The following is a 57,044-nucleotide window of genomic DNA, read 5'->3' as shown; positions in this document are numbered from 1 at the left end:
CCGGGCGACTGGACGGTCAGCGGTCCGAACGGGGCGACCAACCGCCCGTCCTCGATGTCGCTGGCCACCAGCGACGAATAGCCGATGGTCATGCCCAGTCCGTCGAGCGCGGCCTGCAACGCGAAGTAGAGATGTTCCAGCTCCAATGATTCGGCCGGCACGACGCGGCTGTGCTGGACGCTGGCGAGCCAGTCGCTCCAGGCGCTGCGCCGCGCGCGGCAGTGCAGGAACGTGTGGCGCGACAGATCGGTGATGCGGGCAAGCGGCAGCCGTTGCAGCAGGCCGGGGGCGCATACGGGGAAAAAGCTTTCGTTCAGCACGCGGCGCTTGTAGAGGCCGGGCGTGGGCTCGGCCTCGCGCCGGATCACCACGTCCAGGTTCGAGGGCAGGAGGCGAAAGGGTTCCAGCCCGGTGGATATCTCCACTTCCACTTCCGGGTACTGCTCGCGGAATCGCGCCAGCCGGGGGAACAGCCAGCGCATGGTGAAAGTGGGAAGGGCATTGACGCGCAGCACCTCCCGCGAGCGCAGGCTGCGCGAGGCCGAGGCGATGGCGTTGAGCGCCGGGCTGATGGTGTCCAGGTACAGGCGCCCCTGGTCCGTGAGCTCGATCCTCTTGCCGAGGCGCCGGAACAGCTTTACGCCCAGCCAGTCTTCCAGCGCCTTGATCTGATGGCTGATCGCGCCATGCGTGACGGACAGCTCGTCCGCGGCCTGCGTGAAGCTCAGCTGGCGGCCGGCGGATTCGAAGGCGCGAATGGATGTCAACGGCGGCAGTCTGGGTTTCATTGTGAATTTTCCTCACGGCAGTCGCGAAAAATGATGCCTGGCTTCGGCGCGTACGCCATGCTGGAATACGCCCAACGAATACAGGCCGGAAATCGCGGTGATGGAGGCCGTGCCTGGAAGAACTGTGAATTTTACTCACTGGAGGGTGGCGGGCATGCTGCAGGGCAAGGTCATACTGGATCTGACGTGGGTGTTGGGCGGGCCGTTCGCCGGCCAGCTGCTGGCGCAACTGGGCGCCGAGGTCGTCAAGGTGGAGCCGGTGGGCGGCGACTATGCCCGTTCGGTGCCCCCGGTGTCCGATGCGCAGGATTCGCCGTTCTTCCTGTCGGTGAACCGGGGAAAACGCAGCGTGGCGCTGGACCTGAAGCACCCCCTGGGCCGAGAGGCCTTCCAGGACCTGGTGCGGGAAGCTGATGCGGTGATCTACGGTTTTGCCTCCGATGTGCCGGCGCGGCTGGGCCTGGATCACGCGACCCTGGCCGCGATCAACCCTCGTATCGTGGTCGGCCAGCTGATCGGGCTGGACGACCAGGGGCCCTATGCCGGCGCGCCGGCGTTCGACCTGATGCTGCAGGCCATGTCCGGCCTGATGAGCATAACGGGCGAGGCCGGCGGCAAGCCGGTGCGCGTGGGCTACCAGGTGGCGGATCTGGCGGGCGGGCTTTATCTGGCGTTGGGAGTGGCGGCGGGTCTGGCGCAGGCGCAGGCCACCGGTATCGGAGAGCGCGTCCAGGTGTCGCTTTTCGACGCGCAGATGGCCATGCTGACCTGGCAGGCGCAGGGCTATCTGCAAGGCGGTCCTGCGCCGCGCGCCAGCGGCGCGCGGCACGCCATGATCGCGCCCAGCGACATTTATCGGACGTCGGACGGGCGCTGGATCGCGCTGGCCCCGACGGGCGATGCATTCTGGCAGGCGCTGTGCGCCGCCATCGGGCTGCCCGGGCTGGCCGCGGACGCCCGCTATGCCACGCCGGCGGCGCGGGTCGCCAATGTAGAGGCCCTGACCGAGGACCTGGCCGGCGCCATCGGCCGGCGCACGGCGCAGGAATGGCTGGATATCTTCGAGGCCCGGCGGGTGCCCGCCGCGCTGGTGCTGGGCGTGGACGAGGCGCTGGCGCATCCGCTGGCCGCGTCGCGCGGCATGGTGGAGGCCGTGGCCCGGCCGCAAGGCGGAGAGCCCGTGCGCATGTTGGGCAACCCCTTCAAGTTCGCGGGCCGGCCGCAACTGGGCTACCCGCCCGCATTGGGCCAGGACACGGAGGCGCTGTTGCGCGGCATGGCGGGCTATGGCGACGACAGGATGGCCGCCCTGCAGGCGGCGGGCGTGATCCGTACGGGCGCCGCGGCGGCGGGAGCGGCGCGATGAACGCCGTCCTGGAAGATCGCGATGCCGGGCTGGGCGAGGACGCGCGCGCGTTGTTGCGCGACGTGGCGGCATTCGCGCATAGCGAGCTGGGGCCCTTGGCGGCGGCGGGTTGCGGCGAACAGTCCTGGGCCGGCGACCTGATCCGGCAGGCATGCCGGCGGGGCTATGCCGGGATCGAGGTCCCGGCGGGCGAGGGTGGGTTGGGCCTGCCCTACCGCATGCGCGCCAGGGTGGCGGAAACCCTGGCGGCGACGGACTTCGCGTTCGCTTTCGCCTTCATCAACCAGCACAACGTGGCGCTGCGCATCGCCGAGCACGGCAGCGCGGCGGCGCGCGCGCGCTATCTGCCGGGCCTGCTGGCGGGAGAGCTGATCGGCGGCACCGCGATGTCGGAACCGCGCGCCGGCAGCGATTTCGCCGCCATCGCCACGCGGGCACGGCGCAGCGAGGGAGGGGGCTGGATCCTGGACGGCGAAAAGGCCTGGGTCGCCAACGCCGCGGGTGGCGAACTGGCGCTGGTGTTCGCGCAGACGGATCCCGCGCGCGGACCGGCGGGCATTGCCTGCTTCATCGTCGACCTGCGGGCGCCGCAATGCGAGCGGGTGGCGGGCTCGCCCTTGGAAGGGCTGGGCGCGGCGGGCATCGCCGGCATCCGCCTGACGGGCTATCCGGCCGAGGGCAGCGACGTGCTGGACGCGCCGGGCCAGGGATTGTCCATGGCGCTGGCCGGCGTGAACAAGGCGCGCACGCATATCGCCGCGATGGCCGCGGGCCTGCTCGACAGCGCGCTGCGGCTTGCGGTGCGCCACGCCTCGACGCGGCAGGCTTTCGGCCGCCCGATCATCGAGCAGCAAGGCCTGCGCTGGTCTCTGGCGGACGTATCGACGCGTTTGCAGATATTGCGGATGCTGGCGGACCGCGCCGCGGGCCTGATCGACGCGGGATCCGACGAAGCCGTGCCCGCGGCCGCCATGGCCAAGAAGTACGCCGGAGAGGAATGCCTGGACGCCGTGTCCGCCTGCGTGCAGGTCTTGGGCGCCGGCGGATTGTTGCCGGTCCAGGGCATGGCGCGGCGGCTGCTGGCGGCCAAGGCGCTGTGCTTCGCCGACGGCACCACGGAAATGATGAACGAGCGCATCGCGGCGGGGCTGGCCGCGCGGTTCGCCACGGCGCCGCGGGCCACCGCGCCGGGCGCCTCTGCTGACGGGGAGAGGGGAATGCCGTACCGGGCATTGAAATTGACGCGAGGGGAAGACGGCGCCACGCAAGCGCGGCTCGAGCGGATCAACGAGGACGAGCTTCCCGATGGCGAGGTGCTGGTGGACGTGGCGTATTCGTCGCTGAACTACAAGGACGCGCTGGCGATCACCGGCAGGTCGCCTGTGGTGCGCAGTTTTCCCATGGTGCCGGGCATCGATTTCGCGGGCACGGTGCGCCATAGCGCCGACCCGCGCTTCAAGCCGGGCGACGCGGTGCTGCTCAACGGTCGGGGTTTGGGCGAAACCCGCTGGGGCGGCCTGGCGCAGGCCGCGCGCGTGCCCGCCGACTGGCTGCTGCGCCTGCCCGCGGGCATGGACGCGCGCCGGGCCATGGCCATCGGCACGGCCGGCTATACCGCCATGCTTTGCGTGATGGCGCTGGAGCGCCACAACGCCACGCCCGAAGGCGGGCCGGTGCTGGTCACCGGGGCCAACGGCGGCGTCGGCACGGTCGCCATCGCGCTGCTGGCGGGCAAGGGCTACACGGTCACGGCCAGCACCGGGCGCCCGCAGGAGGCGGACTACCTGCGCAGCCTTGGCGCCAGCGGCATCCTGGACCGCGCCACGCTGGCGGGCCCAGGCAAGCCGCTGCAGAAAGAGGCGTGGGCGGCGGCGGTCGATTGCGTGGGCAGCCACACGCTGGCGAATGTGCTGGCCGGCATGCGCTACGGCGCGCCGGTGGCGGCCTGCGGGCTTGCCCAGGGCATGGACCTGCCCGCGACGGTCGCGCCGTTCATCCTCCGCGGCGTGACGCTGATCGGCGTGGACAGCGTCTACGCGCCCATGGGACTGCGCGCCGAGGCCTGGCGCAGGCTGGCCGATGAACTGCCCCAAGGCATGCTGGAAGCCAACACGCGCGAGCTGGGGCTGTCGGAGATCGCCGCGGCCGCCGTGCCGCTGCTGGAGGGCAGGATACGAGGCCGCATCGTCGTCGACGTGAATCGATAGCGGCCGTAGAACCGAAGAGGGCCGCAGCATAGCGGCCCGCATACCACCACCAAAGGAGACTGGGCATGATGAAGCAACGATGGCGTTCCGTCATCGCTGCGGCGGCGCTTTGCGCCGCCGCCGGGGCGGCATGGGGAGAGGGGTATCCGGACAGGCCCGTGAGGTTGATCGTGCCGTTCCCACCGGGCGGTTCGGTGGACTACGTGGCGCGCAATATCGCGCCGGTGCTGTCGCAGAAACTGGGGCAGACCGTGGTGGTGGACAACAAGGGCGGCGCGTCCGGCACCATCGGCACGGCCGAATTGGCGCGCGCGCCCGCCGATGGCTATACGCTGATGCTGGCCTTCGATTCGCATGCGGTCAATGGTTCGCTTTACAAGAACCTGCAATACGACACGATCAAGTCGTTCGACTACATCAGCCTGATCGGCACCATGCCCGCGGTGTTGCTGACGGCCAAGAAAACCGGCATCACCACCTTGCAGCAATTCCTGGACCATGCGCGCGCGCATCCGGGGCAGGTGAACTACGGCTCGTCCGGCGTGGGCGGCTCCAATCACCTCAACCTCGCGGCGCTCGCCGCCCGCACGGACATCAAGGTGACGCACGTGCCTTACCGCGGAGGCGGGCCGATGTTCAATGCGATCCTGGGCGGCGAGGTGGACGTGGTGATCGCCAGCCTGCCTACCATCGTCGGCTTCGTGCAGGGCGGGCGGCTGAATGCGCTGGCCATCGGCTCGGCGAAGCCGGCGCCCGCATTGCCGGACGTTCCGCCCATCGCCGAGCTGGTGCCGGGCTTTGAAGCCTATTCGTGGGTCGGCATGCTGGCGCCGGCAGGTTTGCCGCCCGACGTGCGCCAGCGCGTGCAGCAGGCTCTGCGCGACACGCTGGCAACGCCTCAGGTCAAGAACAGCATGGAGCAGGGAGGCTTCAATATCGTCTCCAGCTCGCCCGAGGAGTTCCAGCAGCGCGTGCAGGCCGAATCGCAGCGCTGGGACAAGCTCATCCGCGATACGGGGATCAAGATCGAGTGATCCCCGTCCATGCCGCCGGCCGCCGCCGCTTCAGCCCTTGAGCCCCAGCCGCCTTGCCAGCTTGTGCAGGTTGCTGGGGTCGACCTCCAGGGCGCGTGCGGCGACGGCCCAGTTGCCCTGGTGCGCCGCCAGCGCGCGGCGGATCGCCTGGCGCTGGCAGGCATCCACCGCGTCGCGCAGCGCCAGGGTGGGACCTGCGGGTTCGGGCGTATCGATGTCTTCATCGGGCCCGGCCACCTCCATGCCCCCGTCGGACAGGTCCAGCAGCTTGGCGCTCAGCGTAACGATCTCGTTGCGGCTGGCGCCGTGGCTGACGGCCTTGATGGCCGCGCGGCTGATGACGTGTTCCAGTTCGCGCACGTTGCCGGGCCAGCGATAGCGGCGCAGCATCTCTTCGGCTTCCGCCGACAGTCTGAGGCTGCGCAACCCCAGGCGCGCGCGGTTCAGCTCCAGGTAGCGTCCGGCCAGCAGCAGCACGTCGTTGCCGCGATCGCGCAGCGGCGGGATCGGGATCGGGTAGACGGACAGGCGGTGATAGAGATCGGCGCGGAAATCGCCGGCGCGGACCAGGTCCCGCAGGCTGCGGTTGGTGGCGGCCACGATGCGCACGTCCACCCTGCGCGGGCGGTCGTCGCCCAGCCGCTGGATTTCGCCGTTCTGCAAGGTGCGCAGCAGCTTGGCCTGCACCAGTAGAGGCAACTCTCCCACTTCGTCCAGGAACAGCGTGCCGCCGTTGGCGGCCTCGAAGCGGCCCGGGCGGTCGGTGACCGCTCCCGAGAAGGCGCCTTTGGCGTGGCCGAACAGTTCGCTCTCGGCCAGGGATTCGGGCAGGGCGGCGCAGTTCACATGCACCAGAGGCTTGTCGCGGCGGCGCGAAAGGCGATGCACGCGGTGGGCAAACAGTTCCTTGCCCACGCCGGTTTCGCCCAGCAGCAGGATAGGCAATTCGGAGTCCGCCACCACCTCGATCTCGTGCAGCAACCGGCCGATGGATTCGCTCTGGCCCAGGATGTCGTTGCTGTCGGGGGCGGCGCTGTCCGCCGGCTCGGCGCCGCGCGCCACGCGCAGCGCGCGGATCTCGGCCTCCAGCCGCGTGGTCCGCAGCGCCGCTTCCAGCACCACGATGTAGTCGCGCAGATCGGATTGGGCTTCCGCGTCGAAGGTGCCGACCTCCAGCGCATCCAGGGTCAGCACGCCCCAGGGCCTGCCTTCGATGTGCAGGCTGGTGCCCATGCAATCGTGCACCGGCAGCGGTTCGCCCGCCATGCCGTTGATCAGCCCGTCGTAGGGATCGGGCAAGGTGCTGTCGTGATGGAAGCAGGTGACGCCGCGCCGGGCCAGGATGGCCGCCAGCCGCGGATGATGCTGCACGGCGAAGCGGCGCCCGAGCGCATCCTGCGTCAGGCCGTCCACCGCGACGGGGCGCAAGTGGTCTTCTTCCAGTTGCAGCAGCGCTACGGCCCCGCAACGGAAATGCGCGCGCAGGCTGGAGAGCAGCCGCTGCAGGCGGACGGCGGGAGGGAGGTCGACGACCAAGTCGGCAAGCAGTAGGTTTTGCATGGGGTGAATTTTACCTTTTGCAGGTGAATATGACCCCGCCCGGCAAGGGTGCTATTTACCATTTAATTTGCATATGTTTGATAAATAACAACTTTTTTCTGGCACGGATTTCGCTCTAGTTCAGGTACCCGTCACGATCACTGGAGAAGACGATGAGCATGGTCGAGCAATCCCTGGGACAGTTGGCCCGCAGCATTCCTGGCGCCACTCAGGTTTTTCATGAATACGAGCTGGACTTCTGCTGCGGCGGCAAGAAAAGCCTGGCCGAGGCGGCCGCCCAGCGTTCGCTGGACGTGGCGCAGATCGAGGCCCGCCTCGTCGCGCTGGCGCAGAACGCCCCGCAGGAAAGGGATTGGGGCCTGGCCTCGCCCGCGGAACTGATCGATCACATCCTGGAGCGCTACCACGAGGTGCACCGCCAGCAGTTGCCCGAGCTGATCCGGCTGGCGCTGAAGGTGGAGCAGGTGCACGCCGACAGCCCGGATTGTCCGACCGGCCTGGCGGACCACCTGCGCGTCATGCAGCAGGAACTGGAAAGCCATATGCAGAAAGAGGAACAGGTGCTGTTCCCCATGCTGGCGCGCGGGCACGGCGCCATGGCGACCATGCCCATCAGGGTCATGCGCATGGAGCACGACGACCACGGCGTGGCGTTGGAACGCCTGCTGGCCCTGACCAACGGCGTGACCCTGCCGCGCGCCGCCTGCAATACATGGCGGGCGCTGTACCTGGGCATCCGGACCTTCAAGGAAGACCTGATGGCGCACATCCACCTGGAGAACAACATCCTGTTCGAAAACGCCGCCGGCCCTGCCGAGCCGCCCGCCATGCAACGGGCGGCGGGCTGAAGACGTAGAAAACGCGGGGGCGGGGCAAGCGGCCCCGCCGCGCCTGAAGGAATCCAGCATGAACATCGACAAATTCAAACAGCAACACGTGGATATCCTGCAGGGCATCGCCTCGCTGCGCCGGCTGGCGCATGCGGGCGTCGCCCGCAACGCGGCCGAGATCGCGCGCGGCATCGTGTCCATCAGCGCGACGATCAAGCTGCACCTGGCCGTGGAGGACAGGGCCTTGTATCCGGCCGTGGCCCGCAGCGCCGACGCGGACCTAGCCCGCACCAGCCGCGCCTTCCAGGACGAAATGGACGAGATCGCGCGCAGCTACGAGGACTTCGCCCGCCGCTGGAACAATGCGGGCAGCCTGGAACGGGACGAAGCCGGCTTCCGGGCGGACGCCAATATGGTGCTGCGCCGCGTCCACGAACGCATGCAGCGCGAAAACCGCGATCTCTATCCTCGCATCGAGGCGATGTAGCGCCTAGCGTTCCTCGGGAGGAACTCCCTCCAGGCTGCGCAGCAGGCTTGCGTGGGCGGCCAGGTCGACGGGCCGGTGCTTGCGCTCCGTGCTGGCCGGGTACCGGCCCAGGTAGTTTCCGCCCTTGCGGTCGCTGGCCGGCCGCACGGGACGAGGCGCGAAGCCGCCGCCGCAATTGGGGCAGACATTGCCCAGCAGGCCTTCCGCGCAATCGGCGCAGAAGGTGCATTCAAAGCTGCATATCCTGGCCTTGGCGGATGCCGGCGGCAGCGCGGTGTCGCAGTGTTCGCAAGTGGGGCGCAGAGCGAGCATGGTGGACTCCTGGGACGGTGGGATTCCAGGGTAGGCGCTTGCGGGCCGGAGAGCCATGCAGATCCGGACACAAAAGGAATGAAAACGGCCATGCGCGGCACGCGTATCTGGCCCCGGCCGCCTGTAAACTCGGGAAACCTTACGGGGCGACAGGGGATTCTTGATGGCCGGAAGCAGTTTCTTTGCATTGTTCGACGACATCGCTACCATCCTGGACGATGTGTCCGTCATGACCAAGGTGGCCGCCAAGAAAACCGCGGGGGTCCTGGGCGACGACCTGGCGCTGAATGCGCAGCAGGTCACCGGCGTGCCCGTCAACCGCGAGCTGGCGGTGGTCTGGGCGGTCGCCAAGGGCTCCTTCATCAACAAGCTGATCCTGGTGCCGGCGGCGCTGCTCATCAGCGCTTTCGCGCCCTGGGCGATCACGCCGCTCCTGATGCTGGGCGGCGCGTTCCTCTGCTACGAGGGCGTCGAGAAACTGGCTCATAAATACCTGTCGCACGGCGATTCGCCGGAAGGTCACCACGCGGCGCTTTCCGAAGCCCTGCAGGACCAGGCCGTCGACATGGTCGCTTTCGAACGGTCCAAGATCAAGGGGGCGGTACGCACCGATTTCATCCTGTCGGCGGAAATCATCGTCATCAGCCTGGGGGCGGTGGCCGACGCCGACTTCATCCGCCAGGTCATGGTGCTGTCCATCATCGCCGTCGCCATGACGGTCGGCGTCTATGGCCTGGTGGCCGGCATCGTCAAGCTCGATGACCTGGGCCTGTACCTCAGCCGCAAGCCGTCGCGCGCCCTGGCCTGGCTGGGCGGCCGCATCGTGGGCGCCGCGCCCTATCTGATGAAGACGCTGTCCGTGGTGGGCACGGCCGCCATGTTCATGGTCGGCGGCGCCATCCTGACGCACGGCATCGCGCCCGTGCATGGCCTTATCGAGCAGGCCGCCGCCGCCGTGGGCGAGGGCGGCGTGGTCCAGGCGCTGGTGTCCACCCTGCTCAACGCCTTGTTCGGCGTCGTTGCCGGGGCCGTGGTGCTTGGAGTCGTGGGCCTGGCCAAGCGGCTCTTCGGAAAACGCTGACGCCCGGCGCGCCCTCGGCGGGCGCGCCGCCCTAGGGAATCCCCTGCCTTGTTGTGCCGGCGCAGTGACGCCTAAAATTGGCGCCAATTTAGGTAATCATTATTTCGACCACCGGCATAGACCGCGGTACGCGCACGCGACCGTGGAAACGAGGAAATCATGCAGTCCGACGCAGCACTCGCCATCCAACCCGACGCCGCCCGCGCCCGGGCCATCTACGACCTGGGCCACAGCACCGTCTTCGCGGCGCGCACCGATCCGCGCTTTTCCTATTGCATGTACGTGCCGCCGCATATCGACGCGGCCAAGCACCCCATGGAGCTGGTCGTGATCATGCACGGCACGGGCCGGGCCTTTGTGGAATACCGCGATGCGTTCGCGGAGTTTGCCCGCTGGAACGATTGCATCGTGCTGTGCCCGCTGTTTCCCGTCGGTCCGTTGGGCGACGGCAATCGCGACGGTTTCAAGCAGCTGCGCGAGGGCGATATCCGCTACGACCAGGTCCTGCTGGACATGGTGGCGGAAGTGGGCGAGAAGTTCGGCCGCGATTTCAAGCAGTTCGGCCTGTTCGGTTATTCGGGCGGCGGCCAGTTCGTGAACCGCTTCGCGTTGTTGCACCCCGAACGCCTTTGGGCCGTGTCGATCGGCGCGCCGGGCTCGGTGACGCTGCTGGATCCGGAGCAGGACTGGTGGGTGGGCGTGCGCGATGTGGAAGCGCGCTACGGCAAGCGCATCGACGTCGATGCCTTGCGCAAGGTGGCCGTGCACATGATCGTGGGCAAGGCCGACCTGGAAACCTGGGAAATCACCCATCGTGAAGGCGGCAAGTTCTTCATGCCCGGCGCGAACTCCGCCGGCAAGAACCGCCCGGAGCGCCTGGAATCGCTGCGCCGTTCGTTCGAGGCGGCGGGCGTGGACGTGACGCTGGACATGGTGGAAAACGTGCCGCACGACGGCCTGAAATGCGTCGGCCAGGTCCAGGATTTCCTGGCCGTGGCGCTGGCCAGGCTGCGCAATGCGTAACACCGGAATCTTGAAGCGCGCGCGGCGCCACTGCCCGCGCGCGGGGCAATAAGGAGAGGGCCATGCTGCGTTTCGCGCTATCCCGTATCGTCATGGCGGTGCCCACGCTGCTGATCGTGGCGGTGGCCGTGTTCGTGATGATCCGGCTCATTCCCGGCGATCCGGCCCAGCTGCTGCTGGGCGATCTGGCCACGCCGGCCGCGCTGGCGGACCTGCGGGCCAGGCTGGGCCTGGACCAGACCTGGGCGGCCCAGTTCGGAATCTGGTTCGGCAACATGCTGCACGGCGACCTGGGATCCTCCATCAACACCGGCCAGCCCGTGCTGCCGCTGGTGTGGGACCGCTTCCTGATCAGCGGCCGCGTGGTGCTGGTGGCGGTGCTGTTCGCCGCGCTGGTGGCGGTGCCGGCGGGCATGGTCGCCGCGTGGAAGCAGAACAAGGCTCCGGACCTGTTCCTGGTGGGGACGGCCACGCTGCTGGTGTCCATCCCGACCTTCTGGCTGGGCCTGCTGCTCCTGATCTTCTTCGGCCTGAAGCTGCAATGGCTGCCGGTGGTGGGCTACGTGTCCATCGGCGACGACTGGAAAGCGGGCCTGCTGTACCTGGTCATGCCGATCGCCACGCTGTTCCTGCATGAGATCGGCGTCCTGATGCGCATGGCGCGGGCCAGCACGCTGGAAGTCCTGAGGCTGGACTACATCACCCACGCGCGCGCCAAGGGGCTGTCCGAATCGGCCGTGCTGATGCGCCACGCTTTCCGCAATGCCTTCGGCCCCACGTGGACGCTGATCGGCCTGGTCCTGGGCAACCTGCTGGGTGGCATCGCGGTGGTGGAAACGGTGTTCACGATTCCCGGCCTGGGCCGTCTGCTGGTGGACTCGATCTTCGCCCGCGACTATCCCGTGATCCAGGGCTGCCTGCTGTTCGTGGGCGTGGTCTACGTGATCGTGAACCTGCTCATCGATCTCTGCTATCCCATCTTCGACCCGAGAGTGACCGCCGAATGAAAAAGCGAATTCCGGCCAATGCGCTACTGGGCGGCGCGATCGTGGCGCTGATGATCGTCGCGGCGATCATGGGCGCCTTCTGGACGCCCCACGACCCGCTCAAGATCAACTTTGCGGCGCGCCTGCGTCCGCCCGGGGGGGATTTCCTGCTGGGCACGGACGAGTTCGGCCGCGACGAACTGTCCCGCCTCCTGGCGGGGGCGTCCAGCAGCGTCTGGATCAGCCTCCTGACCGTGACCTTCGCCATCGTGGCGGGCACGGCCATCGGCACCCTGACCGGCTTCGTCCGAGGCTGGACCGACCGCATCATCATGGCGTTCAACAACGCGCTGCTGGCCTTTCCTGGCCTGCTGCTGGCGCTGGGCCTGCTGGCCGTGGTGGGGGCGAACAAGTACGGCATCATCCTGGCGCTGGGCCTGGCCTATACGCCCTCGGTGACGCGCATCGTGCGCGGTACGGTGCTGTCCCTGCGCGAGAAGGAGTTCATCGAGTCTTCCCGGGTGCTGGGCAACTCCGAGCTCTACACCATGTTCCGCCACGTGCTGCCCAATTGCGTGGCGCCGCTGACCGTGCTGGCCACCTCCATGTTCGGCTGGGTGATCCTGGCGGAAAGCGCGCTGTCCTTCCTGGGCCTGGGCGTTCCGCCGCCCGCGCCCACCTGGGGCAACATGCTCGCGGCGGCGCGGCCGTTCATGGCGCAGGCTTCCTATCTTTCCATTCTTCCCGGCCTGGCCATCGCGCTCGCGCTGCTGGGGATCAACCTGCTGGGCGACGCGGTGCGAGACCGCTTCGATCCCCGCATGAGGGGCGTGCAATGAGCGCACTGGTATCCGTATCGAATCTGTCCCTGACGGTGGGACCGGGCGGACGCGAGATCGTCGGCGGCGTGTCCTTTGAAGTGGCGCCGGGCGAGATGGTCGGCATCGTCGGGGAATCCGGCAGCGGCAAGACCCAGGCCGCGCGCGCCATCATGGGACTGACGCCGCCGCCGCTGGTGGTGGCGGGCGGCTCCATCCTGTTCGAAGGCGTGGACGTCACGAAGGCGAGTCCGGCGGCGCTGCGCAAGCTGCGCGGGGCGCGCATCGGCATGGTGTTCCAGGAACCCATGACCTCGCTCAATCCGTCCATGTCCATCGGGCGCCAGCTGGACGAAGGCCTGAAACTGCATCGCAGGGACCTGCCGGCCGGCGCGCGCCGCGAGCGTATCCTGGAAATGCTGCGGCGCGTGGGCATCCGCGATCCGAAGGGGGCGATGGAGGCCTGGCCGCACGAGTTTTCGGGCGGCATGCGCCAGCGCATGATGCTGGCCTCCGTGATGCTGCTGGAGCCCGCTCTCCTGATCGCCGACGAGCCCACTACGGCGTTGGACGCCGTGGTGCAGCGCGACGTTCTGGAACTGATGGTGGACCTGACCCGCGAACACCATACCGCCGTGCTGATGATCAGCCACGACCTGCCCATGGTGGCGCGCTACACAGAGCGCATGGTGGTGATGCAGCATGGCAAGGTGCTGGAAACCGGCACCACGGCCGGCATCCTGGAGCGGCCGCAGCATCCCTACACGCGCAAGCTGCTGGACGCCATGCCGCGCCGCCTGCCGGCGCGTGCGCAGACCAAGGAAGCGCCGATCGTCGAGGTCAAGAACCTGGTCGTGGACTACGCGGGCCATCAGCGTCTGTTCTCCCGCACGGGGGCCAAGCGGGCGCTGAACGGCATCGACCTGCATGTGAAGCCGCGGGAGGTGGTGGCGGTGGTGGGCGGCTCCGGCTCGGGCAAGACCACGCTGGGCCGCGCCATCGCGGGGCTGTTGATGCCCACGTCGGGCCAGATCCTGTTCCGGAACCAGCAGGTCGGCCGCCGCTCGCCCGCCTGGCGCGACTACCGGCTGAACTGCCAGATGGTGTTCCAGGATCCCTATTCATCGCTGGATCCGCGCATGACCATCGGGCAACTGGTGGGCGAGGGCCTGCGTATGCTGGACGACATGCCGGCGGCCGACAAGCGCCGCCGCGTGGACGAGGTGCTGGCGGAAGTGGGCCTGGGCTCGGAGTACGCCAAGCGCTTCCCGCACGAACTGTCGGGCGGCCAGCGCCAGCGGGTGGCGATCGCCCGCGCGGTGGTGCGGCGGCCCGCCTTCGTGATCGCCGACGAACCGGTGTCCGCGCTGGACGTGACGGTGCGCGCGCAGGTGCTGGACCTGTTCGCCGACCTGCAGGAGCGCCATGGATTTTCCTGCCTGTTCATCAGCCACGACCTGGGCGTGGTGGAGCAGGTGGCCGACCGCGTGGTGGTCATGCGCGACGGAGGCATCGTGGAGCAGGGCAGCCGGGACGAGGTATTCGACCATCCGCGCGAGGACTACACCCGCAGCCTGCTTTCGGCCATTCCGGCGCTGGAGTCTACCGACGCCGGCGGGGTCCGCCTGCGCTGGCGGCTGGAGGGGCAGGAACCCCTGCGGGCGACGGCGTAGGCCCCGGGGGCGGCGCAGTGCAGGCGTGCTGGCGCGGCGCCGACTTGCCCCTAAAATACGCGCTTCGGATTTGATTGACGGGAGGGGTCCATGCCGAAAGCGGCGGCGACACGGCCCGGCCTGGTTGATCGTATTGCCCATGATATCCAAGCGGGCGTATATGGTCCCGGCGCCTGGCTGAAGCAGATCGACCTGCAGGAACGTTACGAGGCCAAGCGCCTGGACGTCCGGCGGGCGCTAGACCAATTGGCCGCGAAGCGGCTGATTGCGCACATCCCGAACCGGGGCTACCACGTGTATGCCATGGATCCGGACCAGCACCTGCAGATCCGGGACATCCGCATCCTGCTCGAAACCGGCGCGGCGGCGGACCTGATGCCCAACGTCACCGCCGCCAAGGTGCGGGCGTTGCGCGCCCTGGCCGAGCGTTTCGCCGAGCTGCTCCAGGACGGCACGCTGCTGGAACAGTACGAAGTCAACCTGGCCTTCCACGCCGGCATGTACGACATGTGCCGTAACCGGGAGCTGGCCGCGCTGATCCAGGAAACCCGGGCCCGCGGGCCGGCTGCGCCGGCGAAGGAATGGGTGACGCGCTCGCGCATCGAAACTTCCGCGCGCGAGCACTTCGACATGGTCGAGGCGCTGGAGGCCCGCGACGTGAAACGGCTGCAGAAAATCATCGCGGCGCACGTCGGCCAAGACATTTCCTGACCCTCTTGCCTCAGCCATCGCGGCGGCCATCCTGGAAAGGAGGCCGCCGCGGTGCATTTCGCGCCCTGTTTCAGGGATACCCCGTATGGCGGCCGCCGGTATAGCGTCCATAATTGTCTACTTATTTTGGCGCCAATATATGCGTGAATCTTGCGCCGCACGCCCCGGGAGTTTTTGCATGCACCACGTTTTCGTTCCCAGAGCGCTCGCGCTCAGCCTGGCTCTGGCCGCCGCGGGTCCGGCCCACGCCGAACTGCTGACCGTCGCCCAACCGGCCGACATCCGCTCGACCAACCCCGGCGTCAACCGTGACAACACGACCGACGGCGTGGTGCTCAATATCGTCGAAGGCCTCGTCGGCTACCGCGAGAACGGCACGGTGGGGCCGTTGCTGGCCAAGTCGGTGGATCTGTCGGAAGACGGCCTGACCTACACCTTCAAGCTGCGCGACGGTGTCAAGTTCCATAACGGCGCCGCGCTGAGCTCGGCGGACGTGCTGTGGAGCTGGCAGCGCTACATGGATCCGAAAACGGACTGGCGCTGCCGCAGCGACTTCGACGGCCGCAACGGCCTGAAGGTGACGGACGTGTCCGCGCCCGATGCCCAGACGGTGGTGATGAAGCTGGATCGCAAGTCGGCGGTTTTCCTGGATTCGCTGGCCCGCACCGACTGCGGCATGACGGCCATCCTGTCCAAGGATTCGGTCGCCGCCGACGGCTCCTGGATCAAGCCGGTCGGCACCGGCCCGTTCATGCTCAAGGAATGGAAGCGGGGCGAGTACACCCTGTTGTCGGCCTTCAAGGACTACGCCTCTCCCGCCGGCGACAAGCCCGACGGCTACGTCGGCTCCAAGCGCCCGCTGGTGGACGAAGTGAAGTTCCTGGTGGTGCCGGATCCGTCCACCTCGAAGGCGGGCCTGATGTCGGGCGCCATCGACGCCGGGCAGATCACCAGCACCGACTTCACCGAACTCAAGAGCGCGCCGAACCTGAGCGTGTTCGGCCCGCACGACGCGACCAAGCACGCGCTGCTGTTCCAGACGCAGGATCCGGTGCTGAAGAACGTGAAGCTGCGCCAGGCCATCGCCGCCTCGCTGGATATTCCGCAAGTGGTGGCGGCGGCCTCGGAAGGGCTGGGCCAGTTGAACAATTCCGCCGTCTACGCCGGCTCCGCCTACTACCAGAACGCCGAAAAGCGCACCTACAAGTACGATCCGGCGCGCGCGCAGCAGTTGCTGAAGGAAGCCGGCTATAAGGGCGAGCCCATCGTCATCTACGCCAACAAGCGCGCCCACGTGCCGAGCTACCAGGTGGCGGTGATCGCGCAGGCCATGATGCAGGCGGTGGGCATCAACGCCAAGATCGAAGTGCTGGAATGGGCCACGCAGCTGGACCGCTACAACACCGGCAAGTACCAGATCAGCTCGTTCACCTATTCGTCCCGTCTGGATCCGGCGCTGAGCTTCGAGCAGTTCTCCGGCGACAAGGCCAAGCAGCCCCGCAAGGTCTGGGACGACCCCGCCGCGCAGAAGCTGATCGACGAGAGCTTCCTGGAATCGGATCCGGCCAAGCGCCAGGCCCTGTTCGACCAGCTGCATGCGCTGATGCTGGAACAGACGCCGCTGCTGGTGCTCTACAACGGCGCGGACGCCTGGGCGAACAACAAGCGGGTGCAGGGCTTCTCGGTCTGGGAAGGCAAGCCGCGCGTGTGGGAGACCAAGGTCGTCGCAGGGAAGTAGTCATCCGGCTGCGCTCGGGAAGGGCGCAGCGCTTGCCGCTACGCGTATGCAATGTTCTTTGCCGGGTGTCTGACACCGAAGCGTGTCGGGATATATCAGATCCCGTCAGACACCCGTAAGAGATGACGGCACGGATTGAAGGGATGCTGCCCGGGTGTCTGACACCCCGGCGGAATACCTGCCGCCGCGATCGGTGTCTGACACCCGTGGACGATCGCTTCAAGCCCGCAGCGCTTTGCCATCGGGGTGTCAGACACACCCGCATTACCCATCGCGGGCAGGGATCGCCGGCCTGAATCCCCCGTCAACGCCCTCCGATCCGCTCCACTTCCCAGGCGCGCGGCTTCTTCACCGCCCAAGGCTGGTATCCCTTCACATCGGCCCGGTAGGCCCCGATATCCAGCCCGTTGTACAGCGGAATGCTGGGCACGTCGGCCAGGAACAGCTTGTGCAGCTGGTCGAACGCGGCCTGCCGCTTCGCATGGTCCGTATCCATCGATGCCGCATCGATCAGCTTCAGCGCTTCCGGACTGTCCCAGACCTTGCGCGGCTGCTTCGCCTTGTCGCCCGTCACCATCTCGTAGTTCAGCGCCGCGTCCAGGCGCGCGGAATAGGGGAAGGCCATCATCTGGTAGGTGCCGGCGTTGTAGCGGTCCAGTTGCGTCGCCCATTCCACCACCGACAAGCGCGCATTGATCCCCGCGGCCTGCAGCATGGCTTGCAGGATCACCGCCGAGTTGTACGACTGCGGGTAGCGCTTGGTTGTCATCAGCACCAGTTCCTGGCCCTTGTAGCCCGCCTCTTGCAGCAGCTTCTGCGACAGCGCCGCGTCATAGTTCCAGCCCTGCTTCTGCGCGGCATCGTAGTAGGGCGACACCAGCGGCACGATGGAATTGTTGGGCTGGGCCAGTCCCTCGGTCACGGCGCCGGCGAGCTGGGCGTAGTCGATGGCGTGGGCCAGGGCCTGGCGCATCTTGGGATTGGACAGCAGCGGGTCCTTGGTCTGCAGCAGCAGCGCCGTCATGCTCATCACGGGGGCGTACGCCACCTTGATGTTCGGCGCTTTCTGCAGGACCGGCACGTCGCTGTTGGACAGGTCTTCGATGATGTCGATGTCGCCGCGCTCCAGCGCCGCCTTGGCCGTGGAGTCGTCAGGCACGATGACGAACCGCACCTCGTCCACCAGCGGGCGCTTGGAGCCGGTGTAGCCGTCCCGTTTGCCGCCGAGGTTGGCGTAGTCGGCGAACTTCGTCAGGCGCACGTATTCGCCGCGCTTCCATTCGGCCAGCGCGAAGGGGCCGGTGCCGATGGGCTTGTCCCAGCTGCCGTCGGCCTTGACCGAGTCCTTGTGCAGGATGCCCGTGCCGCCGCAGTCCGTGCGCGCCAGCGACGCCAGGAACAGCGCGCTGGGCTTCTCCAGCCGGTACACGACCGTGTGGGCGTCCGGCGCTTCCACGCCGGTTACCTTCACCGTGCCGCGGCCGTCGAATTCGCTGGCGCAGCGCCAGCCCGACTTGGCCGCCGTGTAGTGCTGCCAGCTCCACAGCACGTCCGCCGACGTCAGCGGCGCGCCGTTGTGGAACTTCACTCCCTCGCGCAGCTTGAAGGTATAGGTCTTGCCGTCCGGGCTGATGTCGATCGACTTGGCCAGCAGGGGACGGACCTCGGCGTCTTCGCCATAGGCGACCAGGCCTTCGACGATGTGCAGCACGACCGCGTCGCTATTGCTGTCCCGGTTGACGCCGGGCTCGGTCGAGCGGATGTCGGCCGTCAGCGAAATGCGCAGCGGCGCGGCAGCATGCGCCTGGCCGGACAGCCCGGCCAGGGCCAGCGCAACCGCGGCGCTCAATAGATGGATTTTCATGTCTATGTCTTCCTCGGGTTGCGCCGGAGTCCGCCTGCTCAGGCGGCGGCCAGCAATTCGGGTTCGGCGTCCAGGCTGTACCGGGTGAAGCTGCGGTTCAGGGCGGGCAGCGGAGCGACTTCCATCAGGCCGGCGGCGGGTTCCATGATGACCATGGCGACCGTGGCCGACAGATTGTCGTGGCTGCCCGGACGCGGCGGGCGGCAGACCGAATAGGGCGTGCCGAAATCGTCGAACAGGGCGCGCTTGAGGTCTTCCCGCGTCAGTTGCTGGCTTTCATTCAGCAGACGGCGCACGCGCCAGTCGCGGTAGGCGCTTTCGGGCGTGCTGGCGCGGCCCGTGTCGCGCAGCTTGCTCAGGGCGACTTCGCTGACCCAGTGGTTGGCGTGCACGATCAGGTCGTCGCTGCCGGGGTAGATGGGGAAGGCCTCGTCGATGGTGCATTCATAGTCGACGCCGAAACCCGCGGCCATGCCGATCATGATGTTGTTGGAGCAGGACTTGGGAGTCGTCGCCACCGCCTTGATGGCGAGCGCGAAATGTTCCTGCTCCAGCACCTTGCGGCGGATCAGCGACAGCGGCACGCCCAGCTGGCGGAAGTCGCGGTCGGATTCCAGGTAATTGGCGGTGATGGAGACGCCGGCGCTGTTCAGGCCGCTGCGAGCCAGGCCGCCCGCTTCGACGAAGGTCAGGATGTCGGGGCCGTTGTCGTTGCGCACGCGCAGCACGATGGCGGTCTCGGCGCACTCGGCGCGCCAGTCCCAGTTCTGGCCGTGGATGAGGCGGCCGTTGGCCGAGCGCGTGGGCAGGATCATCGCGCCGGTGCAGCCGTCGCCCGGTTCCAGCTCGGCGGCTTTCTTCTTTTCGGCGCGGGCCTTGGCGATCACCTCGGTGCGCGCGTTGACCATCACGATGTCTTCGAAAGGCACGTCGGCGCCGGCGGCGATGCCGCGCATTTCTTCCAGGTAATGCGGCGCGAAATTCTCGATTTCGCGGGCGAAGCCGGTGATGAGCTGGGTGCGCGCCATGGCGTCATACCCCAGGTCGACCAGCGTCTGGCCGTACATCGCGGCGCTCTTGCGCACGCGGTCGGCGGCTTGCTGGCCATAGGAACGGCCGCGGGCCTCGGGCGAGCCCGAAACCGATACGAAGGGAAATTGGGTGATCTGGGTCATGGACGGATGGCGGCGCGTCTTGCCGCAAAAGCAGGGATGGGAAATGAGAGCCAAAAAATGTTAGCTTATTTTGGCGCCAATATTGCTCAGGGTTTACCAGGGCAGGCGGGCGCGGCGCGCAGGCGCCGACGCCCGCCTTTGCCGGCATCAGCGGGCCGGGACGTGGCGGGCGGCCAGATCGCCGCAGGTCATGAACGAGGCGCCGGCCGCGCGGAAACGGTCCAGCAATTGTTCGACCTTTTGCAGGCGCGCCGCCCGGCCGACGCCGATGTCCGCCCGCGGGTGCAGCGTCAGGCAGGCGTAGCCGTCCGCCTCCAGCAGCGCATCGCCTTGCTCTACCCAATGCGCATAGGCGCGGTCCTGCGTAACGCGCCGGCTGAAATGCGTGGCGTCGCACAGGCCTTCGCTCCAGGGCAGCTCCAGCATGCCCGGCCCGCCGTCGGCGTCCAGGGCATACGGGGCGTCGTCGTCGATCGCGCTGCTGTCGTAGCGGTAGCCAAGCTGATGCAGCAGCGGCACGGTACGGGCCGTGAACCCGCTGCTCGTGTAGCGGAATCCCTGCGGCGGGGAGCCGGTCAGGCCGGCCAGGCGTTCGCGGGCCCGCTCCAGCACTTCGCCCTCACGGTCTCCAAGCGTGGCCAGGTCTTCGAAGGCGTTGCCTTGGGAGGCCGCTTCGTGGCCGTCGCGCAGGCTTTGTTCCAGCAGGTCGCGGCATCGCTCGGCCTCGAACGCGGGCCAGAACAGGGTGGCGCGGATGCCTTGCCGGCGCAGCATGTCCAGCACGCGGGCCAGTCCCCCGCCATAGGCATAGCGGCCATGCGCGTCGCGGCCGTGCAGCGAGGATTCGGGCTGGACCGCGGCTTCGGGGCCGATGCCATGCACGTTCAGGGTGACTACTACGGTCTTGCCGGTGCTCATGCGCTTCTCCAGGCGTCGGGACGGGCCAGGCAGTGGCGCGCCAGCGCTTCCAGCGTCATGACGTGCACGTCGGGCTGCGCGCCCGCGTAGGCAAGGAAACGGTCCAGGGCGGCGGCCCGCGCGGGCGTGCCGGAGCCGCCGGCCGCCTTGGGATGCACGGTCAGGTGCACATAGCCTTCGGCCCGGCGCAAGGCTTCGAACTCCTGAACCCAGTTGTCGCAGGCTTCCGCGGCGAGGCTGTGGCCGGTGAAATAAAAAGGGTAGTCGTCCAGCGACACGGTGTTGTTGGGCAGCATGATGAAGTCCGCTGCGCCGTCCGCGTCCGGCGGCAGGTAGGGCCGGTCCTGGTCTTTCTCGCTGGCGTCGTAACGGTAGCCCAGCCGTCGCAGCACGGGCAGGGTGCGGTGGCTCTTGCGGCCCGACGGCGAGCACCAGCCCACGGGCGTCACGCCCAGCTCCCGCTGGATGATGCGGTGGGTCTTCTCCAGCAGCGCGGGCTCATCCTCGCCCAGGTCCCAGGCTTCGTGCAGATAGCCATGCGCGGCAATTTCGTGCCCCGCCGCCAGGATGTCGTGGAAGACGGCAGGGTAGTGCTCCACGTCATAGCCGCAGGCGAAAAACGTGGCGGGCATGCCGTGGCGGGCCAGTATCTCCAGATGCCGGGGCACGCCTCGCCGGATGGCGTAGCGGCCAGCCGTGTGGGGACCGGCGGGAAACTGCTTGCGGCCGACCTCGACGGCAGGGCCGTCGACGTGGACGGTGACGCAGAGCACTGCGCGCACGGGCGCCGCGTCCGCGGCGCGCAGCCCCTGGTCGCGCAGTTCGCGGTCCAGCGCCAGCCAGGGGTTGGAGCTCGCGTCGGGCGGAACGCCATAGGGAATCCGTTGCATCAGCTGGCCTTGATGTTGGCGTTTTTGATCAGGGCGCGCCATTTCTCGCTTTCCGAGGCCACGAAGCGGCCCAGTTCCGCGGGCGTTCCGCCATGCAGTTCCAGCCCGTTTTGCGTCAGTTGGGCCAGGGCTGGCTGCTTGAGCGCGCTTTGCACGGCGGCGTTGAGCGTCTTGACGATGTCGGCGGGCGTGCCGGCGGGCGCGAACACGCCGTTCCAGCCTATGGCCTGGTAGCCGGGAAAGCCCGATTCCGCTACGGTCGGCACGTCGGGCAGCGCCTGGGCGCGCTGCGCCGAGGTCACGGCCAGCGGGCGCGATTTGCCGCCCTGGATGAATTGCTGCTGGTTGATCACCACGTCCATCAGGATCGGGAACTGCCCGCCCAGGAAGTCGTTGACGGCTGCCGCTGCGCCCTTGTACGGAACGCCGGGCAGGTCCAGGCCCGCCGTGGCCTTGAGCAGTTCCATGGCCAGGTGGGCCGAACTGCCGTTCTGCGTGATGCCGTAGAAGTACTTGCCCGGATTCGCCTTGATGATGGCCACGAGTTCCTGCAGGGTGCGCGCCGGGAACGACGGATGCACGACCAGCACGTTGTTGTAGTAGCAGACCATCGACACCGGCTCGAAATCCTTGATGGGGTCGTAGGCGATGTTCTCGTACAGGCTCTGGTTCACGGTATGCGTGCCCGTGGAGCCGAGCGCGATGGTGTATCCGTCGGGAACGGCGCGCGCCGCCTGCTGGGTGCCGATGATGCCCGCCGCGCCGCCCTTGTTGATGACGACGACGCTTTGCTTGAGGGCTTCGCCGATGCCCTGGGCCAGCGGGCGCGCCACCAGGTCGGTGCCGCCGCCGGCGGGAAAGGGCACGATGAACTGGACAGGCCGCTCGGACGGATAGCCGGCCGCCCAGGCGCGGCGCGGACGGCCCAGCGCCGCGCCCGCGAGGGCGGCGGCCGAAGCCCCCAGGAAATGGCGGCGGTTGATTCCGCCTTCGGTGCCGCGGGATTGCTTCATGGATATTCCCCTTGTCGTGGTTCGCAAGCCTGCGTTCTATGAAGCGGCATGCAGGTTGTTTATTTAAGAAATATCATTATTCGATAAAAATTAAACCAGTAAAAGTTAAATTTATCTATAAATGATAAAAATTAAGAAATCCATAGCTTAGGTCTTGCCTTGTGGCAAGTATCGATAGGCGCAGTCGATGACGCCCCGGCACCCCGTGGCGCCTGTGATACGCTGCGGCCGATTCCGCGTTGTTCCTGGCCCCGATCCCATGTCCACCCTGAAGCGAGCCCTAGCGATTCTTGACCTCTTCAGCCTCGAAACCCCGGTGCTGACGGCGGAAGAGATCATTTCCCGCCTGGCGTATTCGGCGCCCACGGGCTACCGGTACATCCGCGACCTGTCGGACCTGGGCTACCTGCTGCGCATGACGGGAGGGGGGTACAAGCTGGGGCCGCGTATCATCGAACTGGACCACCTGATCATCGATGGCGACCCGGTGCTGGCCGTGGCGCGGCCCATCATGCGCGAGGTGGTGGACCAGGTAGGCGGCGACGTGCTGCTCAGCGTGATCCATGGCCTGCGCATCCTGAACATCCACCATGAACGCGGCCCGGACGAGCTGGGCATTCCGCATGGACGCGGCCGCGCGCATCCGCTGTTCCGCGGGGCCACCGCCAAGACCATCGTGGCGTTCCTGCCGCGCAAGGACCAGCGCCGCCTCTATGAAGCGCATCCGGATGAGATTCTCGATCTGGGACTGGGCGGGACGCTGGCGGAATTCACGGGCAAGCTGGACCAGATCCGGGTGCAGGGCTTCTATCTGGGCGTGGGCGAGATTTCGCCGGAACGCGCGGGCATTGCGGTGCCCGTGTTCCAGGAAGACCGCCGCGTCTTCGGCGCGCTGACGGTCACTTTCCTGGCGACGCGCCTGAACACGATTGCGCAGGACAGGACGGCGGCGCTGCTGCAGTCGGCCGCGCGCCGCATCGAGTCGCTGGCGCTTGCCACGCGCATGAAGGAGCAGGCCCCCGCGGCGTGATGCGCCGCGGGGCGGCGCGGCAAGTCCGGTCCGGCTACTGCTGCGCCGCGTCCTGCGGCGCGCGCACCGGAGACCCCATGGCCTGGAACAGCGCCGCCGTTTCGGTCAGGCGCGCATCGGCGTAGTCGATCTCGCGCAGCCGGGCGGCGACGTAGTGCTGTTCGGCCGCGTACTCGGTATAGGGTGGCAGCGCGCCCAGGCGGACGCGGCTGGCGGTGTTGCGGTACGACTGCTCCGCCGCCTTGCGCGACGCCTCGGCCGAGGCCAGCGCCTGTCCGCCCGCATCCAGGCGCGATAGCGTGTCGGCCACGTCGCGGAACGCCGTCAGCACGGTTTGCTTGTATTGCAGCAGCGAGGCTTCGTAGCGTTCCTTGGCCGCGCTGCGTTCGGCCAGCAGCGCGCCGCCATGGAAGATGGGCTGCGTCAGCGACGCGCCGACGGCCCAGATGGCGCCGGCGCCCGACATGGCCGTGGCCCAGTTGAAGCCTGCCTGCCCCATGGAGGCCGACAGCGACAGGCTGGGGAACAGCTGCGCCGTGGCCGTGCCCACGTCGGCGGCGGCGGCCTGCACCACGGCGTCGGCCAACAGGATGTCGGGGCGCGAAGCCAGCAGTTCCGACGGCACCACAACGGGCACTTGCCCCGGCACGGCCAGCATGCCGAAGGCCAGGTCGGGCGGGGCCTGGTCCGGGTTGCGGCCGAGCAGCACGGCCAGCGCGTGCCGCGTGGCATGCCAGCGGGCGCGCAGCCCGGGCAGCGAGGCTTCCAGCGTTGCGGCGTCCTGGTCGGCGTCGAGCGCATCGTTCTGCGACGCGGCGCCCAGCTCGTAGCGGCGCTGCGTATCGCGCGCGACCTGGCGCGCCAGCACCACCTGTTTCTCGGTCAGGGCCACGCGCTCCGCCAGCGCGGCGGAGGCGATGGCCCCGGTGACGATGTTGCCGGCCAGCGAGCGCCTGGCGGATTCGAGCTGAAAGGCCTGCTGCGCCACCTGGGCGGCGAGCGACAGGTTCGCGAAGCGCGCCGCGCCGAACAGGTCCAGGTCGTACCGGGCCTGGATCTGGCCGGTGAAGACGTTGTAGCGGGCCGTGGGTTCCGGTAGGTTCGGCATCGTGAGCGCGCGCCTGCGGGAGGCGTCCGCGCCGACATCGACGGAAGGCAGCAGGGACGCGTTCACCTGGCCGCGCAATTGTTCGCGGGCGCCGGCAAGATTGCGCTCCGCGGCGGCCAGGTCGGGGCTGTTGGCCAGGCCTTCTTCGACCAGCGCGTTCAGCGCTTCGGAGCCATAGCGCTTCCACCATTCGGGAACCGGCCGGGCGCCATGTTCAAAACGCTGGGCCACGCCTTGGGCGGGGGCGCCGGCGGCGGGCGCAGGCTCCACGCCGTATTGCGCGGGCTGGGCCACGGCGGGTGGCTTGCTGCTGGGCGCGAAGGCGCAGGCGCCCAGGGCCAGCAGCAAGGGCAGGGCGGCGAGCCGGGCGGGTCGGACCGGGAATCTGGCGATGGTCATTGGACTGCCTCCACGCAGCGCATGCCGGCGTTCGTCCTTGGGGCGGCTCGGCGGGCTCATGCTCCTCGCTCCACGGTGTCGCTGGCGTTCGCGCCCGGCGGCACGCCTTCGGGCTCGTCGCGCTCGTCGTGGCGGACGCGGAACCAGGCGGCGTAGAGCGCAGGCAGGAAGAACAGCGTCAGCACCGTTGCGCTGGTGATCCCGCCCATCAGGGCGGTGGCCATGGGGCCGAAGAAGTTGCTGCGCAACAGCGGGATCAGGGCCAGCACGGCCGCCGCGGCGGTCAGCGTGATGGGCCGGAAGCGCCGCACGGTGGCGCCGACGATTGCGTCCACGCGCTTGTGGCCCGCGCCGATGTCCTGTTCGATCTGGTCGACCAAAATGACCGAGTTGCGCATGATGATGCCGAACATGGCGATCACGCCCAGCATGGCCACGAAGCCGAACGGCTTGCCGAACATCAGCAGCGCGGCGACCACGCCGATGAGCCCGAGGGGGGCGGTCAGCACCACCATCATGACCCGGGCGAAACTTTGCAGCTGAATCATCAGCAGGGTCAGCACGGCGACCGCCATCAACGGCATCTGGGCGTTGATGGACGACTGGCCCTTGCCGCTTTCCTCCACGGGGCCGCCCACTTCGATGCGGTATCCGACCGGCAGGCCGGCGCGCAGGGCGTCGAGCTTCGCGTCGATGGCGTGGGTGACGTCGATGCCCTGCGCGCCGCCGGTCACGTCGGCCTGCACCGTGATGGTGGGCTGGCGGTCGCGTTCCCAGATGACGCCGTATTCAAGGTCGTAGCGGACGTGGCCCAGGCTGCCCAGCGGCACCGGGCCGTTGGGGGTGGGCATGGCCAGGGTGGCCAGGCGGGCGGGATCGATCCGCTCGTCCTGCGGCGCGCGCAGGCTGACGTTGATCAGCTTGTCGCGTTCGCGGTATTGCGTCACCGCGTAGCCCGACAGCGTCATGGCGAGGAAATCGGAAATGTCGCTGGAACTGATGCCCAGCTCGCGCGCCCTCTGCTGATCGATCTCGAAGCGCGCCGAACGTTCCGAGGGCTCGTCCCAATCGAACTGCACGTTCGTCGAACGCTTGTCGGCGCGGACCTGGGCTGCCACCTTTTCGGCCACCGCCCGCACTTCCGAGATCTCGTCGCCGCTGACGCGGAACTGCACTTGGAAACCCACGGGCGGCCCGTTTTCAAGCCGCGACAGGCGGCTGCGGATGGCCGGGAACTCATTGCGCAGCATGGGCTGCAGCCACTGGGCCAGCTTTTCCCGGTCATCCACGGAATGGGTGGTGATCACCAGTTGGGCGAAGTTGGGGGTGGCGAGCTGCTGGTCCAGCGGCAGGTAGAAGCGCGGCGCGCCGCTGCCGACGAAGCTGACCGAATGCTCGATCTCGGGGCGTCCTACCAGGGCCTTTTCCAGCCGTTCGACCTGGCGCAGCGTGGCGGCGAACGAAGCGCCTTCCTGCAGCCGCACGTCCACCAGCAGCTCGCTGCGGTCGGAACTGGGAAAGAACTGCTGGGGCACGAGCCCGAAACCGGCCATCGAGACCACGAACGCCACGATCGTGCCGCCCAGCACCAGGTAGCGGCGGTCCACGCACCACGCGACCCAGCCGCGCAGGCGCAGGTAGAAGCGCGTGTTGTAGATGTCGTGTTCGTGATCGTCGGGCAAGTGGGCCTCGCGCTTGCGCTCGGGCAGCATCCGGTAGCCCAGCAGCGGGATCAGCACCACGGCGGCGAACCACGAGGTGATCAGCGCAATGGCCGACACCTGGAAGATCGAGCGGGTGTACTCGCCCGTACTGGACTTGGCCAGCGCGATCGGCAGGAAACCCGCCACGGTGACCAGGGTGCCGGTCAGCATGGGAAAGGCGGTGCTGGTGTAGGCGAACGCCGCCGCGCGGGCGCGGCTCCAGCCCTGTTCCAGCTTCACGGCCATCATCTCGACCGCGATGATCGCATCGTCCACCAGCAGGCCCAGGGCCAGCACCAGCGTGCCCAGCGACACCTTGTGCAAACCGATGCCGAACATGTCCATGAACAAGGCGGTGACCGCCAGCACCACCGGAATGGAAATGACCACCACCATGCCGGTGCGCAGCCCCAGCGAGACCAGGCTCACGACCAGCACGATGGCGACGGCTTCCGCCACCGAGCGCAGGAATTCGTCTACCGAGTCCGACACCGCCCGCGGCATGCTGGACACTTCCTTCAACGTGAGGCCGGCAGGCAGCTGGGCCTGGAGCTCGCCGAACTTGGCGGCCAGCGATTTGCCCAGGTGCACCACGTCCTGCCCGGGCTGCATCGTGATGCCTATCCCCAGCGCCAGACGGCCGCCCAGCCGCATCTGCTCTACGGGCGGGTCGTCGTAGCCGCGGCGGATCGTGGCGATGTCGCCCAGCCGGACCGACTTGCCGTCGATCCGGATCAGCGTGTCCGCCAGCGCGCGGGTGTTTGCATACTGGCCGGTGGGGCGCACGAAGACGCGGTCGTCGGCGGTTGTCAGAGTGCCGGCGCTGGCCACGGCGTTCTGGCTGTTGATGGCCTGGGCGATCTGCTGCGGCGATACGCCCAGCCGGGTCAGCTGCGCGTTGGTGATTTCGACGTAGACATGCTCGGGCTGCTCGCCGAAGTAGTCCACTTTGGCCACGCCGGGCACGCGCAGGAGCACGGTGCGCAGCTTGTCCGCGTAGTCGCGCAGCTGGGCGGGTGAAAAGCCGTCGCCCTGCAGCGTGTAGATGTTGGTGTAGACGTCGCCGAATTCGTCGTTGAAAAAGGGGCCTTGCACGCCCTGGGGCAGGGTCGCCGCGATGTCGCCGACCTTCTTGCGGACCTGGTACCACTGCTCGGCCACGGTGCTGGCGGGCGCCGAGTCCTTCATGGTGTAGAAGATTAGGGATTCGCCGGGCCGGGAATAGCTGCGCATGAAATCCGTATTGGAGGCTTCCTGCAGCTTCTTGGCGATGCGGTCGGTGACCTGCTCCTGCACCTGCTGGGCGGTGGCGCCGGGCCAGAGCGTCTGGATGACCATGACCCGGAACGTGAAAGGCGGGTCCTCGGACTGCGCGAGCTTCGAGTAGGAAAGCACGCCGAACAGGGTCACCAGCGTGATGAGGAAAATGACCAGCGGCTGGTGGCGCAGCGCCCACGCCGACAGGTTGAAGCGGCCTTCCTCGTGGCGTTGCGCCCGGACGTCCTGATCGGGGCGGCTCATGAGGCGTAGTCCTCGGGATGCAGGGGCGGCACGGGGCGCACCTTTTCGCCGGCCGTCACGGTGTGCACGCCCTGCCACACCACGCGCTCGCCCGCTTGCAGGCCGTCCGCGAGCGTGACGGTGCGCGCGTCGTAGCGCAGCACGTCGACGCGGCGAAGTTCCAGGGTGTCTTCGCCGCGCTTCACGACCCAGACCGCGGGCGCGGGGCCGTCATGGAACAGCGCGGTGGCGGGAACCGTAAAGGTGTCGCGCTTTTCGTCCGCGGGGTTGTCGAAGCTGATGCTGGCGGTCATGCCCAGCCGCACCTCGGGGCCGGGCGCCTCCAACGTGAGCTTGGCGCGATACGTGCGGCTGCGCGGATCCGCGGCGGGCGAGATCTCGCGCAGCACGGCGGCGTAGGTCCGGCCGGGCAGGGGGCCGAGGGTGACGCTGGCCCGCTGGCCGATGGCCAGGCCGGCCAGCACGCTTTCCGGCACATCGCAGAGAGCGTCGATGTCTCCGGCCCAGGCCAGGCTGTACACCGGTTCGCCAGCGCCGACGTTCTGGCCGGTATCGGCCTGCTCCGCGGTGATGACGCCCGCGTGGTCGGCCTGCAGCGTCGTGTACTTCAGCTGGTCGGCCGACAGCGCGGCCTGCTGGGCGGCCTGATCGCGCTGCGCCAGCGCGGCGGCATAGGCATTGCGGGTCTGTTCCAGCTGAGTCGTGGCGATCAGGTTTTCGCGTGCCTGGGCGCGGTCGCGGTCCAGTTGCTGGCGAGCATAGTCGAGCTGGTGCTGGGCGGCCTTCAATTGCGCCCGGGCGCTTGCCGCATTCTTGCTGGCGTCGGCAGGATCCAGCCGGGCCACGACCTGTCCGGGCTCGACGGCATCGCCCAGCCTGACGCTGCGTTCGATGATCTTGCCTCCCACGCGGAAGGATAGCGGCGTGCTGTAGCGCGCCTGCACCTCTCCGGGCAAGGTCCAGGCGGGCAGGCGTTCGTCGGCCTGCGCCGGCATGGCCACGACGGGGCGGGGGGCCGGCGCCGGGGCTTCGTTGCGGCCGCAGCCGGCAAGGGCCAGCGCCAGCGCCGCCGCGGCGGATAGCGCCCGCATGCGCGGCCGGGGGCGGCGGGCGTGGAAAGTGGGCGGCGCCGCGTCGGCGGCGGGGTTGCGGGCGACAAGGCGCGCGCAAGGGCCAGGGCAAGTCACGGAACACCTCGCGGCGCGTGGAGGGAAGGAAACAGTTCTAAGGCCGGATCAGGCCCGATACGGCATGGATTCTAATACAGGTATGTATTTGGATTCAATGTTGAATCCGAAATCGGACCGAATGCTAAACTCCCGCCATGTCAAAAGTCCGTCTTACGCGAGAGCAAAGCCGTGACCAGACGCGGCAGCGTCTGTTCGACGCCGCGCAATCGATTTTTCTAGCCAAGGGGTTCGTGGCCGCCAGCGTCGAGGACATCGCCGAACAGGCGGGGTACACGCGCGGCGCGTTCTATTCCAATTTCGGCAGCAAGTCCGAACTGTTCCTGCAATTGCTCAAGCGCGACCACGAGAGCGTGATGGCCGATATGCGGGCCATCTTCGAGGACGGCGAATCGCGGGCGCAGATGGAAGCCCGCGTGCTCGAGTACTACTCCACGCACTACCGCGAGAACGACTGTTTCCTGCTATGGATGGAGGCCAAGCTCCAGGCCGCCCGCGATCCGGATTTCCGCGTGGGCTTCACGACCTGCCTGCGCGAACTGCGCGAGGCCACCACGGAATACATCCGCCAGTTCTCGGCGCGGGTGGGCACGCCGCTGCCCTTGCCGGCGGAACAACTGGCGCTGGGCCTGCTGGCCCTGTCGGACGGCATGCAGTTCAGCTATGCCTTCGATCCGCAGGCCGTTACCCCGGAAATGACCGAGGCGGTCCTGGCGGGGTTCTTCCGCCGCGTGGTGTTCGGCGAACCCGGCCAGGAATAGTCAGGGCAGCAATTCCGAGATCTCGATCAGGTTCAGGTCCGGGTCGCGCAGGTAGACCGAGCGGATCCTGCCGGTCGCGCCGGTGCGCGGCACGGGACCTTCGATGATGTCGGCGCCGGCCTGGCGCAACTGGACGATCACTTCGTCCAGGGGGCGGTCGGCGATGAAGCACAGGTCCAGCGCGCCCGGCACCGGCAGATGGGCCTTGGGTTCGAATTCATGGCCGCGCACGTGCAGGTTGATCTTCTGATTGCCGAAGCGCAGCGCCTGCCGGCCTTCGCCGAAGGTTTCCAGGCGCATGCCCAGGATGCGGGTGTAGAAATCCACCGTGGCGTCGGGGTCCGTGCAGGTCAGGACCAGGTGGTCCAGGCGATCGATCATGAGCGTCTCCGTATTGTCAGCCGGGCTTAGGGCGTGATAGTAATACCTGCGGCGCATTGGCCGGGCTGAGGGGGCCGGCGCCGGAATTCGCAACCCTTGGGTCAAAGGAGCGGCTGCATGTCTTCAGAAACCCGATCATCCACCATCAACCGGCCGGTGTTCTTTCCGGCAGCCATCTTTACGCTGCTGCTGGTCGGTTTCGCGATTCTGGCGCCGAAAGCGGCGCAAAGCCTGTTCGAGTCCGTACAGGGCTGGATCCTGGGCAACGCCAGCTGGTTCTACATACTGGTCGTGGCCATCATTCTGCTGGCCGTGGTGTTCCTGGCGGTGAGCCGCTATGGCGACATCAAGCTCGGGCCGGACCACAGCGAGCCCGACTACCGCAATTTCACCTGGTTCGCCATGCTGTTCTCGGCCGGCATGGGGATCGGGCTGATGTTCTTCGGCGTGGCGGAACCCGTCATGCACTTCATGTCTCCGCCGGTGGGAGAGGGCGGCACGGTGGCGGCGGCCCGCGAGGCCATGAAGATCACCTTCTTCCACTGGGGCCTCCACGCATGGGCCATCTACGCCGTGGTGGCGCTGATCCTGGCTTTCTTCAGCTATCGGCATGGCTTGCCCTTGACGCTGCGTTCGGCCCTGTATCCCCTGATCGGGAACCGCATCCACGGGCCGATCGGGCATGCCGTGGACATTTTCGCCATCATCGGCACGGTGCTGGGCGTGGCTACGTCCCTGGGGCTTGGCGTGGCGCAGATCAATAGCGGCCTCAACCATCTGTTCGACACGCCCGTCGGCGTGCCCACGCAGATCATCCTGATCATCGTGACCTGCGGCCTGGCGACCCTGTCGGTGGCCAGCGGCCTGGACAAGGGCATCCGCATCCTGTCCGAAACCAACCTGGTGCTGGCCGCCGTGCTGCTGCTGTTCGTGCTGGTGGTCGGGCCCACGGTGTTCCTGTTCCAGACCTTCGTGCAGAACACTGGCGCCTACCTGTCCGACATCGTCAACAAGACCTTCAACCTCTATGCCTACGAGCCTACCGACTGGATCGGCGGCTGGACGCTGTTCTACTGGGGATGGTGGATCGCCTGGTCGCCTTTCGTGGGCCTGTTCATCGCGCGCATATCGCGCGGCCGCACGATCCGCGAGTTCGTTACCGGCGTCCTGCTCGTGCCGGCGGGCTTCACCTTGTTCTGGATGACGGTGTTCGGCGATACCGCCATCCACATGATCCTGGTCGGCAAGGTGCAGGGCCTTGCGGAGGTCGTGCAGGCCGATTCGTCGCTGGCGCTGTTCGCCTTCCTGGAGCAATTGCCCTGGAGCGGCGTGCTGTCGGTCATCGCGATCGCGATGGTGGCGGTGTTCTTCGTCACGTCCGCCGACTCGGGGGCGCTGGTGGTCGACCTGCTGGCCTCCGGGGGATCGGACCGCACGCCCGTATGGCAACGGATTTTCTGGTCCGTGCTGATGGGCGCGGTAGCCATCGCCTTGCTGCTGGCCGACGGCCTGACGGCGTTGCAGACTGCAACCATCGCCAGCGCGCTGCCGTTTTCGGTGATCCTGCTGCTGTCGTTGTGGGGCCTGTTCAAGGCGCTGAAGCTGGACGCGACCAAGCGCGGCATACGCTACCAGTCGCTGACCCTGTCGCGCCCGGCGCGCGGCGGCCAATCCTGGGAACGGCGCCTGCGGAACATGGTCATGATGCCGCGCCGCGCGCATGTGCTGCGCTTCATCGCGGACGTGGCGCGGCCGGCGCTGGAGGACGTGGCCGACGAGCTGCGCCGCCAGGGCTACGCCGTCGCCGTGCGCGAGGACGAGGACCAGAGCTCGGTCACCCTCGAGGTGTCGCATGGCGATTACCTGGACTTCTGGTACTCCGTGAGGCCCGAGGCCTTCGTGCGGCCCAGCCTGACGCCCGAAGAGGCGGCCGACGAGGACGAGCGCAAATACTTCCGCGCCGAGGTCCATCTGCGCGAAGGCGGGCAGGACTACGACATCATGGGCTGGAGCCGCGACGCCGTCATCGGCGACATCCTCGACCAGTACGAGCGCCACCGCCACTACCTGCACATGGTGCGCTAGCCTGCCGGCCGCCAGATTCTGGCGGCTTTTTTTTCGCGGCAATCCTGCCAATAACCCTGCGCTATCGCGGGGATTGCGTAAACCATTTTGACCAAATCGCAGCTATCATCGATTATTCCAAGAATAATCTTTGATAAATAGCGAGTGAATCATGAGGTCGAATTCAGGAGCGTGGACGGCTGGGGCCGTCGCATTGGCGGTGGCGCTGGCCGGCGGCGGCCTGTATTGGAAGTATGGCGGCGCCAAGCAGAACGGCGGCTGGGCCATGGCGCCGGCCAAGGTGGCCGTCGCGGCCGCCGAGCAGGCGGACTTCCCGGTGACCCTGGCCGGCATCGGTTCGCTGGAGGCCACGCGCCAGGTGCAGGTGGCGGCCGAGGTGGACGGCAGGGTGGCGCAGATCCTGTTCACGCCCGGTGAAAGGGTAAAGGCCGGCCAGTTGCTGGTGCAGCTGAACGACGCGCCGGAGCAGGGCGAGCTGGCGCGGCTGCAGGCCCAGGCGCGCAACGCGCGAGCGCTGCTGGACCGCACGCGCCGCCTGCTGCCGCAGCAGGCCGCCACGCGCGAACAGCTGGACCAGGCCCAGGCCGACTACGACCAGGCCGCCGGAGACATCAAGCGGGTGCAGGCGCTGATCGAGCAAAAGCGCGTCAAGGCGCCATTCGACGGCGTGCTCGGCGTGCGGCGCGTGAATCTCGGGCAATTCGCCCGGGCGGGCGATCCCCTGGTGTCCCTGACCGACGGTTCCACCATGTACGCGAACATTACGCTGCCGGAGCAGGCCCTCGGCGCGCTGCGCGTGGGCCAGCCCGTGACGGTGACGGTGGATGCGCATGCGGGGCGCGTCTTCGAGGGCAAGGTCACTACCGTGGAACCGCAGGTGGATCCGGGTTCGCGCACCGTGCGGGTGCAGGCGACGCTGGCAAACGCCGATGGCGCGCTGGCTGCCGGGATGTTCGCGCATGGCGAGGTCGGCCTGCCCGCCCGGCCCGGCGTGATCACCGTGCCGGAGACGGCCGTCAGCTACAGCGCCTACGGCGACTCCGTCTATGTGCTGACGCCGCCGAAGGCGGGGCAGGAATCCGCGGGTCCGACGGTGCGGCAGGCCTATGTGAAGACTGCCGAGCGCTCGCGCGGGCGGGTCGTCGTGACGGAAGGCCTGCTGGCGGGGGACCGCGTGGTCACCTCGGGCCAATTGCGCCTGCACAACGGCGCGGCGGTAGAGGTCAGCGCCGAGGACACCGTGGCGCTCGGCGGCGCGGAGCAAGCCGTGGCGCAGGCCCGGTGATGGCGCGGAGAAGAATATGAAATTCACAGATCTCTTCGTGCGCCGCCCGGTGCTGGCCCTGGTGGTCAGCACCCTGATCCTGCTGCTGGGCATCAAGGCCCTGAGCGGCCTGCCGGTGCGGCAGTACCCGCTGACCGAAAGCACCACCATCACGATTACCACGCAGTATCCGGGCGCGTCGCCCGACCTGATGCAGGGCTTCGTCACCCAGCCGATCGCGCAATCGGTGGCCACGGTGGAAGGTATCGATTATCTGTCTTCCTCGTCTACGCAGGGACGCAGCGTCATCACGGTGCGCATGAAGCTGAACGCCGATTCGAACAAGGCCATGACCGAGGTGATGGCCAAGGTCAACGAGGTCAAGTACCGGCTGCCGGAGGACGTGTATGACCCCGTGCTGGTGAAGTCCGCCGGCGAAGCGACCGCGGTGGCCTACGTGGGGTTCTCCAGTTCGACGCTGTCGCTGGCCGCGCTGACCGACTACCTGTCGCGCGTGGTGCAGCCGCAGCTGTCATCGATCGACGGCGTGGCGAGCGTGGAACTGTATGGCGGGCAGAAGCTGGCCATGCGGGTATGGCTGGATCCGGACCGCATGGCCGCGCGGGGCATTTCGGCGGGCGAACTGGCCGACGCGCTGCGCGAGAACAACGTCCAGGCCGCGCCTGGGCAGGCCAAGGGCCTGTATGTCGTGTCCAATATCCAGGTCAACACGGATCTCGTCAACGTGGCGGAATTCCGTGACATGGTCGTCAAGCGCGACGGCGATGCGATCGTGAGGCTGGGAGACGTGGCCACGGTGGAGCTCGGGGCGGCATCCACGGATTCCAGCGGCCTGATGGATGGCGAGCCGGCGGTGTACTTCGGCCTGAACGCCACGCCGGTGGGCAACCCGCTGGTCATCGTCAAACGCCTGAACGAGCTGCTGCCCAACATCAAGCAGAACCTGCCTCCGGGCACCAGCGTGCAGGTGCCGTTCGAGCTCGCCCGCTTCATCAGCGCCTCCATCGATGGCGTGGTGCACACGCTGATCGAGGCTATCGCCATCGTGGTGGCCGTGATCTTCCTGTGCCTGGGCTCCCTGCGCGCCGTGGTGATCCCGGTGGTGACCATTCCCCTGTCCATGCTGGGCGGAGCGGCGATCATGGCGCTGTTCGGCTTCAGCGTGAACCTCCTGACCCTGCTGGCCATGGTGCTCGCGATCGGCCTGGTGGTGGACGACGCCATCGTGGTGGTGGAAAACGTGCATCGCCACATCGAGGAGGGCAAGTCTCCGGTGCGCGCGGCCCTCATCGGCGCGCGCGAAGTCGCGGGTCCGGTGATCGCGATGACGATCACCCTGGCCGCGGTCTATGCGCCCATCGGCCTGATGGGAGGCTTGACCGGTTCGCTCTTCAAGGAGTTCGCCTTCACGCTGGCGGGCGCCGTGGTCGTCTCGGGCGTCATCGCGCTGACGCTGTCGCCCGTAATGAGCTCGTTCCTGCTGGACGCCCACGTTTCCGAGGGCTGGATGGCGCGCCGGGCCGAGCATTTCTTCGGCCGCCTGGGCGACGCCTACGGCCGCCTGCTGGACGTGTCGCTGCACCATCGCTGGGTGACGGGCCTGGTGGCGGTGGTGGTGCTGGCCAGCCTGCCGTTCCTGTACAACGCCGCCCAGCGCGAGCTGGCGCCGGTGGAGGACCAGTCCACGGTGCTGACCGCGGTGAAGTCTCCGCAGCACGCCAACATCGACTACGTGGAGAAGTTCGGCAAGAAGTGGGACGACGTGATGAAGACCCTGCCCGAGCAGAACGGGCGCTGGCTGATCAACGGTTCCGATGGCGTATCCAATAGCATCGGCGGCGTGGATTTCGTCCCCTGGGAGCAGCGCAAGCGCTCGGCGGACGAAATCCAGGCCGACATGCAATCGATGGCCAACCAGATCGAGGGCAGCAATATCTTCGCTTTCCAGCTGCCGTCGCTGCCCGGCTCCACTGGCGGGTTGCCGGTGCAGATGGTGCTGATGAGCGCTTCTGACTACCCGGTGGTCTACGAGGCCATGGAGGGACTGAAGAAGGCGGCGCGCGAAAGCGGCCTCTTCATGGTGGTCGACAGCGACCTGGATTACAACAACCCGGTCGTGCAGCTGAAGGTGGACCGGGCCAAGGCCAATAGCCTGGGCGTCACCATGAAGGCGATCGGGGATACGCTGGCCGTGCTGGTGGGCGAAAACTACGTGAACCGCTTCGGCATGGACGGGCGTTCCTACGATGTTATTCCGCAGAGCCTGCGCGAGCAGCGCATTTCGCCCGAGTCGCTGGCGCGCTACTACGTCAAGAGCGCCAGCGGCGCGCAGGTGCCGTTGTCGAACATCGTGAGCGTGTCCATGGGCGTCGAACCCAACAAGCTCACGCAGTTCAACCAGCTCAACGCCGCCACCTTCCAGGCGATTCCCATGCCGGGCGTCACCATGGGCGACGCGGTGCAGTTCCTGGCCCGGCAGGCGCAGGCGCTGCCGGCAGGCTTCAGCTACGACTGGCAGTCGGACGCGCGCCAGTTCACCCAGGAGGGGACGGCGCTGATGATCACCTTCATCTTCGCCATCATCGTGATCTACCTGGTGCTCGCCGCGCAGTACGAAAGCCTGCGCGATCCGTTCATCATCCTGGTGAGCGTGCCCATGTCGATCTGCGGCGCGCTGATCCCGCTGGCGCTCGGCATGGCGACGGTCAACATCTATACCCAGATCGGGCTGGTGACGCTGATCGGGCTGATCAGCAAGCACGGCATCCTGATGGTGGAGTTCGCCAACGAGATGCAGGTCAGCCACGGGCTGGACCGGCGCGCGGCCATGGAGCAGGCCGCCCGGATCCGCCTGCGCCCCATCCTGATGACCACGGCCGCGATGGTCATGGGGCTGATCCCGCTTCTCTTCGCGACGGGCGCGGGCGCGCACAGCCGCTACAGCCTGGGCCTAGTCATCGTGGTGGGCTTGCTGGTGGGCACGCTTTTCACGCTGTTCGTGCTGCCCACCGTCTACACCGTATTCGCCCGCGACCACCGGGCGGCGAACGATACGCCGCGCGCGCGGGAACTGGCGCTGGCGCAGGCCGAGGACGCCGCGGCGCCCGGCGCGTCCGCCTAGCCGAAGGAACCGATCATGAATGAATTTTCCCTATATACACGCCTGCGCCGCGGCGCCACGGCGCTCCTGGCGGCGCTGGCAGCCGCCGGCTGCGCGGTCGGGCCCGATTACCAGGCGCCGAGTCCGCAGCCCGTCGTTCTGGCCAGCCCCGAGCAGGCCCTTTTTTCCACGGACCGCGTGCAGCGCGATTGGTGGAAGCAACTGCAGGACCCGCAGCTGGACCGCCTGATCGGGCTTGCGCTGGAGCGCAACCTCGACATCCGCATCGCGCAGGCGCGCCTGGCCGAGTCCAGGGCGGTGCTGGACGAGAAGGAACTGGACAGGCTGCCCACGGTGACCCTGGACGGGGGCTACGAGCGCAGCCTGTCCCAGGCCAACCCCGGCGTCGCCGGGAGGCGCAATCTGGCCGAAAGCTACCGGGCGGGTTTCGACGCCACCTGGGAGTTGGATCTTTTCGGGCGCTTGCGGCGGGCCGCAGAAGGCGCGGCCGCGCGCAGCGAGGCACAGGCGGCGGACCTGGCCCAGGCCCGCATCGTGGTGACCGCCGAAGTGGCGCGCAACTACTTCGAGCTGCGGGGCGCGGAGCAGCGGCTGTCCGTGGCGCGCGCGAATCTGGCGAGCCAGCAAGACAGCCTGCGCGTGATCCAGGCCATGGTGTCAGCCGGCCGCGGCGACGAGGGCGATCTGGCGAGCGCCCGCGCCGAACTGGAAACCGTCCAGGCCAGCGTGCCGGTGCAGATCGCGGCCCGGCGCCTGGCGCAGTACCGGATCGCCGTGCTGGCGGGCCTGCGGCCGGTGGAGCTGGGCGAGCTGGACGCGGGCAAGACGCTGGCTCCCCTGACCGTCCGCCTGCCGATCGGCGACGTGGGCGCGCTGCTGTCCCGCCGGCCCGACATCCGGGCGGCCGAGCGCGGCATGGCGGCCGCCAATGCAGATGTAGGCGTGGCGACCGCGGAGTTGTACCCGCGCATCGACCTGGGGGGATTCCTGGGCTTCATCGCGCTGCGGGGCGCGGACTTCGGTTCGGCGGCCAGCCGGGGGTTCAGCGTGGCGGCCGCGGCGAACTGGCCCGCGTTTCACCTGCCCACGGCGCTGGCGCGCAAGCGCGGCGCGGTCGCGCGTTCCGAAGGCGAGGCGGCGCGCTACGAACAGACCGTGCTGCGCGCGGTCGAAGAGCTGGAAGCCGCGTTGACCGAGTACGGCGAGACCCAGCAGCGGTTGGGCAGCCTGGCGCAGGCTGCCTCGCATAGCGGCAGGGCGGCGGAACTGGCGCAGCTGCGTTACCGGGAAGGCGCTACGCCCTATTTGACGGTGCTGGACGCGCAGCGTACGCTTTTGCGCGCCCAGGACGCCGTCGCCGTGGCGGAGACCGAGTCCTATACCCGCCTGATTGCGCTCTACAAGGCGCTGGGAGGCGGCTGGGAGGCGGACCGGGAGACGGCGGGCGTTCCGCCAGGCCAGGCCCCGGGCTGACGCGCCCCGGGCTGGCGCGCCCCGGGCTGCCCCCTGGCGCGCCGTTCGTGGCACCATAGGAAAACATCCGGAGCTTCATTACATCCATGTCCGACAGCCTGTCCCATCCCGTCGCCTGGCCGCATCAACCCGCGGACCGCGTGCTCATGACCTTGAAGACGCGCGGCCCGCAATCCATCGCGGTCATCGCAAAGGCCATGGACGTGACGGCCGAGGCGGTGCGTCAGCAGATGACCCGGCTGCATGCAGACGGGCTGGTCGGCGCCGAAAGCCGCAGCGCGGGCCGCGGCCGGCCCACGCAGATCTGGTTCCTGACCGAGGCCGGGCACGCCCGTTTTCCGGATACCCATGCCGAGATGACGGTGCAGATGATCGGGGCCGTGCGCCAGGTATTCGGCGAGGAGGGCGTGGACAAGCTGATCCAGGTGCGCGAAGCCGCCATGCTCGGCAGCTATCGCGAAGCCATGCAAGGCGCCCGGAACTTGAAGGGGCGGCTGGAGCGCCTGGCGGAAGTCCGCAGCGCCGAAGGCTATATGGCCGAACTGCGCAAGGATGGTGCGGACTTCCTGTTCATCGAGAACCACTGCCCGATCTGTTCCGCCGCGAAGGCCTGCATGGGCTTTTGCCGCAGCGAACTCGAACTCTTCAACAAGGTGCTCGGCGACGAGGTCCTGGTGGAGCGGGAAGAGCACATTCTTACGGGCGCGCGCCGCTGCGCCTACCGCGTGCGCAAGCGCGGCCCCGCCAGCCGCTCATGACGGACCGGCTTCCTGGTCCCATCCGCCCAGGGCCTTGTACAGATCCACCGCGTTGACTAGCCGGCGCTGCTGCAAGCGGATGTATTCCTGCTCGGATTCGAACAGGCTGCGCTGCGCTTCCAGCATTTCGAGATAGCTGGCCACGCCGCGGTCGTAGCGCCGTTCGGCCAGGCGCTGGCGTTCGCGGTCGGCGTCGCGCACTTTGCGCTGCGCGTCGATCTGGTCGCGCAGCGTGTCGCGTGCGGACAGGGCGTCGGCTACTTCGCGGAAGGCCCGCTGGATGCTGCCCTCGTATTGAGCGACGGCGATGTGCTTGCGGGCCTCCGCCAGGGACAGGTTGGCGCTGTTGCGCCCGGCGTTGAAGATGGGCAGCGTGAGCCTGGGCGAGAACACCCAGTTTCCCGTTCCCGGGCCGAACAGATCGGAAAAGCTGCCGGCCGTGGTGCCGATATCGGTCGTCAGCTGCACGGACGGGAAGAAGGCCGCCCGCGCCGCGCCGATGTCGGCGTTCGCGGCCCGCAAGGCGTCCTCCGCCTGGCGCAGGTCGGGGCGGCGGGCCAGCAGGGCCGATGGCAGGCCCGCCGCCAGCGGGGTCAGGCTCTGGCTCTCCAGCGCGGCGGCATCCGTGTCGGGCGGCAGCGAGAAGTCGCCCGCGAGCAACCCCAGCGCATGCACGGCCTGGCGGTATTCCCGGGTCAGCCCGGCATGCGTCGCGCGGGAAGATTCCACCAGCATCTGCGCGGTGCGCAGGCCCATGGCCGTTTCCAGCCCGGCGTCGTAGCGCCGCTGCGTGAGCTTGAGCGACGACTCGCGCAGCGCGAGTGTGCTGTCCGTCAGCCGCAGCTGTTCGGCCAGCGAGCGCTGGTTGAAGTACGCCGTGGCGGTTTCCGATACCAGCGACAGCGTGGCGGCGCGGTGCGCTTCCTCGCTCGCCAGGTAGCGGGATAGAGCGGCGTCGCTCAGGTTCCTGACCCGTCCGAAGAAATCCAGCTCGAACGCGGCAATGCCGACCGCCGCACGGTAGCGGTTCGCGACCGGCATGCCGGTTTGGCCGGGCTCGGCGGCGCGTCCACGGCTGAACTCGCCCGTGCCGTCCACGGAAGGCAGCCGGTCGGCCCGCTGTACGCCGTAAAGCGCGCGGGCTTCCTGGACGCGCAGGGCCGCCACCCGCAGATCGCGGTTGTTCTTCAGCGCGGCTTCGATCCAGGCCTGTAGCGCAGGGTCGTTGAAATAGCCGCGCCAGTCTTGCGGCATGGCGGCCTGCCCGTCCGCGGGCGGAGTGCCGTAGGCGGCCGGCACCGGCGCGGCCGGGCGCTCATAGGCGGGGGCCAGCGAGCAGCCGGCCAGGGCCAGCGCAAGCAGGGTCATTGCCATAGCCTTCATGGCGAGGTCTCCAGCGTTTCGCGGCCGTCGGGGCGCGCGGGGCGGACGCGCATGCCAAGCACGCGGCCCACGATAAGGAAGAAGAGCGGCACCAGGAAAATGGCCAGCACCGTGGCGGTGACGATGCCGCCGAGCACGCCGGTGCCGATGGCGGCCTGGGCGCCGGAGGCCGCGCCGGTGGCCAGTGCCAGCGGCAGCACGCCCACGCCGAAGGCCAGCGAGGTCATCACGATGGGCCGCAGCCGCAGCCGCGCCGCTTCCAGCGTGGCAGACACCAGGCCCTGGCCGTCGCGCACCAGGTCCTTGGCCACTTCCACGATCAGGATCGCGTTCTTGGCGGACAGGCCGATGGTGGCGATCAGCCCGACCTTGAAGTAGATATCGTTGGGCATGCCGCGCAGGGTCACGCCGAGCACCGCGCCGATCACGCCCAGCGGCACCACGAGGATCACCGCCAGGGGAATGGACCAGCTTTCGTACAGGGCGGCCAGCGCCAGGAATACCACCAGCACCGACAGCGCGAACAGCACGGGCGCCTGGTTGCCGGACAGCCGCTCCTCATAGGATTGGCCCGACCAGTCGAAGCCGATGCCGCGAGGCAGGTCCGCCGCAAGCTCCTCCATGGCGCGCATGGCCTCGCCGCTGCTGTGCCCAGGGGCCGCCGATCCGTTGATGGTGAAGGACGGGAAGCCGTTGTAGCGGTTGAGCTGCGGCGGCCCCATCGTCCATTCCAGCGTGGCGAAGGCGGAGAGCGGCACCATCTGGCCCTGCAAGTTGCGCACGTGCAGGCGCGATACGTCGTCCACGTCGACGCGGCTCTTGCCGTCGGCCTGGACGGTCACGCGCCGCACCTGGCCATTGAGCATGAAGTCGCCGATATAGTCCGATCCATACATCACCGCCAGCGCCGTGTTGATCTCGTCCATGGTTACGCCCATGGCCTGGGCCTTGTCGCGGTCCACGCGCAGCTCCAGCTGGGGGGCGTCTTCCTGGCCGGCGAACACCACCTCGGTCATTGCCGGGTGCCCGGACGCTGCGGCCAGCAACTGCTGGCGCGCCTGGGCCAGGGCCTGGTGGCCCAGGCCGGCGCGGTCCTGCAGGCGGAAATCGAAGCCCGAGGTGGAGCCCAGGTCCGGCAGCGGGGGAGAGTTCAGCGCGTGCACCATGACGTTCCTGCGCGCGGCGAAGGCGGCGTTGATGCGCTCGACCACCGCGTCCACGTGCAGGTCGGGATCGCGGCGCTGCTTCCAGTCCTTGAGGGTCACGAAGAACATGGCCGAGTTCGGGCCGCTGCCATACTGGCTGAAGCCGTTGACGGAATAGACGTATTCGACGGGCTCGTTCTCCATCATGTAGCGCTCGACGTCCTTCACGACCGCCATGGTCTCGGCCTGCGGCGAGCCTTGGGGCAGGATGACCATGGCCATGAAGCTGCCCTGGTCCTCCTCGGGGAGGAACGAGGACGGCAGGCGCGCGAACAACAGCGCCACGGCGGCGATCACCGCCAGGTAGGCCAGGCCGAAGCGCATGGGCCGCGACAGCACGCCGGACACCCTTGCCGTGTAGCGCGCGGTCAGCCGCGCGAAGGCGCGGTTGAACCTGCCGAAGAAGCCGCGCTTCTCGTGGTGCCCGGCTGCGATAGGCAGCAGCATGCTGGCGCACAGTGCCGGCGTCAGCGACAGCGCCAGGAATGCCGAGAACGCGATCGACACGGCCAGCGTCACGGCGAACTGGCGGTAGATGTTGCCGACGGCGCCGTCGAAGAAGGCCATGGGCACGAATACCGACACCAGGACGACGGTGATGCCCACGATGGCTCCGCTGATCTGGCGCATGGCCTTCACGGTGGCCTCGCGCGGGGGCAGGCCTTCCTCGGCCATGATGCGCTCGACGTTCTCGACCACCACGATGGCGTCGTCCACCAGGATGCCGATGGCCAGCACCATGCCGAACATCGTCAGCACGTTGATGGAGTAGCCCAGCCCCAGCATCACGCCCAGCGTGCCCAGCAGCGCCACCGGCACTACCAGCGTCGGAATCAGCGTGGCGCGGAAATTCTGCATGAACAGGTACATCACGCAGAACACCAGGGCTACAGCTTCCAGCAAGGTCATCAGCACCTTCTGGATGGAAATCTCGACGAAGGTGGAGGTTTCGTACGGAATGTCCCAGGTCACGCCGGGCGGGAAGTACTGGGCCAGTTCCTGCATGGTCGCGCGGATGCGCTTGGTGGTCTCCACCGCATTCGAGCCCGGCGCCAGCTTGATTCCCAGGCCGGTGCCGGTCATCCCGTTCACGCGGGACAGGTACATATAGTCGGTGCCGCCCAGCTCCACGCGGGCCACGTCCTTCAGGCGCAAGGTGGCGCCGCCCGGCTGCGCGCGCAGCGGGATGTTGGCGAACTGCTCGGGAGTATGCAGGGATTCGGCCGCCACGATGCTGGCGTTCAGCGGAGCATTCTTGGGCACGGCCTGGTTGCCGAGCTCGCCGATCGTGACCCGCGCGTTGTGGCTGCGCAGGGCCGCGACGAGGTCGCCCGGCGTCAGGGACATGGCCGTCAGCTTGGCGGGATCGGGCCAGATGCGCATTGCGGCCTCGGCGCCGAAGGACTGCACCTTGCCCACGCCTTCCACGCGGCGCAGGGCCTGCAGCACGTTGGAGGCGGCCAGTTCGCCCAGCTGCATGTCGTCCAGCGCGCCGTCCGATTTCAGCGACACGACCAGCTGGATGTTGTCGGCGGCTTTTTCCACGCGCACGCCGTCCCGGCGCACGGCTTCGGGCAGGCGGGGCTCCACGGCCTTCAGGCGGTTCTGCACCTCAACGGCCGCCAGGTCCGGATTGGTGCCTTGTTTGAAGGTCAGGTTGATGCTGGCCCATCCCGTCGAGTCGCTGGAGGACGAGGTATACATCAGCCCGGGAGCACCGTTCATTTCGCGCTCGATGATGGCGGTGACCGCTTCTTCGACCACCTTGGCCGAAGCGCCGGGATAGCTTGCGCCCACGTTGACCACGGGCGGCGCGATGTCCGGATACTGCGCCACCGGCAACGCGCGGATGGAGAGAACGCCGGTCAGCACGATCAGCAGGGAGATCACCCACGCGAAGACGGGGCGATCGATAAAAAAACGCGCCATGTCGGCTTATCCTTGTTGGCCGGAGGCGGGCTGCCGCGCCTGTGCGTCGGGCGCGGGCCGCTCTACCGCTTTGATCTTCTGGCCCGCCGCCAACTGGGCGGCGTTCTCGACGACGATGCGTTCGCCGCCTTCCAACCCATGCGTGACGATCCAGTTGGGGCCCTGCAAGCGATGGGCCACGACGGCGATCTTCCGCAGTTCGCCATCCTCGCCAGCCGCCAGCAGGTGGGCGCCCTCGGCGCTGCGCAGCAGGGCGTCGCGCGGCACCAGGTAGGTGTCGCGGTTGATCGCCTGCTCCAGCCGCACCCGCACGTACATGCCTGGCAGCAGGTCGCGGTCCGGGTTGTCGAACAGCGCCCGCATCGTCACGTTGTCGGTGCCGGGGTCGACCGCCAGGTCCTCGAAGGACAGCGTGCCGCCGCGTCCGTACTCGGACCCGTCGGGCAGCAGCAGCCGCACCCGCACCTGGTCCGGCGACACGCCTTGCAGGGTGCCGGCGCGGATCTGCTTTTGCAGCCGCATGACCTCTGCGGCCGGCTGCGCAAAGTTCACGTAGATGGGATCTATCTGCTGGACCATCGTCAGCGGCGTGGCCTGGCCTTCGCCCACCAGCGCGCCCTCGGTCACCAGGGCGCGCCGCGCCCGGCCATCTATGGGCGAAGTGACGCGCGCATAGTCCAGCTTCAGTTTGGCGCTTTGCAGGTTGGCGCGGGCCAGCGCGACTTCCGCGCGGGCCTGGCGCTCCAGCGCCACGCTCTCCGCATGGTCGCGTTCGCTGATGGCGCGGTCGGCCACCAGGTCCGCATAGCGGCGCAGCTTGTCGGCCGCGGCGGACAGGTTCGCCTGCGCGCGCGCGAGGTTCGCCGCTTCGGAATCGTAGGCGGCCTGCAGCGGCGCCGGATCGATCTGGAACAGGGCGGCGCCGCGCGCCACGTCCTGTCCTTCTTCGTACAGGCGCGCGGTGACGATGCCGGCCACGCGGGCGCGCACCTCGGCTTCGCGGTAGGGCTCCAGGCGGCCCGGCAGTTCGGTCGTGACGCTCGTGGGCGTGGCCGCCGCGACGATGACGCCGACCTCGGCCGGCGCCTGCGCGGCATCCTGGGGCGCAGGCTTGGAGCAGGCAGTAATAAGAATCGATACAGAAAAAAGGGCGAGTGTGGGCAGGGAAACTCGATGCTTCATTTTTAAAATTGTTGTGATGCGCCCGCAGGGGGCGGGGAAGTGCGGAAAGGCGCCAACTTTCCTGGTGGGGAAGCGAGTCTAGCATTTAATCCGTCATGCTTGATTAATTACTTTGTTCGAAAGTATGCTTGTCGCTTCACACTTATTCACACAACACGGAAAGACGGCTCTCGGATCGAGGGGCCGTCTTTTTTTTAGGGGAGGTTTCCGCATGGCCCGCAAGACGAAAGAAGAGTCCCAACGCACTCGTACCCGCATCCTGGATGCCGCGGAGCGCGTATTCCTGTCCAAAGGCGTGGCCGGCACCACCATGAGCGATATCGCCGACCACGCGGGCGTTTCCCGGGGCGCCGTCTACGGCCATTACAAGAACAAGATCGATGTCTGTATCGCCATGTGCGACCGGGCGCTCGGCGAGGCGGCGCCGCTGACCCAGGTGCCGACGGAAGGCGAGGCCCTGGAGGCGCTCTACGATTCCATGCGCCAGTACATCCAGATCTATGCGCAGGAAGGATCGGTGCAGCGCGTGCTGGAGATCCTGTACCTGAAGTGCGAACGCAGCGACGAGAATGCGCCGCTGCTGCGGCGCCGCGACCTTTGGGAGCGTCATGCCTTGCGCACTTCCGAGAAGTTGCTGCGCGCCGCCGTCAAGCGCGAAGACCTGCCGCGCGCCCTGGACATCCGGCTGTCCAACATCTACCTGCATTCGCTGGTCGACGGCGTGTTCGACAGCCTGTGCTGGTCCGACCGCCTCAAGGGCGACCTCTGGCCCCGCGTCGATCGCATGCTGCGCGCCGCCATCGACACCCTCCGGCTCTCCACGCACCTGCGGACGCCGCAAGCCGCGTAGCCCCTCCGCCGGGCGCCCCTGAGCCGGGCGCCCCTAGCCGGGCGCCCCCATACAATCACCGCATGACCCTCAAGCAACTCGAAGCCTTCTACTGGGCCGCCACCTGCGCAAGTTTCGCCGTGGCCGCGGAGCGCCTGCACCTGTCGGTGTCGTCGCTGTCCAAGCGCATCACCGAGCTCGAGCAGGCCCTGGGCCAGCCGCTGTTCGACCGCAGCGGGCACAAGGCGGCGCTGACCGATGCCGGCCTGCGCCTCTTGCCCCAGGCGCGCGATCTGCTGGCCGCGGCGGAGCGGGTGCGGGCCTCCCTCGCGGAAAGCCCCGGGCTGCGCGGCCGCTGCCGCTTCGGCGTCGGCGAACTGACGGCGCTGACCTGGCTGCCCGCCCTGATCCGGGGCGTGCGCGCCGCCTATCCGGACCTGGTGCTGGAACCCTATGTCGATATCGGACAAGTGCTGGAACAGCGCGTGGCCGACGGCGAACTGGATTTCGCGGTGATAGCCGGCAGCTCGTCGCGGACCGGTATCGCATCCGCGCCCATCGGACAGGCCGATTTTTCCTGGTCGGCTTCGCCCGCCGTGCTGGATGGCGCCACTCGCATGGTTCCCGGACTGCTGGAGCGCCTGCCGCTGGTGACGCTGCCGGCTGGCGCGGGCACCACGCGCATCATCGACGGCTGGCTCGCGGGCCGGGATGCGGGGGGCGAACGTCTGTGCTGCAACAATTGGGGCGCGGTGGTCGGTCTGCTGATCGAAGGCACTGGCGTGGGCCTGCTGCCCAGCCATTGGGCGAGGGCGCTCCAGGCCGAGGGCAGCCTGCGCGTGCTGGATTGCGATCCCGCGCTGGCGGCCTTGCCCTATGCGTTCCAGTACCGGCGCGACGACACCCGGCCGCTCGTCGGCAAGCTGCGCGACGAGGTCTTGGCAGCCGTGGATTTCTCGGCGCCTTGCCGGATTCCCTGAGCGCTGGCGCGGTGCGCGGCGTGTTGGAGCAAACCGGCCCCTTGTCCGCAAGGCGGCCGTCTCCCGCGGAATTTAGGCGCCCGACAGCCGGCGCTCTATACAATCGCCGCGCGCCTGGCGCAGAATCCAACAAGAACGTGCGCAACGGGGGATGGCCCCGGCGGTGCAGCACGGCTCGGGTCTGTTCCCTCATGCCAGGCGGCGTGCCGGCGGCGCGTGGGGAAGCAGGCCGACCTGATTCGACGGAGATATTCATGCGTAAACTTTGCCTCGCCATGGCCATGGCGGGAATGCTGGCCAGCGGATTGGCGCAAGCCCAATCGACCCTGCGCATCGGCCTGCAAGACGACCCGGATGTGCTGGACCCCGTGCGTGCCCGCACGTTTGTCGGCCGCATCGTCTTCGCGTCGCTGTGCGACAAGCTGGTGGAGATTACGCCTGACCTGAAGATCGTGCCGCAGCTGGCGAAATCCTGGACCATCAGCCCCGACAACAAGGTCCTGACGTTCAAGCTGCGCACGGACGCCGTGTTCCACGACGGCACGCCGGTGAACGCCGCCGCCGTGAAGGCCAACCTGGACCGCGCCCGCACCCAGCCCGACAGCAACCGCAAGAGCGAACTGGCCACGGTCGCCAGCGTGGAGGCTCCGGACGCCGAGACCGTCGTGCTCAAACTGTCCGAGCCGGATGCATCGCTGCTGTCGCAACTGTCGGACCGCGCCGGGATGATGATGTCGCCGGCCTCCTTCGACAAGGATCCGGGCGGCAAGCCCGTGTGCTCGGGCCCCTACCAATTCAAGGAGCGCGTGCAGAACGATCGCATCGTGCTCGAGAAGTTTCCCAAATACTGGGATGCGGCCAACTATCATTTCGACCGCGTGGTCTTCACGCCGATCCCCGACACCACGGTGCGCCTGAACAACCTGCGCGCCGGCGACCTGGACATCATCGAGCGCGTTGCCCCCAGCGACGCCAAGGCCGTCAAGGACGACAAGAACCTGCGCCTGGCTCCCGTGACGGGCCTGGGCTTCCAGTCGATCTCGGTCAACCTGGGCAACGGCGCGCGCGCCAACAACCCGCTGGCCAAGGACAAGCGCGTGCGTCAGGCGCTGGACCTGGCGATCGACCGCGACGTGCTGAACCAGGTGGTCGGCGAGGGCATGTTCCAGCCTGCCTACCAGCCGTTCCCGCCGGCCAGCTTCGCCTACAACACCGCTTTCGAGCACAAGGGCCGCGATCCGAAGAAGGCCCAGGCCTTGCTGAAGGAGGCCGGGTTCGACCGCGTCAAGTTCGAGATCACCTTCGGCAACAACACGACCATGCAGCAGGTGTTCGAACTGGTGCAGGCCATGGGCGCCGAGGCGGGCTTCGACATCACCCTGCGCCCGGTGGAATTCGCGTCGCTGCAGTCCTCGCTCGCGCGCGGTGATTTCGAAGTGGGCCAGAGCGGCTGGTCCGGCCGGGTCGACCCCAGCGGAAACATCCACCAATACGTGAGCTGCAAGGGCAACCTGAACGACGGCAAATTCTGCGATCCCGCCGTGGACAAGCTGCTCAACGACGCCCGCGCCGAATCCGACGAGGCCAAGCGCCGGGCCATGTATGACCAGGTGTTGACGGCCATGCAGGACCAGCGCCCCATCGTCTACCTGTTCTACCTGCCGTGGACTTTCGGCGTGCAGAAGAAGGTGGAAGGTTTCGTACCGTACCCCGATGGCCTGATCCGCCTGAAAAATGTGAGGTAGAACCATGGCTATGCCATCAAACGTGCCGAATGCGCAAGCGAGCAACAGTACCAACGTAGCGCGGTACATCGGGGACGCCACGGATCCGGCTTTGCCGGTCCGTAGGCGTCGCCCCCTTGAGGGGGCCCGCGCAGCGGGTAGGGGGTGAGCCATGTTCACAACGCGTCCGGAAATCCTAGGCACCTTCGGTGTCGTGACCTCCACCCACTGGCTGGCCAGCGCCGCCGGCATGTCGCTGCTGGAGCGCGGCGGCAACGCGTTTGACGCCTGCGTCGCCTCGGCCTTCGTACTGCAGGTGGTCGAACCCCATCTGGTGGGACCGGCCGGCGAAGTGCCTGCCGTTTTCTATTCGGCGCGCACCGGCCGCCTCGAAGTCCTGTGCGGGCAGGGCACCACGCCGGCCGCGGCCACGCTGGAACGCTACCGCGCCGAAGGCCTGAAGCTCATCCCCGGCAACGGCCTCCTGGCCACGGTCATTCCGGGCGCCTTCGACGCCTGGATGCAGCTGCTGCGCGACCACGGCACGATGCGCGTGCGCGATGTGCTCGAACCGGCCATCTACTACGCGGAACACGGCCACGCGCTGATGCCGCGTATTTCCAATACCATCGCCGGCCTGAAGGACTTCTTCGAAACCCACTGGCCCACGACCGCCCAGGTCTACGTGCCGGGCGGCAAGGTGCCGGAAGCCCGCAAGCTGTTCCGCAACCCGGCGCTGGCGCGTACCTGGACCCGGGTGCTCAAGCAGGCCGAAAGCGCCGGCGGAGACCGCGAACGCCAGATCGAGGCGGCGCGCGTTGCGTTCTACCGGGGCTTCGTGGCCGAGGAGATCGAGCGGTTCGCGCGCAGCACCGACGTCATGGACGAGAGTGGCGTCGCCCATCGGGGCGTCATCACCGCGGACGACCTGGCCGGCTGGTCCGCCAGCTACGACAAACCGGTCACCTACGATTACCACGGCTACACGGTGGCCAAGGCCGGCTCGTGGAGCCAGGGGCCTGTGTTCCTGCAGACCCTGGCGCTGCTCAAGGGCATGGACCTGGCGGGCGTCGGCCCGACCAGCGCGGAATTCGTGCATCGGGTCACGGAGGCCATGAAGCTGGCCTTCGCCGACCGCGAGGCTTATTACGGCGATCCCGCCTTCGTCGACGTGCCGCTGGAGCACCTGCTGTCCGACGCCTACAACGACGAACGCCGCGCGCTGATCGGCGAAATGGCCTCGCAGGACCTTCTACCCGGCCACGTGCCCGGCTTCGAGGCGCAGGTGGCGCGCGTCATGGACACGCTGGAGCGGCTTTCGCGGGTTTCCGAACCCGGCAGCGCCACCAACGAACCCACGCTGGCCGACATGCGCGCGTCGGCCAAGCGCGGCGATACCACGCACGTGGACGTCATCGACCGCTGGGGCAACATGATCTCGGCCACGCCGTCCGGCGGATGGTTCCAGTCCTCGCCCGTCATTCCCGAACTGGGGTTCGGCTTGAATACGCGCGCGCAGATGTTCTGGCTGGAAGAGGGCCTGCCCGGCACGTTGGCGCCGGGCAAGCGCCCGCGCACCACGCTCACGCCCTCGCTGGCGCTGCGCGAGGGCAAGCCCTACCTGGCTTTCGGCACGCCGGGCGGCGACCAGCAGGAGCAGTGGCAATTGCTGTTCTTCCTGCGCCACGTCCATCACGGGTTGAACCTGCAGGAAGCGATCGACCTGCCCATGTCCCATACCATGCATTTCCCCACGTCGTTCTATCCGCGGGATCGCAAGCCGGGGCATCTGGCGCTGGAGGCGAGCTTCGGAGCCGAGGTAATCGACGCGCTGCGCCAGCGCGGGCACCAGATCGAGCAGGTGCCGGAATGGTCCGTGGGCCGCCTGACCGCGGCATCGCGCGACGCCGACGGCCTGCTGCACGCAGCCGCCACGCCGCGCCTGATGCAGGCCTACGCCATCGGACGCTGACCTTCCGCAACCCGGACCGCGGGCTCTGTTGCGGCGCTTTGCCGGCATGGGGTATGTTTGACCCATGACGCCATCCCAGCAGAGCCCCGCGGCAGGGGCCCGGCCCCTGACGGGGCAGGAACCGCTCTTCATCGTTCTCAACACAGGATCGGGTCGCGGCGACGCGCAGGCCCTACAGGACATCGTCCGCCGCATGCTCGATGCGGCCGGGCGGCGCTACGAACTGATCCCCATCGAAGATCCTTCCCGGCTGGCCGAATCGGCTCAGGCCGCGGTGCGGCGCGCGCGCGACGAGCGGGGCGTCGTCATCGCCGCGGGCGGCGACGGCACGCTCAACGCGGTGGCCGGCGCCGTGCTGGGCCAGGGCGTGCCGTTCGGCATCCTGCCTCAGGGCACCTTCAATTACTTCGGCCGCCGCTACGGCATCTCCCAGGACACGGAAACGGCGCTGCGCGGTTTCCTGCAAGGCCAGCCCAGGCCGGTGCAGGTCGGCCTGCTCAATGGCCGGCCGTTCCTGGTCAACGCCAGCCTGGGCCTGTATCCGCAGTTGCTCGAAGACCGCGAGGCCTACAAGCAGAAGTACGGCCGCAGCCGCCTGGTGGCCCTGTGGTCGGGGCTGGTCACGCTGCTGCGCGCGCCGCGCCAGCTGAGCCTGCTGCTCGACTACGAGGGCAAGGCCCGGAACCTGCGGTCCCCTACCTTGGTGGTGGGCAACAACAAGCTTCAGCTCGAACACGTGGGCATCCCCTCAGAAGAGCTCGACCAAGGCCGCCTGATCGCCATGGCGGCTCGGCCGGTCGGCTCGCTGGCCTTGTATGGCCTGCTGCTGCGCGGCCTGGCCAGCCGGCTGGGCGACGCCGAGCACGTCGTCAGCTTCGCCTTCGACCGCCTGACCGTGGACGTGCGCGGACGCCGGCGGGTCAAGGTGGCGATGGGCGGCGGGATCTCCTGGATGAATACGCCGCTGGAATTCAAGGTGGCCGCCGACCGGCTGCCGCTGGTGGTGCCGGCCGACCCGCAAAGCCTGGACCGTTCATGACGCGCATTCTGCATCTTTCCGACACCCACTTCGGCACGGAGCGCAAGCCGGTCGTCGAAGCCGCGCTGGACCTCGCCCGAGAGCTCGCGCCCGACCTGGTCGTGCTCAGCGGCGACATCACGCAGCGCGCCCGCCGCGGCCAGTTCGCGGCCGCCCGCAAATTCATCGAGCGCCTGTCGCTGCCCGTCCTGGCCGTGCCGGGCAACCACGATATCCCCCTGTTCAATGTGTTCGCGCGCGCGCTCAATCCCTATGGAAACTACAAGCGCGCCCTGGGCGCCGTGCTGGAACCCGTGTTCGAGAACGATGGCCTGCTCGCCATCGGTGTGAACACCACCAGGCCGCGGCGGCGCAAGGACGGCGAAATCTCGGGCGGGCAGGTCGCGCGGGTCGCGCAGCGCTTGCGCCAGGCCCGGCCCGGGCAACTGCGGGTGGTGGTGGCGCACCACCCGGTGCGCGCCAAGGTCGAATCCGACCTGTCCAATCTGCTGATCGGGCGCCAGCACGCGCTTGAAGCCTGGGCCCAGGCCGGGGTCGATCTCGTGCTCGGCGGCCATATCCACCTGCCCTACGTGTTGCCGCTGGACCCATCCGCGCCGGCCGGCGGCTGGATCGTCCAGGCAGGGACGACCTGCTCGCATCGCGTGCGTGGCAACGTTCCCAACTCGCTGAATGTCATTACGCGCGAGGCAGGGGGAGGCTGCCAGGTCGAGCGTTGGGATTACGCCGCGGGGACGCATGCGTTCGCGCCGGTCGACAATACGCTCGTCGCGCTGTAGCGTGGCCGGCGGCGGGAATCTTCTCATGGGCGCATGCAAATGACGGACGTCTATGCGGCGTGGGCCGCGGCCCACGCCCTGCTGTTGTTCATCGTGCTGCCGCTTTTAGGCGGCGCGGGGGCGCTGCTGTTCGCGCGCTGCTGCCTCGGCCTGTCGCGCCGCGGCCGCGCCCTGTGCTTCGCGCTGGGCATCGGCGCCTCGTTCGCGGTCTTCCTGGCCTTGGCCATTGCGGTCGGCAGCCAGGGCTCGGTAGTGGAATTCGACCGGGCCCTGGCCGGCGCGCTGAGCATGTCCATGTCCATGCCCCTGCTATGGCTGCTGTCCTGGTTCACCTACCTGGGCGATCGGAATTTCCTTACGGGGATAAGCGTGCTGATGACGCTGTATCTGCTTTGGAACCGGCAATGGCGGCTGGCCGCGTTCTGCGCCATCACCACCGGCGCGGGGGGAGCGCTCAACTGGCTGCTCAAGCAGAATTTCGAGCGGGTGCGCCCGGAGCACGACCACGGCTATGCCAGCGCGGTGGGGTGGAGTTTTCCCAGCGGCCACTCGTCGGCCTCCATGGCGGTCTACGGCACGGCCTGCTATCTATTATGGAAGCTGGCGCCGCCGTCCTGGCGGCTGCCGGGCATTGCGGTCCTGGCGGCGCTTATCGTGGCGATCGGGCTCAGCCGCATTCTGCTGCAAGTCCATTTCGCCAGCGATGTGCTCGCGGGGTTTGCCGTCAGCCTGGGCTGGCTGGCGCTTTGCGTCGCGGCGGAGCGCGGCCTGCGCGCGTCAGGCGAGCGGGGCGAGCGCCTGCAATAGGCGCGCTTCGGCGGCGCCCGCGGCGTCGGCCGCCAGCAAGGGCGCGCAGGTGTAGCGCCCGCCCGCCGCGACGATGGCCTGGTCCAGCCGGCGCGCCCGTTCAGCGGACGGCGGCTCCAGGTCCACGATCAGCTTGCCGGCGATGGCCGCGGTGACGTTGCCGTCGCTGAAGCGTTCCAGGGTGCGGTCGATTTCGCGCTCGCGCGGCAGGGCCAGCACGATGGTGTCCGATTCCGCAAGCGCCTCGCGCGCCGAGGTGGCGAGCGTGGCGCTGCCGCGGAAGTCCTCGCAGCGATCGGGCTCGATGTCGTACAGGGTCAGGGCGATGTCGGGCTCCGCCGCCAGGAGGCGCTGGGCGGCCTGCGTGCCGGTCCTTCCCATGCCGACGATGCTGACGCGCAGGCTCATGGCTTCGGCACCGACCAGGTGCTCACGATATGGGCCAGGGGCTCGTCCGAACCCTCGCCCGTCAGGATGACCTCTCCCGCCGACAGCCGTCCCACCTTGAGCAGCCGGGCGTCGGCGTAGATCGCGCCCGCGGGACTCTTGCGCAGGAAATTGATCGTCAGGCTGGCCGTGACGGCGTGCGCCTGCCCGGTGGCGCCCACCACCGCGGCGTACATGGTCAGATCGGCCAGCCCCATCAGCATCGGACCGGCGACGATGCCGCCCAGCCGCTGGTGGGCGTCGCGCGCGGGCAGCACGGCGCGCGCCGTGCCGTAGCCGATGCGCAGCACATCGATGCCCAGCAGCAGCGAGAAGGGGTGCTGGTCCGCCAGCAGGATATGAAAGTCGGCCAGGCTGATCAGCGGAGCCTCGGCGCGGGTGTCCAGGTCGGTTGCGGTCATCGTTGTTCCAGGGCGTGGCAGTAGTTGTCCAGCAGCGCATCCGCGTGCTGGCCCAGGGATTTCAGGCGATGTGTGTGCTGCAGGAGCAGCAGTCCCATCAGGTAGGTGAAGAGGTTCATCTGTTCGATCTCGACGGCGGCGGCGCTCCATGACTTCGTCCTGGCCAGGGCCCGGCCCAGCAGGTCGACGCATTGGCGCAGGCGGGCGTTGAGCCTTTCGTCCATTTCCCGGCCCAGCCCGCGCGGCCCCAGTCCCTGGAACAGATACATGCCCAGCGAGAAATCCGTGCGGCGCTCGGCGTAATAGTTGTAGAACGCGTGGATCGCGCTGCGCGCGGCCGTCCGGGCGTCCGCCGTGGACGCGGCGTCGCTCAGGTGCGTGTGCAGCCGCTCCAGGGATTCTTCGAGCAGCGCGCCGTAGATGGTTTCCTTGCCAGCGAACCAGGGATAGATCGCGCCGGTGGTGCAGCCGGCTTCCGTGGCGATCGCGCGGATCGTCGTTTTCTCCAGGCCGTCGCGTTCGAATACGCGCTGGGCGGCATCCAGAACAAGCTGCCGCCTCAGCGCATTGAGGCGTTCACTGCGGCCGGCGCGGGAGGAGGAAGAGGGCATGGCGTGCCTGCAGGATCCGATGCGTTCGATCATATCGGCGATTTTTATTAATAACAATGTTATTTGGGAGCACTGGCCGAAGTCGAGATGGGCCGCGGGAATCGAAAGAGGGTGGCGGCTGCGCGCCGTGCCGGAGCGCGGACATATACCCGCGTGAAATCAGGTGCGAAAATGGCTGCCGAAATGGGCCGAATAATTGGGGGCAGGGCTGAAAGTCGCATGAATAGGACCTTGCCCTGTTTTGCTAGGGTAAGCCCTAGCGGGATAGTCGGGCCGTCGATGAGATGTTGCAATATCCCAACAAGCCTGTCGCAAACCTGCACTTTTCTGATGCCGACCATAGCCAGCCCCCCTGATTTTTGATGCAATAGCGTCAACTTCCCTTCGCGGAGTTAGGGGGGCGGCAGGCTGGTTTGCTGGATTGCTGCTCTTGTCACTCAAATCAACGGAGATTTCTTAAATGAAAAAGACTCTGCTCGCTGCCGCCCTGCTCGCCGGTTTTGCCGGTGTCGCCCAGGCAGAAACGTCTGTCACCCTGTACGGCATCATCGACACGGGTATCGGTTACAACAAGGTCAAGGGCGACGGCTTTGACGGCAGCCGCATCGGCATGATCAACGGCGTGCAGAACGGTTCGCGCTGGGGTCTGCGTGGTTCGGAAGATCTGGGTGACGGCCTGCGCGCTGTTTTCCAACTGGAATCGGGCTTTGATTCGGGCAACGGTAAGTCGGCTCAAGGTGGCCGTCTGTTCGGCCGTCAAGCCACGATCGGTCTGGCCTCCGACAGCTGGGGTCAACTGGACTTCGGTCGTCAAACCAACATCGCCTCGAAGTACTTCGGCTCGATCGATCCGTTCGGCGCCGGCTTCGGCCAAGCCAACATCGGCATGGGCATGAGCGCGATGAACACGGTTCGCTGGGACAACATGGTCATGTACCAAACCCCGTCCTTCAGCGGCTTCCAGTTCGGCGTTGGCTACTCGTTCAGCGTTGATGACAACGCTGGCGCCGACCGCGTTGGCTTCCGCACCGCCGACAACGTCCGTGGCATCACCACCGGCCTGCGCTATGTCAACGGCCCCCTGAACGTCGCTCTGTCGTATGACCAACTGAACGCCAGCAACAACCAAGCGCAAGCTGCCGTTGACGCTACCCCGCGTTCGTATGGCATCGGCGGTTCGTACGACTTCGAAGTGGTCAAGCTGTCGCTGGCCTACGCTCGCACGACCGACGGCTGGTTCGGCGGCCAAGGCATCAACGGCATCACCTCCGGTGACGTCCTGGGCACCAACATCTTCGCTGACGGCTTCAAGGCCAACTCGTACATGGTCGGCCTGAGCGCCCCCATCGGCGGCGCCAGCAAGCTGTTCGGTTCGTGGCAAATGGTTGACCCGTCGAACGACAAGCTGACGGGCGGCGACGACAAGATGAACGTCTTCTCGCTGGGCTACACCTACGACCTGTCGAAGCGCACCAACCTGTACGCCTACGGTTCGTACGCCAAGAACTACGCCTTCATCGACGACGTCAAGTCGACCGCTGTCGGCGTCGGCATCCGCCACCGCTTCTAATCCAACGCAGGGCGCAAGTCCTGCCTGGATTCCAAGCGTGCGAACGGGCTTCGGCCCGTTCGCATGAAAGCCACCCCTCGGGGTGGTTTTTTTTTCGTCCCGTGGACGGTTTCAGGGGCTTGGCGGGTGTGCGCGAGGCGGGTGTTGTAAGCTTGCAGCGCTGCCCGGAAAGCCGGGACTGTTCCATTTGAGGAATGCAGTCTTTCACCTGCTGTTCGGGCTACAGAGTTCAGCCAGAAGTAACCGCGCGAATGCTACAATCCTAAGGTTTGCGCATTTGACGGACGCCTGAATGAACCTGCAACAGTATTTCCCCGTCCTGCTGTTTATCGTAGTGGCCACCCTTATCGGGTTCGCGCTTCTAACGGCCGGCTCCCTCCTTGGTCCGCGGCGTCCGTACGCCGAGAAGCTTTCGCCGTATGAGTGCGGCTTCGAGGCTTTCGAAGACGCTCGCATGAAGTTTGACGTGCGCTACTACCTCGTGGCGATTCTGTTCATTCTTTTCGACCTCGAAATCGCGTTCCTGTTCCCGTGGGCCATCGCCCAGGGCACGGTCGGGCTCGTCGGGTTCTGGACGGTCATGGTCTTCCTGGCCGTGCTCACCGTCGGCTTCATCTACGAATGGAAAAAGGGCGCGCTGGATTGGGAATGACCCGCCGGGTTATTTCACAGCACGCTATCAGAGACGAATATGGCTATAGACGGCATTCTCAAGCAAGGGTTCATCACAACCAGCGCCGACAAGTTCCTTAACTGGGCGAAGACCGGCTCCATGTGGCCCATGACCTTCGGTCTGGCCTGTTGCGCGGTCGAGATGATGCACGCGGGCGCGGCCCGCTATGACCTGGACCAGTTCGGGATCATCTTCCGGCCCAGTCCGCGCCAGTCCGATCTGATGAT

47 protein-coding genes and 1 pseudogene (2 of these 48 running past the window's edge) are annotated in these 57,044 nt (G+C 67.6%); 30 read left to right on the top strand and 18 right to left on the bottom strand.

Features of this window, described 5'->3' with window-relative positions; all coding sequences use genetic code 11:
• Positions 1–788: the 5' portion of a transcriptional regulator GcvA gene (gene gcvA / locus JL37_RS09100; protein WP_043543490.1), read on the bottom strand. Its footprint begins 124 nt before the window's first position; the window shows 788 of its 912 coding nt (coding positions 1–788); its start codon is at positions 786–788; its stop codon lies beyond the left edge, outside the window.
• 124 nt (positions 789–912) lie between these two features.
• On the opposite strand from gcvA, the gene JL37_RS09095 reads away from it, so the two are divergent.
• The 4 genes and pseudogenes from JL37_RS09095 (at position 913) to JL37_RS09085 (ending at position 5,395) form a co-directional block, all read left to right on the top strand.
• A complete protein-coding gene (locus tag JL37_RS09095) occupies positions 913–2,154 on the top strand; it encodes a CaiB/BaiF CoA-transferase family protein (protein WP_231570318.1) in 1,242 nt (413 codons plus the stop codon).
• A pseudogene (locus tag JL37_RS30860) lies at positions 2,151–3,293 on the top strand (acyl-CoA dehydrogenase family protein); the annotation flags it as partial. The gene JL37_RS09095 and the pseudogene JL37_RS30860, both read left to right, overlap by 4 nt.
• A 78-nt stretch (positions 3,294–3,371) precedes the next feature.
• Positions 3,372–4,361 carry an MDR family oxidoreductase gene (locus tag JL37_RS30855; protein ID WP_043543843.1) on the top strand — a complete coding sequence of 330 codons (990 nt, stop codon included), beginning with the start codon at positions 3,372–3,374 and terminating at the stop codon, positions 4,359–4,361.
• Between the two features lie 65 nt (positions 4,362–4,426).
• On the top strand, positions 4,427–5,395 hold the full coding sequence (locus tag JL37_RS09085) for a tripartite tricarboxylate transporter substrate binding protein (protein WP_043543486.1): 969 nt from the start codon (positions 4,427–4,429) through the stop codon (positions 5,393–5,395).
• Positions 5,396–5,425: 30 nt separating this feature from the next.
• Here JL37_RS09085 and norR read toward each other — a convergent pair whose 3' ends face one another.
• Positions 5,426–6,955, bottom strand: a complete 1,530-nt coding sequence (norR, locus tag JL37_RS09080; RefSeq protein WP_043543484.1) for a nitric oxide reductase transcriptional regulator NorR — start codon at positions 6,953–6,955, stop codon at positions 5,426–5,428.
• Positions 6,956–7,107: 152 nt separating this feature from the next.
• On the opposite strand from norR, the gene ytfE reads away from it, so the two are divergent.
• Both ytfE and JL37_RS09070 read left to right on the top strand, forming a co-directional pair.
• Positions 7,108–7,803: an iron-sulfur cluster repair protein YtfE gene (gene ytfE / locus JL37_RS09075; protein WP_043543482.1), complete on the top strand. Its 696-nt coding sequence runs from the start codon at positions 7,108–7,110 to the stop codon at positions 7,801–7,803.
• Between the two features lie 58 nt (positions 7,804–7,861).
• Entirely contained in the window at positions 7,862–8,272 is a 411-nt protein-coding gene (locus tag JL37_RS09070) for a hemerythrin domain-containing protein (protein WP_043543481.1), read from the top strand.
• A gap of 3 nt (positions 8,273–8,275) precedes the next feature.
• Here the strand turns inward: JL37_RS09070 and JL37_RS09065 are convergent, their stop codons facing one another.
• Positions 8,276–8,584: a DUF1272 domain-containing protein gene (locus tag JL37_RS09065; protein WP_043543479.1), complete on the bottom strand. Its 309-nt coding sequence runs from the start codon at positions 8,582–8,584 to the stop codon at positions 8,276–8,278.
• 163 nt (positions 8,585–8,747) lie between these two features.
• Here JL37_RS09065 and JL37_RS09060 point away from each other — a divergent pair, with 163 nt between their 5' ends.
• From JL37_RS09060 to JL37_RS09030, 7 genes are all read left to right on the top strand, one after another.
• Entirely contained in the window at positions 8,748–9,665 is a 918-nt protein-coding gene (locus tag JL37_RS09060; protein WP_043543478.1) for a DUF808 domain-containing protein, read from the top strand.
• 159 nt (positions 9,666–9,824) lie between these two features.
• Complete coding sequence (locus JL37_RS09055) at positions 9,825–10,688, top strand: hydrolase (protein WP_043543476.1); 864 nt, start codon at positions 9,825–9,827, stop codon at positions 10,686–10,688.
• A 62-nt stretch (positions 10,689–10,750) separates the two neighbouring features.
• Positions 10,751–11,695, top strand: coding sequence for an ABC transporter permease (locus JL37_RS09050; RefSeq protein WP_043543475.1), 945 nt, complete (start codon positions 10,751–10,753; stop codon positions 11,693–11,695).
• Positions 11,692–12,513 carry an ABC transporter permease gene (locus JL37_RS09045; RefSeq protein WP_043543471.1) on the top strand — a complete coding sequence of 274 codons (822 nt, stop codon included), beginning with the start codon at positions 11,692–11,694 and terminating at the stop codon, positions 12,511–12,513. Before JL37_RS09050 ends, JL37_RS09045 begins: the two co-directional genes overlap by 4 nt.
• Positions 12,510–14,165 carry an ABC transporter ATP-binding protein gene (locus JL37_RS09040; RefSeq protein WP_043543469.1) on the top strand — a complete coding sequence of 552 codons (1,656 nt, stop codon included), beginning with the start codon at positions 12,510–12,512 and terminating at the stop codon, positions 14,163–14,165. Before JL37_RS09045 ends, JL37_RS09040 begins: the two co-directional genes overlap by 4 nt.
• 90 nt (positions 14,166–14,255) lie before the next feature.
• On the top strand, positions 14,256–14,876 hold the full coding sequence (locus JL37_RS09035; protein ID WP_043543468.1) for a GntR family transcriptional regulator: 621 nt from the start codon (positions 14,256–14,258) through the stop codon (positions 14,874–14,876).
• 178 nt (positions 14,877–15,054) lie between these two features.
• Positions 15,055–16,614, top strand: coding sequence for an ABC transporter substrate-binding protein (locus JL37_RS09030; protein WP_043543464.1), 1,560 nt, complete (start codon positions 15,055–15,057; stop codon positions 16,612–16,614).
• A 304-nt stretch (positions 16,615–16,918) separates the two neighbouring features.
• On the opposite strand, the gene JL37_RS09025 is transcribed toward JL37_RS09030, so the two are convergent.
• The 5 genes from JL37_RS09025 to JL37_RS09005 form a co-directional block, all read right to left on the bottom strand.
• Positions 16,919–18,478, bottom strand: a complete 1,560-nt coding sequence (locus JL37_RS09025) for an ABC transporter substrate-binding protein (RefSeq protein ID WP_043543461.1) — start codon at positions 18,476–18,478, stop codon at positions 16,919–16,921.
• 38 nt (positions 18,479–18,516) lie between these two features.
• Entirely contained in the window at positions 18,517–19,653 is a 1,137-nt protein-coding gene (locus JL37_RS09020) for a C45 family peptidase (protein WP_043543842.1), read from the bottom strand.
• A 147-nt stretch (positions 19,654–19,800) separates the two neighbouring features.
• A complete protein-coding gene (locus tag JL37_RS09015) occupies positions 19,801–20,571 on the bottom strand; it encodes a polysaccharide deacetylase family protein (RefSeq protein ID WP_043543460.1) in 771 nt (256 codons plus the stop codon).
• Positions 20,568–21,461 carry a polysaccharide deacetylase family protein gene (locus JL37_RS09010; protein WP_052097000.1) on the bottom strand — a complete coding sequence of 298 codons (894 nt, stop codon included), beginning with the start codon at positions 21,459–21,461 and terminating at the stop codon, positions 20,568–20,570. The genes JL37_RS09015 and JL37_RS09010 overlap by 4 nt, the downstream gene beginning before the upstream one ends.
• A complete protein-coding gene (locus tag JL37_RS09005) occupies positions 21,461–22,474 on the bottom strand; it encodes a tripartite tricarboxylate transporter substrate binding protein (RefSeq protein WP_043543458.1) in 1,014 nt (337 codons plus the stop codon). Before JL37_RS09005 ends, JL37_RS09010 begins: the two co-directional genes overlap by 1 nt.
• A gap of 259 nt (positions 22,475–22,733) precedes the next feature.
• Here JL37_RS09005 and JL37_RS09000 point away from each other — a divergent pair, with 259 nt between their 5' ends.
• Positions 22,734–23,504 (top strand): IclR family transcriptional regulator, encoded by a 771-nt coding sequence (locus tag JL37_RS09000; protein ID WP_043543457.1) that lies wholly within the window; start codon positions 22,734–22,736, stop codon positions 23,502–23,504.
• 34 nt (positions 23,505–23,538) lie between these two features.
• Here the strand turns inward: JL37_RS09000 and JL37_RS08995 are convergent, their stop codons facing one another.
• From JL37_RS08995 to JL37_RS08985, 3 genes are read right to left on the bottom strand one after another with little or no spacing between them, the layout of a single operon-like run.
• Positions 23,539–25,011 (bottom strand): efflux transporter outer membrane subunit, encoded by a 1,473-nt coding sequence (locus tag JL37_RS08995; protein ID WP_043543454.1) that lies wholly within the window; start codon positions 25,009–25,011, stop codon positions 23,539–23,541.
• A 56-nt stretch (positions 25,012–25,067) separates the two neighbouring features.
• Positions 25,068–28,235, bottom strand: a complete 3,168-nt coding sequence (locus tag JL37_RS08990; RefSeq protein WP_043543452.1) for an efflux RND transporter permease subunit — start codon at positions 28,233–28,235, stop codon at positions 25,068–25,070.
• Positions 28,232–29,326 carry an efflux RND transporter periplasmic adaptor subunit gene (locus JL37_RS08985; RefSeq protein ID WP_043543450.1) on the bottom strand — a complete coding sequence of 365 codons (1,095 nt, stop codon included), beginning with the start codon at positions 29,324–29,326 and terminating at the stop codon, positions 28,232–28,234. Before JL37_RS08985 ends, JL37_RS08990 begins: the two co-directional genes overlap by 4 nt.
• A gap of 233 nt (positions 29,327–29,559) precedes the next feature.
• On the opposite strand from JL37_RS08985, the gene JL37_RS08980 reads away from it, so the two are divergent.
• On the top strand, positions 29,560–30,183 hold the full coding sequence (locus JL37_RS08980) for a TetR/AcrR family transcriptional regulator (RefSeq protein WP_043543448.1): 624 nt from the start codon (positions 29,560–29,562) through the stop codon (positions 30,181–30,183).
• Here the strand turns inward: JL37_RS08980 and JL37_RS08975 are convergent, their stop codons facing one another.
• Positions 30,184–30,564: a VOC family protein gene (locus JL37_RS08975; RefSeq protein ID WP_043543447.1), complete on the bottom strand. Its 381-nt coding sequence runs from the start codon at positions 30,562–30,564 to the stop codon at positions 30,184–30,186.
• Between the two features lie 117 nt (positions 30,565–30,681).
• On the opposite strand from JL37_RS08975, the gene JL37_RS08970 reads away from it, so the two are divergent.
• The 5 genes from JL37_RS08970 (at position 30,682) to JL37_RS08950 (ending at position 39,286) form a co-directional block, all read left to right on the top strand.
• Entirely contained in the window at positions 30,682–32,649 is a 1,968-nt protein-coding gene (locus tag JL37_RS08970) for a choline BCCT transporter BetT (RefSeq protein ID WP_043543445.1), read from the top strand.
• Positions 32,650–32,800: 151 nt separating this feature from the next.
• Complete coding sequence (locus tag JL37_RS08965; RefSeq protein WP_043543443.1) at positions 32,801–33,934, top strand: efflux RND transporter periplasmic adaptor subunit; 1,134 nt, start codon at positions 32,801–32,803, stop codon at positions 33,932–33,934.
• A gap of 16 nt (positions 33,935–33,950) precedes the next feature.
• Complete coding sequence (locus JL37_RS08960; RefSeq protein ID WP_043543441.1) at positions 33,951–37,055, top strand: MexW/MexI family multidrug efflux RND transporter permease subunit; 3,105 nt, start codon at positions 33,951–33,953, stop codon at positions 37,053–37,055.
• Between the two features lie 15 nt (positions 37,056–37,070).
• Positions 37,071–38,528, top strand: a complete 1,458-nt coding sequence (locus tag JL37_RS08955; RefSeq protein ID WP_043543438.1) for an efflux transporter outer membrane subunit — start codon at positions 37,071–37,073, stop codon at positions 38,526–38,528.
• Positions 38,529–38,614: 86 nt separating this feature from the next.
• Complete coding sequence (locus JL37_RS08950) at positions 38,615–39,286, top strand: metalloregulator ArsR/SmtB family transcription factor (RefSeq protein WP_043543436.1); 672 nt, start codon at positions 38,615–38,617, stop codon at positions 39,284–39,286.
• On the opposite strand, the gene oprZ is transcribed toward JL37_RS08950, so the two are convergent.
• From oprZ to JL37_RS08935, 3 genes are read right to left on the bottom strand one after another with little or no spacing between them, the layout of a single operon-like run.
• A complete protein-coding gene (gene oprZ, locus JL37_RS08945) occupies positions 39,281–40,669 on the bottom strand; it encodes a multidrug efflux RND transporter outer membrane subunit OprZ (RefSeq protein ID WP_043543434.1) in 1,389 nt (462 codons plus the stop codon). The two genes, JL37_RS08950 and oprZ, sit on opposite strands and share 6 nt — an antisense overlap.
• Entirely contained in the window at positions 40,666–43,803 is a 3,138-nt protein-coding gene (locus JL37_RS08940; RefSeq protein WP_043543432.1) for a multidrug efflux RND transporter permease subunit, read from the bottom strand. Before JL37_RS08940 ends, oprZ begins: the two co-directional genes overlap by 4 nt.
• A gap of 6 nt (positions 43,804–43,809) precedes the next feature.
• Positions 43,810–44,985: a MexX/AxyX family multidrug efflux RND transporter periplasmic adaptor subunit gene (locus tag JL37_RS08935; RefSeq protein ID WP_043543430.1), complete on the bottom strand. Its 1,176-nt coding sequence runs from the start codon at positions 44,983–44,985 to the stop codon at positions 43,810–43,812.
• A gap of 211 nt (positions 44,986–45,196) precedes the next feature.
• Here JL37_RS08935 and axyZ point away from each other — a divergent pair, with 211 nt between their 5' ends.
• From axyZ to JL37_RS08900, 7 genes are all read left to right on the top strand, one after another.
• Positions 45,197–45,835 (top strand): multidrug efflux transcriptional repressor AxyZ, encoded by a 639-nt coding sequence (gene axyZ / locus JL37_RS08930; protein WP_043543428.1) that lies wholly within the window; start codon positions 45,197–45,199, stop codon positions 45,833–45,835.
• A gap of 62 nt (positions 45,836–45,897) precedes the next feature.
• Positions 45,898–46,794, top strand: a complete 897-nt coding sequence (locus JL37_RS08925) for a LysR family transcriptional regulator (RefSeq protein WP_043543426.1) — start codon at positions 45,898–45,900, stop codon at positions 46,792–46,794.
• Between the two features lie 254 nt (positions 46,795–47,048).
• Positions 47,049–48,539, top strand: coding sequence for an ABC transporter substrate-binding protein (locus tag JL37_RS08920; RefSeq protein ID WP_043543424.1), 1,491 nt, complete (start codon positions 47,049–47,051; stop codon positions 48,537–48,539).
• A gap of 151 nt (positions 48,540–48,690) precedes the next feature.
• Positions 48,691–50,490 (top strand): gamma-glutamyltransferase family protein, encoded by a 1,800-nt coding sequence (locus JL37_RS08915; RefSeq protein WP_043543422.1) that lies wholly within the window; start codon positions 48,691–48,693, stop codon positions 50,488–50,490.
• Positions 50,491–50,554: 64 nt separating this feature from the next.
• Positions 50,555–51,529: a diacylglycerol kinase family protein gene (locus JL37_RS08910; protein WP_043543421.1), complete on the top strand. Its 975-nt coding sequence runs from the start codon at positions 50,555–50,557 to the stop codon at positions 51,527–51,529.
• Positions 51,526–52,308 (top strand): metallophosphoesterase, encoded by a 783-nt coding sequence (locus tag JL37_RS08905; protein WP_043543420.1) that lies wholly within the window; start codon positions 51,526–51,528, stop codon positions 52,306–52,308. The genes JL37_RS08910 and JL37_RS08905 overlap by 4 nt, the downstream gene beginning before the upstream one ends.
• A 39-nt stretch (positions 52,309–52,347) precedes the next feature.
• On the top strand, positions 52,348–53,115 hold the full coding sequence (locus JL37_RS08900) for a phosphatase PAP2 family protein (protein WP_043543840.1): 768 nt from the start codon (positions 52,348–52,350) through the stop codon (positions 53,113–53,115).
• Here JL37_RS08900 and JL37_RS08895 read toward each other — a convergent pair.
• Genes JL37_RS08895 through JL37_RS08885 form a run of 3 tightly spaced genes read right to left on the bottom strand, consistent with a single transcriptional unit; the run spans position 53,086 to position 54,574 of the window.
• Entirely contained in the window at positions 53,086–53,523 is a 438-nt protein-coding gene (locus tag JL37_RS08895; RefSeq protein ID WP_043543419.1) for an NAD(P)-binding domain-containing protein, read from the bottom strand. The two genes, JL37_RS08900 and JL37_RS08895, sit on opposite strands and share 30 nt — an antisense overlap.
• The gene (locus tag JL37_RS08890) at positions 53,520–53,963 is read right to left on the bottom strand and encodes a PaaI family thioesterase (protein ID WP_043543418.1); all 444 of its coding nucleotides are present in this window, start codon (positions 53,961–53,963) and stop codon (positions 53,520–53,522) included. The genes JL37_RS08895 and JL37_RS08890 overlap by 4 nt, the downstream gene beginning before the upstream one ends.
• Positions 53,960–54,574, bottom strand: coding sequence for a TetR/AcrR family transcriptional regulator (locus JL37_RS08885; protein WP_043543839.1), 615 nt, complete (start codon positions 54,572–54,574; stop codon positions 53,960–53,962). Before JL37_RS08885 ends, JL37_RS08890 begins: the two co-directional genes overlap by 4 nt.
• A gap of 460 nt (positions 54,575–55,034) precedes the next feature.
• Between JL37_RS08885 and JL37_RS08880 the strand changes: the two genes are divergently transcribed.
• From JL37_RS08880 to JL37_RS08870, 3 genes are all read left to right on the top strand, one after another.
• Positions 55,035–56,144: a porin gene (locus JL37_RS08880; RefSeq protein WP_043543417.1), complete on the top strand. Its 1,110-nt coding sequence runs from the start codon at positions 55,035–55,037 to the stop codon at positions 56,142–56,144.
• A 292-nt stretch (positions 56,145–56,436) separates the two neighbouring features.
• Positions 56,437–56,796 (top strand): NADH-quinone oxidoreductase subunit A, encoded by a 360-nt coding sequence (locus tag JL37_RS08875; RefSeq protein ID WP_006217959.1) that lies wholly within the window; start codon positions 56,437–56,439, stop codon positions 56,794–56,796.
• Between the two features lie 39 nt (positions 56,797–56,835).
• On the top strand, positions 56,836–57,044 hold the 5' portion of the coding sequence (locus JL37_RS08870; protein WP_006217960.1) for an NADH-quinone oxidoreductase subunit B family protein. It continues 268 nt past the right edge of the window; only the first 209 of its 477 coding nucleotides appear in the window; the start codon lies at positions 56,836–56,838; the stop codon falls past the right edge of the window.

This window comes from Achromobacter sp. RTa (assembly GCF_000757485.1).
Taxonomy (GTDB): Bacteria; Pseudomonadota; Gammaproteobacteria; order Burkholderiales; family Burkholderiaceae_B; genus Achromobacter.
The sequence above is the reverse complement of the archived record's forward strand: the minus strand, read 5'-3'. Positions and strand labels throughout refer to the sequence as shown.

Coding starts and splice junctions, on each gene's coding strand:
- JL37_RS08940 (WP_043543432.1), bottom strand. CDS start 43,803: ATGGCGCGTTTTTTTATCGATCGCCCCGTCTTCGCGTGGGTGATCTCC.
- JL37_RS09035 (WP_043543468.1), top strand. CDS start 14,256: ATGCCGAAAGCGGCGGCGACACGGCCCGGCCTGGTTGATCGTATTGCC.
- JL37_RS09000 (WP_043543457.1), top strand. CDS start 22,734: ATGTCCACCCTGAAGCGAGCCCTAGCGATTCTTGACCTCTTCAGCCTC.
- JL37_RS08975 (WP_043543447.1), bottom strand. CDS start 30,564: ATGATCGATCGCCTGGACCACCTGGTCCTGACCTGCACGGACCCCGAC.
- JL37_RS09065 (WP_043543479.1), bottom strand. CDS start 8,584: ATGCTCGCTCTGCGCCCCACTTGCGAACACTGCGACACCGCGCTGCCG.
- JL37_RS08985 (WP_043543450.1), bottom strand. CDS start 29,326: ATGCGGGCGCTATCCGCCGCGGCGGCGCTGGCGCTGGCCCTTGCCGGC.
- JL37_RS09010 (WP_052097000.1), bottom strand. CDS start 21,461: ATGCAACGGATTCCCTATGGCGTTCCGCCCGACGCGAGCTCCAACCCC.
- JL37_RS08980 (WP_043543448.1), top strand. CDS start 29,560: ATGTCAAAAGTCCGTCTTACGCGAGAGCAAAGCCGTGACCAGACGCGG.
- JL37_RS08960 (WP_043543441.1), top strand. CDS start 33,951: ATGAAATTCACAGATCTCTTCGTGCGCCGCCCGGTGCTGGCCCTGGTG.
- JL37_RS09015 (WP_043543460.1), bottom strand. CDS start 20,571: ATGAGCACCGGCAAGACCGTAGTAGTCACCCTGAACGTGCATGGCATC.
- JL37_RS08970 (WP_043543445.1), top strand. CDS start 30,682: ATGTCTTCAGAAACCCGATCATCCACCATCAACCGGCCGGTGTTCTTT.
- JL37_RS08910 (WP_043543421.1), top strand. CDS start 50,555: ATGACGCCATCCCAGCAGAGCCCCGCGGCAGGGGCCCGGCCCCTGACG.
- JL37_RS08920 (WP_043543424.1), top strand. CDS start 47,049: ATGCGTAAACTTTGCCTCGCCATGGCCATGGCGGGAATGCTGGCCAGC.
- JL37_RS08955 (WP_043543438.1), top strand. CDS start 37,071: ATGAATGAATTTTCCCTATATACACGCCTGCGCCGCGGCGCCACGGCG.
- JL37_RS09070 (WP_043543481.1), top strand. CDS start 7,862: ATGAACATCGACAAATTCAAACAGCAACACGTGGATATCCTGCAGGGC.
- JL37_RS08925 (WP_043543426.1), top strand. CDS start 45,898: ATGACCCTCAAGCAACTCGAAGCCTTCTACTGGGCCGCCACCTGCGCA.
- JL37_RS09030 (WP_043543464.1), top strand. CDS start 15,055: ATGCACCACGTTTTCGTTCCCAGAGCGCTCGCGCTCAGCCTGGCTCTG.
- JL37_RS08900 (WP_043543840.1), top strand. CDS start 52,348: ATGACGGACGTCTATGCGGCGTGGGCCGCGGCCCACGCCCTGCTGTTG.
- JL37_RS08915 (WP_043543422.1), top strand. CDS start 48,691: ATGTTCACAACGCGTCCGGAAATCCTAGGCACCTTCGGTGTCGTGACC.
- JL37_RS08905 (WP_043543420.1), top strand. CDS start 51,526: ATGACGCGCATTCTGCATCTTTCCGACACCCACTTCGGCACGGAGCGC.
- oprZ (WP_043543434.1), bottom strand. CDS start 40,669: ATGAAGGCTATGGCAATGACCCTGCTTGCGCTGGCCCTGGCCGGCTGC.
- ytfE (WP_043543482.1), top strand. CDS start 7,108: ATGAGCATGGTCGAGCAATCCCTGGGACAGTTGGCCCGCAGCATTCCT.
- JL37_RS09040 (WP_043543469.1), top strand. CDS start 12,510: ATGAGCGCACTGGTATCCGTATCGAATCTGTCCCTGACGGTGGGACCG.
- norR (WP_043543484.1), bottom strand. CDS start 6,955: ATGCAAAACCTACTGCTTGCCGACTTGGTCGTCGACCTCCCTCCCGCC.
- JL37_RS08880 (WP_043543417.1), top strand. CDS start 55,035: ATGAAAAAGACTCTGCTCGCTGCCGCCCTGCTCGCCGGTTTTGCCGGT.
- JL37_RS09055 (WP_043543476.1), top strand. CDS start 9,825: ATGCAGTCCGACGCAGCACTCGCCATCCAACCCGACGCCGCCCGCGCC.
- JL37_RS09085 (WP_043543486.1), top strand. CDS start 4,427: ATGATGAAGCAACGATGGCGTTCCGTCATCGCTGCGGCGGCGCTTTGC.
- JL37_RS08935 (WP_043543430.1), bottom strand. CDS start 44,985: ATGAAGCATCGAGTTTCCCTGCCCACACTCGCCCTTTTTTCTGTATCG.
- JL37_RS08950 (WP_043543436.1), top strand. CDS start 38,615: ATGTCCGACAGCCTGTCCCATCCCGTCGCCTGGCCGCATCAACCCGCG.
- JL37_RS09005 (WP_043543458.1), bottom strand. CDS start 22,474: ATGAAGCAATCCCGCGGCACCGAAGGCGGAATCAACCGCCGCCATTTC.
- JL37_RS08875 (WP_006217959.1), top strand. CDS start 56,437: ATGAACCTGCAACAGTATTTCCCCGTCCTGCTGTTTATCGTAGTGGCC.
- JL37_RS09025 (WP_043543461.1), bottom strand. CDS start 18,478: ATGAAAATCCATCTATTGAGCGCCGCGGTTGCGCTGGCCCTGGCCGGG.
- JL37_RS08965 (WP_043543443.1), top strand. CDS start 32,801: ATGAGGTCGAATTCAGGAGCGTGGACGGCTGGGGCCGTCGCATTGGCG.
- JL37_RS08995 (WP_043543454.1), bottom strand. CDS start 25,011: ATGACCATCGCCAGATTCCCGGTCCGACCCGCCCGGCTCGCCGCCCTG.
- axyZ (WP_043543428.1), top strand. CDS start 45,197: ATGGCCCGCAAGACGAAAGAAGAGTCCCAACGCACTCGTACCCGCATC.
- JL37_RS09050 (WP_043543475.1), top strand. CDS start 10,751: ATGCTGCGTTTCGCGCTATCCCGTATCGTCATGGCGGTGCCCACGCTG.
- JL37_RS09020 (WP_043543842.1), bottom strand. CDS start 19,653: ATGACCCAGATCACCCAATTTCCCTTCGTATCGGTTTCGGGCTCGCCC.
- JL37_RS09060 (WP_043543478.1), top strand. CDS start 8,748: ATGGCCGGAAGCAGTTTCTTTGCATTGTTCGACGACATCGCTACCATC.
- JL37_RS08890 (WP_043543418.1), bottom strand. CDS start 53,963: ATGACCGCAACCGACCTGGACACCCGCGCCGAGGCTCCGCTGATCAGC.
- JL37_RS09045 (WP_043543471.1), top strand. CDS start 11,692: ATGAAAAAGCGAATTCCGGCCAATGCGCTACTGGGCGGCGCGATCGTG.
- JL37_RS30855 (WP_043543843.1), top strand. CDS start 3,372: ATGCCGTACCGGGCATTGAAATTGACGCGAGGGGAAGACGGCGCCACG.
- JL37_RS08990 (WP_043543452.1), bottom strand. CDS start 28,235: ATGAGCCGCCCCGATCAGGACGTCCGGGCGCAACGCCACGAGGAAGGC.
- JL37_RS08885 (WP_043543839.1), bottom strand. CDS start 54,574: ATGCCCTCTTCCTCCTCCCGCGCCGGCCGCAGTGAACGCCTCAATGCG.
- JL37_RS08895 (WP_043543419.1), bottom strand. CDS start 53,523: ATGAGCCTGCGCGTCAGCATCGTCGGCATGGGAAGGACCGGCACGCAG.